We start from the raw sequence: 57,126 nt of genomic DNA on the forward strand, positions 1-57,126 counted from the left end.
CAAGGGCTGCCGGCGCGCATCGTGCGGGCCTAGAGTTGTCCGCCTGCCATCAGCAGCCGGGCCACCTCGGCGGCTGAATGCAGGCCCAGTTTTTCCATCGTGTTATGGCGGTGCACTTGCACCGTCTTGTCGCTGATGCCCAGCTCGCGGGCGATGACTTTCGAGGCCTTGCCTTCGGCCATCAGCAGCGCCACTTCGCGCTCGCGCGCGGTGAGCCGGGCCAGCGCCGTTTGCGCCGTATTCGCGCTGGCGGCGCTGCGGCTTTCCTCCACGCTGCGGGCCACGGCGCGCGTGACGGCATCGAGCAAGACCTGGTCCTTGCAGGGCTTTTCCAGGAAATCGCAGGCACCCGCCTTCATCGTCTGCACGGCCATGGCCAGGTCGCCGTGGCCGCTGAGGAAAATCACGGGTAGCGCAATCGCATGGCGCGACAGCTCCTGTTGCAATTCCAGCCCGCTCATCAGCGGCATGCGCACGTCGAGCAGCAGGCAGCCGGGCGCATGGCCCTCGTAGCGCTGCAGGAAGTCGCGCGCCGATTCGAACGTCTGCACTTGCCAGCCGGCCGAGTCGAACAGATAGGCCAGCGAGCGGCGCATGGCGGCGTCGTCGTCGACGACAAAGATGATCGCATCGCGTTCATTCATGGTGTTTCCTTCTCTGCTTCCATAGGCGTATCTTCGGGCAGGCGGAACCAGACCGTCAAGCCTGGCGCATCGGCGTTGGCGTGCGCCGACAGGCTGCCGCCGAACGATTCGATGATGCTTTTGCTGAGCGACATGCCCAGTCCCAGGCCCTCGGCCTTGGTGGTAAAAAACGGTTCGAACAGGCGCGCCATCTGCGCCGCTTCCAGGCCGCATCCCGCATCGCGCACGGCCACCGTGCAGGCGCCGTTTTCGCGGTGCAGCAGCACGCCGATGGGGTGCTGCGGATTGCCGTGCTGCGCCTGCGCGTCGAGCGCGTTTTTCAGCAGATTGAGCAGCACCTGCTGCACCTGCTGCGGGTCGGCCAGCACGCGCGGTTCCAGGCTGGCGCTATCGTGGCGCCAGCTGATATGGGCCTGCGGATGGGCCGCGCGGAACAGCGATACCGCCTGTTCCACGGCGTCGGCCAGGGCGAAGGCCGTGCTGTGCGCGGGACGTTTTTGCGCCATCGCGCGGATGTGCCGGATGATGGCGCCCGCGCGCTCGCTTTGCGTGGCGATTTCCTGGGCGCCATCGAGCAGGGGCGCCGCGTCGAGCCGGCCCGCCGCGATGCGGCGCGCCATGCCGCGCGCGAAATTGCCGATGGCCGCCAGCGGCTGGTTCAATTCGTGCGCGATGGCGCTGGCCATCTCGCCCAGGATCGCCAGGCGCGCCGTGTGGTCGAGCGTGGCCTGGCGCTGGCGCGCCTGCTCTTCCAGCGCGCGCTGCTGGTGCTGCGCCGCGCGCAGCTGCTCCGTGCGCCGGCTGACCAGGTATTCCACGCGCACCGTGTGCACGGCCCAGGCGACGAGCAGGGCCAGCACCAGCAGCATCCAGCCCCAGTAGCGGCGCAGGGCCGTCTCGAACGTCAGCTTGTTCAAATAGGCGTAGGGGCCGATGCGCAGGTCGCGGAACAGTTCATCGACGATCTGGTAATCGCTGGGCACCGTCCAGCTGTAGCCCTCGCTGGTGCGCGGCATGGCCAGCAGGGCTTGCGCCACTTTTTTGGCCAGCGCGGGCGGCGTCTGGCGCAAGGCCACGAAGGGCCAGTCCGGGTACAGGCGCGAGGAAGTCGCGCAGCGAAAACCGGGTATCGGGCGCGTGGTGATCACGCGCAGTGCATCGGCCTGGACTTCTCCCCGCGCCACCATCTGTTCCAGCAGACAGGTGCGCACGATGCCCGCATCCATGCGCCCGGCGCGCACGGCGTCGATGATCTGCTGCGAGGGAAAGCCGCTGTAGCGCAGGCTGGCGAAATCGCGGACCGGGTCGACGCCCGCTTCGCGCAGTTCGCGCGCGGCGATCTGGTAGCCGCCAAAGGCGTCGGGCGCCACGGCCATCACGTTCCTGCCCGCCAGGTCGGCCAGGTCGTGCAGGGGCGATGTGCTGCGTACGACGATGGCCGAGCCGATGGCCTGGCGCGGCGAGTCCGTCCATGGCGATTCGAGCGTGGCGATGCGGCTGGCGCCGTCGCTGTGTTCGAGCGCCACGTAATGGCCGCTGCTGGTGATGGCAAAGGCGATGGCCTGCGACTGCACGGCGCGCGTCAGGCCCGCCTGGTCGTAGTCGGCCAGTATGAAACGGATGCCGGGGATGCTGGCCTGCAGGTGGCGCGTCACATACGACCAGTCCTGCTGCACGGCGTCGCCGCCCTTGTAGGCCAGCACGCCTATTCTCACCTCTGCCACCTGCGGCGGCGCATCAGCCGCCCGCACGCCGTGCAGACACAGCGCCGTCAGCATGAACAGTAAAAAACGCCGCACTAGAACATGCTGCGCTGCGCCGAACGCGCATCGCCGAACAGGTCCAGCAGCAGCTTCTTGATCGGTGCGGGCAGCGGCGCGTCGGCGATCTTCGCGCCGTCATACCAGACGTGGGTCGCTTCCCCGGCCAGCGCCAGGCGGCGCGCCAGGGTGATGCGGCAGGGGACGATGTGCAGCTTGTAGTGGGTAAAAACGTGCACGATGGGCAGCAGGCGCTCCTGCGTTTCGATGGCGCCGAACGGCGCCACGGCGCGCGCCAGCGCCGCCTGATCGATGTCGCGCGGCGCGTCGTCATCGGCCAGCACGTGGCCGTCGAGTTCGGGTAGCGACAGCAGGCCGCCCCAGATGCCCGAGCCGGGACGCTGCTCCAGCAGCACCTGGCCGTCGTCGATGATGACGAGCATGACGGCGTGTTTTTCCGGGCTGGTTTTCTTCGGCTTGCGTACCGGCAGGTCCTTCGTGCGCCCGGTCGCGTAGGCCACGCAGCGCGGCTGCAGCGGGCAGCGTCCGCAATCGGGGCTGCTGCGCGTGCACAGGGTGGCGCCGAAGTCCATCAGGCCCTGCGTGTAGGCTTCGATACCTGTTTCAGGCAGCAGCGCCTCGGCGCGGCGCCACATGGCTTCCTCGACCCGTTTTTCACCGGGATAGGCGTCGATGCCAAACGTGCGCGCGAACACGCGCTTGACGTTGCCATCCATGATGGCCGCGCGCGTGCCGCTGGAAAACGCGGAGATGGCGGCGGCCGTCGAGCGGCCGATGCCGGGCAGGTCGGCCAGTAGCAGCGGGTCGCTGGGGAAGACGCCGTCGTATTCGGCCACCACGCGCTGCGCGCACTTGTGCAGGTTGCGCGCCCGCGTGTAGTAGCCAAGGCCGCTCCACTGCGCCATCACGTCTTCCACCGGGGCTGCCGCGAGGTCGCGCAGGGTGGGGAAGCGTTCCAGGAAGCGCGCGTAATAGCCGAGGACGGCCGTGACCTGCGTTTGCTGCAGCATGATTTCGGACAGCCAGATCAGGTAGGCGTCGCGCGTGTTTTGCCACGGCAGCGCGTGGCGGCCATGCTGCTTTTGCCAGGCGATGACGGTGGCGGAAAAAGTCGGATCGATATAGTCTTCCAGAGGTGCCGCGCCCGTGGCGGGCGAGAGCGGATGCAGCAGACGTTTCATGCAGGGGTTCCAGTGTTGTGTGATGTTGCCGATGTTGCTCAGCCAGCGCTGGCGGCGCGCAAGGCGGCCAGCAGCTGTGCCAGCTGCGCCTTGTCGCGTTCCAGCGCCGCCAGGCTGGCTTCAAAGCCGGCGATTTTCTGTTCCAGGCTGCCCGTGGCGTCGTGAATGCGCTGGATCGAGGCAAAGCGCAGTTTCAGCTGTTCCTTGTATTCGACGATCTGCGCTTCGAGCGGCGCCATGATGACTTTCAGCCAGGCGCTGGCGTCGTCGTTGGCGGCCGTGAAACTGCGGCGCACGCGCGAGGCGATGGTGTCGAAGAATTTTTCCATCAGCACGACGCGGCTGGTGGTGAGCAGGGTCGCCGTGCCGAACTGTTTATGGTAGACGGCCTCGATGTCGGCGATCTCCTGGCGGTAGCGGGCCAGCGAAAACGGCATCGGCAAGGCCAATGCGAGACCATGTTCGGTGGCGAATTTGCGGTACATCACGTTCATCATTTCCGTGATCTCGGCCGTCTTGCCTTCCGAGCGGTCCAGGTTCTGGCCGATGCGCTCGAAGTACTGGCGCACGGCTTCGCGCAGGCCCGTGAAGAAGCGGCTGCGCTGCATGGCCGCGCGCACGCCATCGATATCGTCGCGCACGATGTCCATGCCCAGGCTCGTGTACAGCTCCGTCGACAGGCGCGTAAACACGGCGCGCGTGGCCTGCAGCTTGAACAGGCTGCTGTCGAATTCCTTCTTCTCGATATCCACGCGGCGCATCATGTGCGCGATCACGCTCTGGTTCTTGCCGCGCAGGCTGTGCAGCTCGTGCAGCTGCTCGGCGATGCCGCGCGCGCGCGCCGCCGCCTGCACCTGCTGCGCCGATTGAATCGCGTCCAGGTCGAAGGCCAGCTGGTGGCGGATGATGTCCTTGCGCGCGGGGATCAGCTCCTCGAACAGGGCCGTTTCCAGCGCCTGCAGGCGGCTCTTGTCCAGCAGCGCCGCATCGTGGTTGATCTTGCCGACCAGGGCCTTTTGCGCCGAGACGGGAAACACCTGGCCGGCATCGAGCGTCAGCAGATGCGCCACGCTGGCCTGCTGGCGTTCGATCGCCTGCGCCACTTCCGCATCGCCGCGCAACTCATCCCACATGCTGTCGATCTTGTTGAGCACCACCAGGCGCCCCGCGCCGGCGCCGATGTGGTTGCGCCAGACCTCGATATCGCTGCGCGTGACGCCCGTGTCGGCCGCCAGGATGAACAGCACCGCGTGCGCGTTCGGGATCAGGTTCAAGGTCAGTTCCGGTTCCGTGCCGATGGCGTTCAAGCCCGGCGTGTCGAGGATGACCAGGCCCTGTTTCAGCAGCGGATGGGGGAAGTTGATGATGGCGTGGCGCCACATGGAGACTTCCACCAGGCCGTCGTCGTCCAGCATCGAAGGCGCATCGGCGTCCTCGGCGTCGTACAGGCCGTAGCGGGCCGCTTCTTCCTGGCTGACTTTTTTCGTCAGGCTGACCTGGCGCAGCGCTTCCTGCATGTCGCCGCCCGCGTCGATGTTCAGCGGCAGGACGGTCCAGGCGGCGGGCAGGTCGCGGTAGTCGCTGGTCGACAGATTCTGCGCGCGCGTCTCGATGGGCAGCAGGCGGATCGATGGCGGCCAGGCCGCGTCATGCAGCAGCTCGGTGGGGCACATGGTGGTGCGGCCCGCGCCCGAAGGCAGGATGCGCTGGCCATAGTCGGCAAAGAAGATGGCGTTGATCAGTTCGGATTTGCCGCGCGAAAATTCCGCCACGAAGGCGACAGACAGGCGGTCGTCGGCGAGGCGGGAGGCACAGCGCGCCAGGCGCAGCGCCGAGGCGCCATCGACCAGGCCCGCCGCGCTGGCGGCCTGCCGGTAAGCCTGCAAGGCGGCCAGGACGTCCTGGCGCCATGCGCTGTATTGTTCCAGGTCCCTGACCATCTGACTCCCTCTATGAATGTGCTGATCTTTGACAGCTATTTCTGGCAATTCACGCAGTAGAACGTGGAACGCTGTCCCTGCACGATTTGCCGGATCGGCGCGCCGCACACGCGGCACGGCTTGCCCGCGCGGTTGTACGTGTAGTACGTCTGCTGGAAGTAGCCGGACTGGCCGTTCACGCCGATGAAGTCGCGCAGGGTGCTGCCGCCCTGCACGATGGCTTCGGCCAGCACGTCGCGGATGGCCTGCGCCAGTTTCTCGTAGCGCGCCAGGCCGATGCGCCTGGCCGGCGTCTTCGGATTGATGCCGGCGCGGAACAGGCTTTCGGAACAATAGATATTGCCCACGCCGACGACGATGTCGCCCGCCATCAGCACCTGCTTGATGTTGGTGTTCTTGTTGCGCGTTTTCTCGAACAGCAGCTGGCCCGTGAAGCCGCCTTCCAGCGGTTCCGTGCCCAGGCCGCGCAGCAGCGCGTGGCTGTCCAGCGGGCCGTCGGCCTCGTCATGCCACAGCACGGCGCCGAAGCGGCGCGGGTCCGTCATGCGCAGCACCTGCTGGGCGCCATCGGCGTCGTCCACGACCAGGTCGAAATGGTCGTGCTTTTGCGCCTCCGTTCCCGGCGGCAGCACGCGCAAATGGCCCGACATGCCCAGGTGGATGATCAGGGTGCCGTGGCGGAAGTGGATCAGCAGGTATTTGCCGCGCCGTCCCGTCAAGCCTATCGTTTCGCCCGACAGCTGTTCGCCCAGGGCAGGGGGGAAGGGCCAGCGCAGGCCGTCGCGGCGCAGCACGACGGAGCGCACGGCGCGCCCTTCGAGGTGGGGCGCGACACCGCGCCGTGTGACTTCGACTTCTGGCAATTCTGGCATAGGGCTCGAACGGTTGAACAGCGGGTAAAAAACAGGCGGCTCGCCGGCGCATGGCTGGCCCGGACACGCTATGCCGCCACGACGTATATATTTCGTTACATACGTGAAGTACGCGATAGTCGCGTTGGGCGTAGAATCAAACTTTGCCGTTTAGCCAGGATCAGCCTTTGAAAAACGCTTTCGCCATTGTAACCTTGTCCGCCCTGATGGCCACGCATGCCATGGCGCAGACGCCTGTCGCCCCTGCCGATGCCGCGGCCAGCCCCTCTGCGGCCGCGCCCGCGCCGCAGGAAGAGGGCGCGGACGCCAAGGCGGAGGCCAAGGCCGACGGTTTGCCCAAGGTCGAGTTGAGCAGCGACCTGCTGTACAAGCTGACGAAGGCCGAAATGGAATTCAAGAGCGGCCAGTGGCAGGGGCCGTACGTCACCATGATGGTGGCGGCGCAGCAGACGCGCGACCCACGCCTGGCGCGCCGCGCGTCCGAAATGGCCCTGGCGGCCAAGCAGGGCGGCGAGGCGCTGGCCGCCATCCGCCTGTGGCGCGACCTGGCGCCCGAGTCCGACGAGGCGACGCAGTTTTTCCTCGGTTTCGTCGTGCTGACGGACAAGATCGAGGAAGCCGAACCGATTTTCGCCGAGCGCCTGGCCAATGCGCCGCAGGGATCGCGCGGCGTGGCCCTGTTCCAGATGCAGCAGATCCTCGCGCGCGCGAACGACAAGCTGTATGCCTACGCCATGCTCACGCGCCTGGTCGAGCCCTATCTGGACATGTTCGAAGCGCACCTGGTGCTGGCACAGGGTGCCCTGTCGCTAGGCGAGCGCGCGCGCGCCATCGGCGAGGCGAACAAGGCGCTGGCCATCAAGCCCAATTCCGAGCTGGCCGTGCTGACCCTGGCCCAGGTGACGGGCGAGGCCGAGGCGGCAGGCAAGGTGCTGGCCACTTTCCTGCAAAACAATCCCGATGCGGTCGAGGTGCGCGGCGCGTATGCGCGTTTGCTGGTCGAGCAAAAGCAGCTGGAGGCGGCGCGCGACCAGTTCCTGCTGCTGCTGAAAAGCGCGCCCGATAACGTGGGTGGCCTGTATGCGCTCGGCATCGTGGCGCTGCAGCTGGATGACGCCAAGGGCGCGGAGCAGTACTTCAAGCGTTTCCTGGCTGTGCTGGAAAAATCCCCGGGCGACACGCGTGATCCGTACAAGGCCCTGATGATCCTGTCGCAGATCGCCGAGACGCGCGGCGACATGGCCGGCGCCATCGCCTGGCTGGACAAGGTCGACAACAGCGCGTCAAGCGGCTATGTCGAGGCGCGCCTGCGCCGCGCCCAGCTGATCGCCCGTGGCGGCAATCTCGATGCGGCGCGCAAGGCGCTGACGGAAATCGAAACGGACGATCCGGCAAGCCAGGCGCAGGTGCTGCTGGTCGACGCGCAATTCCTGCGCGATGCCGGCTACCTGCAAAGCGCCTACACGGTGCTGGAAAACGCCTTGCTGCGCTTCCCCGACAACCCGGAACTGCTGTACGACTACGCGCTGCTGGCCGAGCGCCTGGACAAGCTCGACCTGATGGAAGCGAGCCTGCGCCGCGTGATGGCCCTGGCGCCCGACAACCAGCATGCGTATAACGCCCTCGGGTATTCGCTGGCCGAACGGGGCATCCGCCTGCAGGAAGCGTATGCGCTGATCGAGAAGGCGCTGCAGATGGCGCCGGGCGACCCGTTCATCATGGACAGCATGGGCTGGGTGCAGTTCCGCATGGGCAACCTGGCCGCCGCCGAAAGCGCGCTGCGCCGCGCCTACGCCGTGCGCAGCGACCCGGAAATCGCCGTCCACCTGGGTGAAGTGCTATGGCAGAAGGGCGACAAGGATGAGGCGCAAAAGCTGTGGCGCGAGGCGCAGGGCAAGGACCCGAAAAACGCGGCGCTGAAAAGCACGCTGGCGCGCCTGAATGTCAGTTTGTAGCGCAATGTTGACTAAAATCTGGGGTCAGACCCGCCGGGGGAATGCGTTCCAGTGGAACGCATTCCGATCCCGCAGGGACTGACCCCGGCTTCATGCTGCTGGTTCTTTTATTATTCCCATGCCAAAAAAACTCCTGCTCTTCCCCGTCCTTGGTCTGGTCTTGGCCCTTTCTGGCTGCTCGACCCTGACCTCCCCATTCTCGTCCGGCGCCGCGCCATCGGCCGGCACCGTCGCGCCCTACCGCGAACAGGTCGAGCTGACGGGCCGCCTGAACGTGGTGTACCAGAAGAATGACAAGCCGGAATCGGCCACCGTCAATTTCAACTGGCAGCAGACGGCGCAGCGCACGGACGTGACCCTGTATTCGCCCGTCGGCAGCACGCTGGCGACGATCGCCGTCACGCCGCACGAGGCCGTATTAACGCAAAGCGGCAAGGCGCCGCGCAGCGCGCCCGACGTCGATGCGCTGAGCGCGCAGCTGCTGGGCTGGTCCCTGCCCGTGTCGGGCTTGCGCGACTGGCTGCAAGGCTATGCGGTGGGCGCCGATGGCAAGCGTTTCGTGGCCTCGCCCGCCAATGACAGCGTCACCACCCGGGACGGCTGGCGCTTGCGCTATGTCTCGTGGCAAGATGCGTCCGAGACTAGCCCGGGCGCCTTGCCCCAACCGCGGCGCATCGATGCCGAACGCAATACCAGCGCACAGAGCGATGCCGTGTCGCTGCGCATCGTGCTCGATCCCGCCCCATCCGCACCCGTATCCGCACCATGACCCTGACGACCCTGAATAACTGCCCGGCACCGGCCAAGCTGAATCTCTTTTTGCACGTCAACGGCCGCCGTCCCGATGGCTACCATCTGCTGCAGACGGTGTTCCAGTTGCTCGACCATGGCGATACCTTGCACTTCGCGTTGCGCGACGACACGCTGATCCGCCGCGTGACGGAGCTGGCCGGCGTGCCGCAAGAGCAGGACCTGATCATCCGCGCCGCGAAGCTGCTGCAGGCGGAAGTGCTGCGCCGCACGGGCGCCTTGCCGCGCGGCGTCGATATCGCCATCGACAAGGTGCTGCCCATGGGCGGCGGCCTCGGCGGCGGCTCGTCCGACGCGGCCACGGCGCTGATGGCGCTCAATCGCCTGTGGCAGGCCGGTTTGACGCGCGAGGAATTGATGGCGCTGGGCTTGCCGCTGGGGGCCGATATCCCGTTTTTCATCTTTGGCGAAAACGCCTTTGCCGAAGGCGTGGGCGAAGCCTTGCAGCCCGTCGCCACGCCCGACTGCTGGTATGTGGTGATCGAGCCGGGCGTGCAAGTGCCCACCGCCGCAATTTTTTGCGCGGAAGGCTTGACGAGGAATACCGAACCCGTCACAATAGCGGACTTTTCCAGGTACCTCGCAGAAGGAAACGATGCGGGCGGGTTTGGAAAGAATGATTTACAGCAAGTGGCATGCAGTCTTTTCAAGCCGGTAGCAGATGCGGTAGAATGGCTGGGTGCTTACGGTGAGGCCAGGATGACTGGCTCCGGTGCTTGTGTATTCAGTGCGTTTGGCAGCAAGGAAGAAGCGGATGCGGTGCTCAGCAATGTGCCACCAGTCTGGATCGCCTGGAAGGCAAAAGCGCTGAGTCACCATCCGATGCTCACGATGTTGTGATGAAAAGTAAGCAGCAAAAAAAGATTTTGCTTAGCGTCAAATAGTCGGTATAATACTGGCCAACATGACGGCAAGCAGTCAGTAACGTAGGGGAATCGCCAAGCTGGTTAAGGCACTGGATTTTGATTCCAGCATGCGAAGGTTCGAATCCTTCTTCCCCTGCCACCATTTCACCGTAGTCTGTCGATGCGAAGTTAGCGTCCAGTACGGGAAAAAGCAGATGTGCCGCCACGCGGCATATTCTAAACAATGACTGACCGGGCCTATGCCCGGTTAGTGCTTTTCAAGACTTCTATATCACCTCTTGGGACTCCCATGGCTTACGAAAACCTGATGGTTTTTACCGGCAACGCGAATCCAGCGTTGGCAGAGGGGGTCGCAAAAAACCTCGGCATCCCTCTCGGTAAGGCAAACGTTTCGAAATTCTCCGACGGCGAAGTAATGGTCGAGATTAACGAAAACGTACGCGGCAAGGATGTTTTTGTTTTGCAATCCACCTGTGCTCCAACCAACGACAGCCTGATGGAAATCATGCTGATGGTTGATGCCTTGAAACGTGCTTCCGCTGGCCGCATCACCGCCGCGATTCCTTATTTCGGCTACGCCCGCCAAGACCGTCGTCCCCGCTCCGCGCGGGTGGCGATTTCGGCCAAGGTGGTGGCGAACATGCTGGAAGAAGCCGGTGTCGAGCGCGTCCTGATCATGGACTTGCACGCTGACCAGATTCAAGGTTTCTTCGATATTCCAGTCGACAATATCTACGCTTCGCCAATCTTGCTGGGCGACCTGCAAAAGAAAAACTACCAGGATCTGCTGGTGGTGTCGCCGGACGTCGGCGGTGTGGTACGTGCGCGCGCCCTGGCAAAACGCCTGGGCTGCGACCTGGCCATCATCGACAAGCGTCGTCCAAAAGCGAACGTGTCCGAAGTGATGAACATCATCGGTGAAGTCGAAGGCCGCAACTGCGTGATCATGGATGACATGGTCGACACGGCAGGCACCCTGACCAAGGCTGCCGAAGTGCTCAAGGAACGCGGCGCGAAAAAAGTCGTGGCGTATTGCACGCACGCGGTGCTGTCGGGCCCGGCGATCGACCGTATTTCGGCCTCGCCACTCGATGAGCTGGTCGTGACCGACACGATTCCCCTGTCCGAAGCGGCCCTGGCCTGCGGCAAGATCCGTCAACTGACGTGCGCGCCGCTGCTGGCCGAGACGTTCAAGCGCATCATCAAGGGTGATTCGGTGATCTCGCTGTTTATTGACTAAATAGCGTAGTAGTAAAAGACGTAATGCCTGCGGCGCGACCGGCTTTTTGCCTGTTGCGCCGCAGTGTTTTAATTTTCGGGGTGTTTTGCACCCCATTTTCGAGGATTCCTGGTCGCGGGAGTCCTCATAACACAAGGCGCAAGCCTTGTTCTTCTTGGAGTTTCACATGAAAGTTATCGCATTCAAACGCGAATTGCAAGGTTCCGGAGCGAGCCGCCGCCTGCGCATTTCCGGCCAAACCCCTGGTATCGTCTACGGTGGCGCTGAAGCCCCGGTGCTGATCTCGCTGGATCACAACGCCCTGTACCACGCGTTGAAAAAAGAAGTGTTCCACTCGTCGATCCTGGATCTGGAAATCGACGGCGTTTCCCAGCAAGTTCTGCTGCGCGACTTCCAAGTCCACGCATACAAACAACTGGTCCTGCACGCTGACTTCCAGCGCGTTGACGCTAAGCAAGCTATCCACGTGAAAGTGGCGCTGCACTTCGTCAACGCTGACGTTTCCCCGGCAGTCAAACTGCACGGCGCGACCATCAGCCACGTAGCCAACGAAATCGAAGTTTCGTGCCTGCCAGGCCAACTGCCAGAATTCATCAACGTTGACCTGTCGAACATCGACGTCGGTCACTCGCTGCACGTCGGCGACCTGGTCCTGCCAGCTGGCGTGACCGCTGTCACCCACGGCGCCAACCTGACCATCGCTACCGCATCGGTACCAGCTGGTCACGTTGCTGCTGAAGCCGAAGCCGCTGCTGCTGAAGCCGACAAGAAGTAATTTTGCCGCCGCAGCAATGCGGTAGTTGCAAGGAAAAACCCGCCAGGTTCGCCGCGCGGGTTTTTTTCCGCCTGTTTTCACCGATAATGCTTTCTTTTACATTGCAGACACAGCCATGCCCATACGCCTGATCGTCGGCCTCGGCAACCCGGGACCCGAATACGAACAAACCCGCCACAATGCCGGCTTCTGGCTGGTGGACAACCTCGCCAACAGCCTGCCCGGCACGCGCCTGCAGCGCGACTCGCGCTACAACGCCATGCTGGCGAAGACGTCGATCGGCGGCAAGGAAGTCTGGCTGCTCGAACCGCTGACCTTCATGAACCGCTCGGGCCAGTCCGTGGGCGCGCTGGCGCGCTTTTTCAAGATTGCCGCCGAGGAAGTGCTGGTCGTGCACGACGAGCTTGATCTGATGCCCGGCATCGCGCGCCTGAAAAAGGGCGGCTCGGCCGGTGGCCACAATGGCTTGAAAGACATCACGGCGGCGCTGGGCACGCAGGATTACTGGCGCTTGCGCCTGGGCATCGGCCACCCGCGCACCCTGAGCCTGCAGCAGCAGGTGGCCGATTTCGTGCTGCACCGCCCGCGCCGCGAAGACCAGGAGCTGATCGAGCAGGCGATCGACAAGTCCCTGCAAGTCATGCCGCTGATCGTCGAAGGCAAGTTCGAGGCGGCGACGATGAAACTGCATACCGCGTAGTTATTTCCCCGCCTTGCCGAAGCCGGCCATGATGGTTTTTGCCATCTGCTGCTGGCTGGCCTGGGCGCTGCTGCCTTCGCCCGCGTTGGCGGCAATCAGCAAGCCGTCGCCGCTGTCCGGCGCCAGCGCGATCAGCGCGTGCCAGTAGCCGTTCGAGCCCAGGTGCGTGAGCACGCGCTGCGGCGCCTGCGGCGGGAAGTGCATCACGCCCCAGCCGAGCGCCGCGTTCGTGTCACCCTGCGCCGTGTGCAGCAAGACATACGTTTCCTGCTTGAGCAGCTTGCCCTTGCCTTGCTCGCCTTGCAGTTGGTCCAGCGCAAACTTGGCCCAGTCCTGCATGGTCAGGTGGATTTCCCCATCGGGCGCCATCATCAGCGGATTGCTGGCCATCAAGCCGGCAATCGGCTTGCCCTCCTTGTGGCCCAGGTTCTGCCCGCGCACGGTGGGGCCGAAGGCGGCTCGCATGCCCAACGGGCCGAACACTTCCGCCTGCATCAGTTCCTCGTATGGTTTGCCCGTGGCCCGCTCGGCAATGGCGGCGGCGATCATGGCGCCGCTGTTCGAGTAATGCGACTCGCCGCGCGGCGCGGCCACTGGCGCGTCGGCCAGCGCGCGCTGCGCATACTCCAGGCGCAGCAGGGGCAAGGGGCGCGTATCCGTGTAGGTGGAAGTGATCCACGCCTCGTCGGGATTCGGCGGCAGGCCGGCACGGTGCGCCAGCAGATCCATCAGGTTGACGTCGCGGTAGTCGGCGCGCATGCCGGCGCTCAGCCCGGGCAGCATGGCGGACAGCGGCGCATCCCACGACAGCACGCCCCGTTCCACCAGGCGCGCGATCAGGGTCACCGTCATGGCCTTGCCGTCGGAACCGATATTCCACACATCGTCGGCGCGCACGGCTTCCCGGCCATCATTGGCGCGCACGCCCGCCTGCGCCTGCGACTCGACCTTGCCGTCACGGATGAGCAGTACGGCCATGGCCGGCACGCTCTTGTCGGCCAGCGCCTGCTGCAGCATGGCGTTCACGTCATGGGCGCTGGCCGTGCCGCCCAACAGGAAGGTGGTGCTGCAAACGAGTGTGGCAAGCAAGGTTTTCATGGTGTCTCCAGTCGATGTCGTCGTGTGAACATGCTAAAATGGTCGCAAAACATGATTTAATTATTGTTTTACGATAATTTATTCTAGCCATACTTGGTACTTTCGTCTACTTTTAAATATGAAAAAGAATCAGTCAGGACCAGCGATACTGAGCCGGCGCGTGCGCCTTGGCGTCACAAGCTTTTTCCTCTTGTACCTGCTGCTGACGGTATGGGGATGGCTGGCGCCCGCGCCGGCCGCGCACGGCACCGTCGGCGGCGCCGGCATGTATGAGCTGGTATTGCAACTGCAGGGCCAGCCATTCGCCTCGCTGGCGGCCATGCCGTGGTGGCAACGGGCGCTGGGCCTGGCGCTGGCATTGCCGGCCCTGCTGGTGCTGGGCGATGCCGTGCGCCAGCTGGCCCGCGTCCTGCGCCAGTTCGAACAAGGGGTGTACTTCACGCCCGAGGTGACAGCGTACTTTCGCCGCTTCGCCAGCGGCTTGCTGCTGGGAACGTTCTTGACCTTGCTGGAGCCGACCGTGCGCGGCATGCTGTTCGGCTTGCTGGAAGAGGGGACGAGCCAGCTGCGCCTGGTGATCGACATCACGGGTGGCGACCTGTGGACCTTGCTGCTGTGTACGGTGTTCCTGGCACTGGCGCACATCTTGCACGAAGGCCAGCGCCTGGCCGACGAGAACAGCGGGTTCATCTGATGGGCATCGTCGTGCGCCTCGACCTGGTGCTGGCCAGGAAAAAAGTCAAATCGAAGGAACTGGCCGCCTTCATCGGCATCACGGAGCAGAACCTGTCGCTGTTAAAGTCGGGCAAGGTGCGCGGCGTGCGTTTCGATACCCTGTCGAAAATTTGCGAAATGCTCGAATGCCAGCCCGGCGACATCCTGGAATTCGATGCGTCGCAGCCCGATGACGGCGATGGCGGCACTTAGCCGCGCCAGGGCGGTTTTTTTGAAGAGTCGGGTGCATAGAGGTACAATTGACCCTTACAAGCATTAATACAGCAAGATTATCCAGAAAACGCCCGCAACGGCCGTTTTGCACCAGCCGCTTGCCGGCAATATTGATTATTTAAAGGTTTTCCATGAGTCTCCAATGCGGTATCGTCGGCTTGCCGAACGTCGGCAAGTCCACCCTGTTCAATGCACTGACGAAAGCCGGCATCCCGGCTGAAAACTATCCGTTCTGCACCATCGAGCCGAACGTCGGCGTCGTCGAAGTGCCGGATCCGCGCATGGATGCGCTGGCCGCCATCGTCAAGCCGGAACGCATGGTCAACGCCATCGTGGAATTCGTCGACATCGCCGGCCTGGTGGCCGGTGCATCGAAGGGCGAGGGCCTGGGCAACCAGTTCCTGTCGCACATCCGCGAAACGGACGCCATCGTCAACGTCGTGCGCTGCTTTGAAGATGACAACGTCATCCACGTGGCCGGCAAGATCAATCCGCTCGACGATATCGAAGTCATCCAGACCGAACTGGCGCTGGCCGACATGGGCACCGTGGAAAAAGCCATCCACCGCGAAAACAAGAAAGCCCGCTCGGGCGACAAGGACGCGGCCAAGCTGCTGGCCATCATGGAACGCATGATGCCCTACCTGAACGATGCGAAACCCGTGCGCGCCATGGGCCTGGACGCCGACGAAATGGAACTGATCAAGCCTTTGTGCCTGATCACGGCCAAGCCGGCCATGTTCGTGGCCAATGTCTCGGACACGGGTTTTACGAATAACCCGCTGCTGGACCAGCTGACGGCCTACGCGCAATCGCAGAACGCCCCCATCGTCGCCATCTGCGCCGCGCTGGAAGCGGAAATCGCCGACCTGGACGACGCCGACAAGGGCGCCTTCCTGGCCGACATGGGCATGGAAGAACCGGGCCTGGACCGTCTGATCCGCGCCGGCTACAAGCTGCTGGGCCTGCAAACCTACTTCACGGCCGGCGTGAAGGAAGTGCGCGCCTGGACCATCCCTGTCGGCGCCACGGCACCGCAGGCGGCGGGCGTGATCCACACCGACTTCGAACGCGGCTTCATCCGCGCGCAAACCATCGCCTACGACGACTTCATCACCTACAAGGGCGAAGCGGGCGCCAAGGAGGCGGGCAAGATGCGCGCCGAAGGCAAGGAATACGTGGTCAAGGATGGCGATGTGCTGAACTTCCTGTTCAACGTCTAAGCGTCCGGCAGATAAAAAAAACCTCGCAGCTTGCGAGGTTTTTTTGTTTCTGGCGCGCGTGCGGCGCGTTATGGCGTTGTGGCGCCCCCGGCCGGCGCTGCCGTCATGCTGAGCGCCGTGTCGAGCGCCTCCATGAATTCGGGTACGTTGATGGGCTTGGTCAGATAGCGCAGGAAGCCGGCATCAAGGCCCTTGCGCACGTCGCGCGGCAGGGCGTTGGCCGACAGGGCGATGACGGGAATGTGCGCCGTCAGCGGATCGAGGCGCAGCAAGCCCAGCACCTCGGTGCCACTGATGCCGGGCAGGTTGATGTCCATCAGGATCAGGTCGGGCTGGTGCTGGCGCGCCAGCGCGATGCCCAGGTGCCCATCGATGGCGCTGATCATGCCCAGGTCGCTGCGGCGGGCGATCAGTTGCTCGACCAGGATCAGGTTGGCTGGATTGTCCTCCACATACAGCACCTTGCGGCGCGGCGCATCGCAGGATGCCTCGCACGATGCGCCGTGGCCCATGTCGGCCGCCTGCGCGCCGTGCAGCAGCTCGGGAGCGGATGAGGCCGCTAGTTCGATCCAGAACACGGTGCCGACCCCGACCTCGCTCTCCACCCCCAGGGTGCCGCCCATCAGTTCGACCAGTTGCTTGGTCACCACCAGGCCGATGCCGGTGCCTTCCTCGGTGCCGGCTTCCTGTCCCAGCCGGTTAAAGGGCTGAAACAATTGCGCCAGTTGCTCGCTGCGCAAGCCATTGCCCGTGTCGCGCACGCTCAGTCGCACCCGCTCGCCATGCTGTTGGCATTCCACCAGCACACTGCCGCCCGTGCGGTTGTATTTGATCGCGTTCGACAGCAGGTTGATGACCACTTGTTTGACGCGCGTCAAGTCCGCATGCACGTAGAACGGCTGGGCGAGTGTAGGGAAGGTCAGCGTGATATGACGCTTTTGCGCTTGCGGCATGATCATGGCGCGGCAGTCGCGCAAGACATCGGTCAGCGCCATCGCCTCGCGCGACATGGCGACCCGCCCTGATTCGATCATCGACAGGTCGAGAATTTCATTGATCAGGCGCAACAAATACCAGCCGCCATTGAGGATCTGGTCCAGCGAGCGTTGCTGCGAGGCGCTGGGCGGCGGCGTGTCCGACGCCATCAGCTGGGCAAAGCCCAGCACCGCGTTGAGCGGCGTGCGCAATTCATGGCTCATGCTCGACAGAAACTCCGACTTGGCGCGGTTGGCCTTGTCCGCTTGCGCGCGCGCGTTTTCCAGCTCGACGCTATTGTCGCTGAGCACGCGGTTGAGCAGCTCGCGCTCCTGTTCCGCATGCTTGCGCACGGTATTGTCGGTGCCGATCAGCAGATAGCCGATGATGGCGTCGTCCGCATCGCGCAGTGCCGTCACCGACACGATGGCCGGGAAGCGGCTGCCATCCTTGCGCACATAGGTCAGCTCGTAACTGTCTTCGATGCCGCGCGACGCCTTGTACACCAGCGCGTCGAAACCGGGGGCGATCGGGGTACCGAGTTCCAGCGAGAGGGCGGCGGCGCGGGCGATGACCTCGGCCGGATCGGAAATGCCGGCCGGCGTAATGCGGTCGATCACATCGCTTGCCTGATAGCCCAGCATGCGCTCGGCGCCGACATTGAACAGCTGGATCACGCCCTGCGCATCGGTGGCGACGCAGGAAAAATAAGGACTGCTGAAGATGGCTTCCTGCAATAGACCCGTTTTCAGGAGCGCAGGCTGGCCTGCGCGCGCGGCGTCGCCGGCACGGTAGATGTCGTTCATGCTTACTGCCCTTGGTTCGCAACGGCCGCTTCTGGTCAGATAGGCGGGCTGCACATTGTTGAGCGACAGGCGCTGTTGTCTTTGAAAGACGCTGCTGTCTGTGTTGCTAAACCACACGACAAGCGGCATTTTAGCAAATTTCCTTTTCACAATCGCGCGCACAGGGGGCGGCCAGGAACGCCAGTTGGCCCCGTGCTGTCCGGGTTTTTGGCGTGTCCGGCAAAACAAGCTATGTGCGGTACCCGGCAGAAATGGATTTTTCTAAATGGCAATATTGGACCTATGAAATTTTACAGTTCGCAAAACATTCAAATCGAGGCCAGCATGTCCACTACCAAATTCCTGCCGTTCGCCGTGTTGGCGCTCACTCAGAGCATTGCTTTCGCACAGCAGGTACCCAGCGCTGGCAGCCAGTTGCACCAGATTCCGCCAGCACCGGCATTGCAGCAAGTCCCGCCGCGCCTGCGCGTCGAGCAGGCTGCCGAGCCGGTGGCCGCTGCACCCGCATCCGGTGCCAGCATCGAGGTCAGGCGCTTGCGCGTGACGGGGGCCGCAGCCTATCCGGAAGCGGCGCTGCTGGCCCTGACCGGGTTCCAGCCCGGCAGCCAGCTGACGGTGGCCGAACTGAACGCCATGGCCTTGACGATCGAGCAAGCGTACCGCCGCAACGGTTATTTCATCGCCCAGGCTTACCTGCCCGCGCAGGATATCCAGGATGGGGTAGTCACGATCGCGGTGCTGGAAGGGCAATATGGCCAGATCGGCCTGAAGAACCAGACGAATATGTCCGACGGCAGGGTGGGGGCGCTGCTGGCTGGCATCGACAGCGGCGACACGGTGATGCGCGAGCCGCTGGAGCAGCGCCTGCTGCTGCTGTCGGACTTGCCCGGGGTGCTCGTCAAGTCGACCCTGGCGCCCGGCGCCACGCCCGGCACCTCCGACCTGCTGGTCGATGTCCAGCCCGGCCAGCGCGTGACCGGCAGCATCGATGCCGACAATGCCGGCAGCCGCTATACGGGGGCCAACCGCATCGGCGGCACGATCAACCTGAACCAGCCGTTCGGCCTGGGCGACGTGGCGACCTTGCGCGTGCTGACCTCCGGCGACGGCCTGAAATATGCGCGCGCGTCGTACCAGCTGCAGGTGGGCCGCGCCACGGTGGGGGCCGCATACAGCCGGCTCGATTACAAGCTGGGCAAGGAATTCGACAGCCTCGACGCCAAGGGCACGGCGAAAATTGCCGGCATCTACGGCAGTTATCCGCTGATCCGTTCGCGCGACAGCAATCTGTATGCGCAGCTGTCGTATGACGACAAGACCTTCCAGGACAAGGTCCAGGTGGCGGCCATCGTCAACGATAAAAAAGTGCGCGCCGCCACCATCGGCCTGTTTGGCGACCACCGCGACAATCTCGGCGGCGGCGGCATCAGCAATTACGCGCTGGCGCTGACCAGCGGCGACCTCGACATCCAGACGGCCGATGTGCGCGCGTTTGACGCCTTGACGGCGCGCAGCAACGGCGGCTACCACAAGCTGGCCTTCAGCGCGACGCGCTTGCAAAACGTCAGCGACGCGGTGTCGCTGTATGCGGCCGTGAATGGCCAGCTGGCGTCGAAAAACCTGGACGTGTCGGAACGCATGGAGCTGGGCGGCATCAGCGGCGTGCGTGCCTATCCGGAAGGCGAGGCGTATGCCGACCAGGGTTATGTGCTGAACCTGGAAGCGCGCCTGCGACTGCCGCCGCTGCCATCGAACATGCCAGGGCAGATGCAGCTGATCGGCTTTGTCGATACCGGTACCGTCTCGCTGAACAAGAACCAGTGGGCGGCCGGTGACAACAAACGCACCTTGAGCGGTGCCGGTATCGGCCTGAGCTGGGCTAACAACAGTGATTTCGTGGTGCGCACGTATTACGCGCACAAGCTGGGCGGCGCTGTGGCCACCTCGGCACCGGACAAGGGCGGACGCTTCTGGATCCAGGCGGTGAAGTATTTCTAAGCCAGCGGTCATCCACGCACAGTCCGATCCATCACGCCCAACACAGAACAGAGAGACACCATGAACCACATTTACCGCTCGATATGGAATGAAAAGACCGGCGCCTATGTCGCCGTTTCCGAAAACACCAGCAGCGCCGGCAAGGCTTCGTCGTCGGTACGCGGCAGCACCACCGCCAGCGCTGCCATGTTCGCCTTGAAGACCCTGTCGGTATCGCTGATGATGGCGCTCGGCGCCAACGTCCATGCGTTGCCGCCCGCCGGTAGCGTGACGGCCGGCGGCGCCACCATCAATAACAGCAAGCCAGGCAGCATGGTGATCAATCAATCGACGCAGAACGTGGCGATCAATTGGCAAAATTTCAGTATCGCCGCCGGCGAAAGCGTGCAGTTCGTGCAGCCGAACAGCAATGCGGTGGCGCTCAACCGCGTCACCGGCAGCGATCCGTCCAGCATCCTGGGCAACCTCAGCGCGAACGGCAAGGTGTTCCTCATTAATCCGAACGGCATTTTGTTCGGCAAGGGCGCGTCGGTCAACGTGGGCGGCCTGGTCGGCTCGACCCTGGGGCTGAGCGACAGCGATTTCATGGCCGGGCGCTACCAGTTCAGCGGCAACGCCAATGGCGCCATCGTCAACCAGGGCGCGATCAATGCGAACGGCGGCTATGTGGCGCTGGTCGGCGGCAAGGTCGATAACCAGGGCAGCATCATCGCCAACCGCGGCATGGTGGCGCTGGCCGCCGGCAGCGCCGTCACGCTCGATGTGCTGGGCGGACAGTTGCTCAACGTCACGGTCGATCGCGGCGCGCTCGGCGCGCTGGCGCAGAACGGCGGCCTGATCCAGGCCGACGGCGGCCAGGTCATGCTCAGCGCCCAAGGCGCCGGCAGCCTGCTGGGCAGCGCCGTCAACAATAGCGGCGTGATACGCGCCCGTACGCTGGAAAACCACAACGGCGTGATTCGCCTGCTTGGCGATACGGCCGGCGGCAGCGTGACGCAGGCCGGCACGCTCGATGCATCGGGCCGTGGCGCAGGGGAACGCGGCGGCCAGGTCACGGTGCTGGGCCAGCACCTTGCGCTGACCGGCACGGCGGCCATCGACGCTTCGGGCGATGCCGGCGGCGGCACGGTGCTGATCGGCGGCAATTATCAAGGCAAGGGCATGGAAGCGCACGCGACTTCCGTGGCGATCGAGCACGGCGCCGAGGTGCATGCGGACGCGGTGAGTCGTGGCGATGGCGGCCAGATTGTGGCATGGTCCGATGGCACCACCACCTTCGGCGGGACGCTGACGGCGCGCGGCGGTGCGCTGTCCGGCAACGGTGGCCTGATTGAAACCTCGGGCAAGACCGTAGTACGCATCGATGGAGCGCATGTCGACACGCTGGCGCCGCGAGGCAGGACCGGCACCTGGCTGCTCGATCCGGTCAACTATACGATTGCGCTCGCTGGTGGCGATGAAACGCCGGCCCAGGTGGCGCTCAGCCTGGCCAGCAGCAACCGCGTGATCACCGCCACGAATGACATCACGGTAGGCAGCGCGCTGACGTGGACCACGCCGCAAACGCTGGAATTGAATGCCGGTCACGACGTGCTGGTCAATGCGGCGATTACCGCCAGCACCGCCGGTTCCGGCATCAAACTGATCGCCCTCAACGATGTGGTGCTCAATGCCGCGGCCGCGATCACGGCCAGCGGCAACGGGTCGCAAGTGAGCCTCGATGCCGGGCGCAACATCGTCATCGATGGCGCAGTGACCACGGACGGCGGTGGTTCCACCGCCATGCGGGCGGCCAATAATATCGATATCAATGACGCACTCAGCGCGAACGGTGGCGGCTCCGTGAGCTTGATCGCCGACCATACCATCACGATCAACGGCGAAGTGAGCGCCGATGGCGGGCAAGTGACATTGCGTGCCGACAATGACGGCACCGGCCCTGGCGTTGCCGGCGGTACCGTGGTGTTTGCCGGCATCGGCAAGGTCAGCAGCGCCAAGACGGTGATTCTTTTCAATCCGAATGGCTATGGCAACACCGTTGCCGAGATCGCAGACTACGGCAGCAAGGTGGTCGGCGCGCTCGACGCGCGCGCCTGGGTCTTCGCCCGCGCCGAGAACAAGGTCTACGACGCCACGACTGGCGCCAGCCTGGCGCTGGTCGCCGATCCGCGTGCCGGTGGCGACATTACCCTGGTACCGGGCATCGCCACCTTCAGCGACAAGAATGCGGGCACCGGCAAGGCTGTGGCCTACAGCGGCTATGAGCTGGGCGGCGCCGACGTCACGCGTTTCGCGCTGTTCGGCAACGGCAGCGGCAGCAGCTCGGCCAACATCAGCGCGCTGGCCATCCTCGGCTCGATCGGCGCGGCCAGCAAAGTCTACGACGGCAACCAGAGCGCCGACATCACCAGCCGCAGCCTGAGCGGCGTGCTGGCGGCCGATACGGCGAGCGTCAGCTATACGGGCGGCTCGGCCACCTTTCTTGACCCGAATGTCGGCAACAACAAGGCGGTGCTGGGCACCGGCATGGGCCTGACGGGAGCGGAAGCCAGCAACTACACGGTCAACAGCAGCGCATCGACCGCCGCCAGCATCACGCCGGCCGCGCTGACGGTAACGGCGGCCAATGCCAGCAAAGTCTACGGCCAGACGCCGAGCCTGTCGGCCTTCACCTACGCCGGCACGCAAAATGGTGAAACGGTCGGCAATGTGACCGAGACCAGCGTCGGCGCCGCCGCCACCGCGCCGGTCGCCGGACCGTACGCCATCGTGCCCAGCGCGGCCGGCGGCGGCACCTTCACGCCATCGAATTACACCATCACCTATGTCAACGGCGCGCTGGCAGTAACGCCGGCGCCGTTGACGATCACGGCGATGGATGCGAGCAAGGTCTACGGCCAGACCCCGACCTTGTCCGCGTATGCCTCGACCGCGCTGCAGAATGGCGAAAGCATCGGCAGCGTGACTGAAACCAGCGCCGGCACGCTGGCCACGGCGCCGGTCGCCGGGCCGTACGCCATCATTCCCGGCGATGCATCAGGGGGCACCTTTACGCCATCGAACTATGCGATCACCTATGTCAATGGCGTGCTGGTGGTCACGCCTGCGCCATTGAGCATCACCGCCAATAATGTCACCAAGACTTACGGCGAAACGCCAGACCTGAGCGGTTTTACGTCGAGCGCGCTGCAGAACGGCGAAAGTATCGGCAGCGTCAGTGGCACCAGCCCCGGCGCCGCTGCGGATGCCGCCGCGCCCGGACCATACGCGATTACGCCCGGTAAGGCGACGGGCGGCAGCTTCACGCCGTCGAATTATGCAATTACCTACGTGAATGGTGCTCTGGTCGTGATCCCCGCGGTGACGGTGCCGCCGGTCGTCCCGCCGGTGGTGGTGGAGCCGCCGGTGCTTGTTCCTCCCGTGGTCGTCGAGCCGCCCGTGGTTGTTCCACCCGTCGTCGTCCCGCCCGTGGTCGTCCCGCCGGTCGTCGAGCCGCCCGTGGTGGTTGAGCCGCCGGTGCTTGTTCCTCCCGTGGTTGTCCCGCCCATCGTCGAGCCGCCGGTGGTTGTTCCACCCGTCGTCGTCCCGCCCGTGGTCATCGATCCGCCCGTGGTTGCCCCACCCGTGGTCGCGCCGCCGGTCATCGTCCCGCCCGTGCCCGTTCCTCCCGTGGTGCTCCCGCCGGTCGCCGTGATCCCGCCCTTGGTCGCGCCACCGGCCATCGTGCCGCCCGTCCTGGTGCCGCCCGTCCCGGAGTTGCCGCCCGTGGTCGTGCCGCCAAATAAGGTGACGCCTGCACCGCCGCCGGTGGTGACACTGGTGGTGGTGCCGCCGGCCTTGCCGCCTGATGCGACATTCACGCTGCCACCGCCAGTGCCGCCAGTGTTGCCGCCAGTACCAGTGGTGGCGCCGCCAGCGCCGCCTGTCACGCCGCTGGAAGCACCGCCACCGCCGTATGTGCCGGTGTTGCGTCCGCGCAAACAGGATCGCAACTGATGGCCGGGCGATGGGGCGGCCTTCTATGCGCCCTGAGCATCGTGCTTGCGTCGCCATGTGCGCTGGCGGCCGGGGGACGGGCCGACTTCAAACTGGAGCCGGCCTCTGCCGAAGCCAGCAGGCTGGCGGACTGGATCGTCGATTCCGGCGATAATGGCCGCCTGCCGTTCGTTATCGTTGACAAGCACGGCGCCAGGGTATTTGTCTTCAGCGCCGACGGCGGCTTGCGCGGCGCCTCGCCCGCCTTGCTGGGACAGTCGTCGGGCGACGACTCCGCACCTGGCATCGGCACGCGCAAGCTGGCCGACATCCGGCCCGAGGAGCGCACCACGCCGGCTGGCCGCTTTGTCGCGTCGCTGGGCCAGAATCTGCATGGCGGGGAAGTCTTGTGGGTCGATTACGACGCCGCCATTTCCCTGCATCCTGTCGTTACCAGCAATGCACGCGAACGCCGGCTGCAGCGCCTGGCCAGCGCCACGCCGCTTGATAATCGCATTTCTTATGGCTGCATCAACGTGCCGCCCCAGTTTTACCGGAATGTCGTCAGTCCCGCCTTCAGGCAGTCCGACGGCATTGTGTATATCCTTCCAGAAACCCGACCGGCCAGCGCCGTGTTCCCACGCTATCCGGCCCCACCCTCAGTCGACGGCCATGCGGCTGGAGCGCCGCCACGTCCATAGCAGGCCGATGCCGGCCGAGGTGCCGCTGTTCTGGCGCAGCAGGGGACTGGCGTGGTTGGCGGCGCCTGTGTAGTTGTCGTAGCGCACAAAGGCGAAGGCGCGCCAGTCGCGCTGCAGCCGGTACGAAGCACCGAGGCCCAGGCGGGTCAGCATCAGCCCGCTTTTTGCCGTGTAGGATGGGCGCTGCGCGGTGGCAAACGCGGGGGCCACGCCATAAAAATAGTCGTTGATGGCGGCATTGCCCAGCACGGCGCCCAGGCTGGCGTCGACGTGCCATGCCTGCTCCACATCCTGCAGCCGGTAGACGAGGCGCGGCTCGAAGGTGGCGCCCTGGCGGCGCAGGCCGCCGCGCGCTTCGATGACGGCGCGCAAGGGCAATTCCAGGCTCAGGCGGCCCTGCGGCGTCGGCTCGGCCAGCTTGATTGTCAGGCGCGGGCCAAATTCCACCAGGGTGCCCAGGTCCGGCATGCCGCGCCGGGCCGGCACGTCGCTGGAGCGGGCGGGCAAGGACAGGGCAAAGCCGATATCGAAGCCGAGACGGTCCGTCTCCAGCAGGCGCGCGCCCACGCCGGAGCGGTCGGCGCGCAAGACTTTGCCTCGATAAATGACAAAGGGCAGGGCCAGCGTGCGTGCCGAGTGCTCGCTGGCGCCCGGATAGGCGGGCGTGACGGCCGTGCCGCCAAAGACGCCCGCTTCCCATAAGGGTAATGCCGGCTCGGCGGCGCACGCGGACGCCATGCCGGCGCAGAGGGCGGCCAGGGCCAGCAGCGCGCGCGTGATGCTCATCGGGGGACTCCGCAAGGCTTGCCCACCGGCAGCGATTCGCGGTCGGCCAATGCGCCCGGCGCCCGCGGCTGGTGCCAGCCCGGTTCATTGCGCACCGCCAGGGCTTGCGTCGCCTTGCCCTGGCGTTCATCGTGGTCGATCAGTGCCTTGTAGCTGAGTGCGCTCGATGGTTCGCCCTTCTTTGCCAGCGCGATGGCTTGCCGAAAATGGAATTCGGCCGCGTCGTCGCGGCAGGCTGCGCTGGCGGCGCGTCCCGCCTGGTGATGCAGCCGCGCCTGCCAAGCGAAGTCGCCATGACCCAGTTCGGCATTCTCGGCCGCCGCCGCGTAGCTGCGCATGGCTTGCTCCCAGTCGCCCTGGCGGGCCGCCTCCTGCGCGAACTGTTCCTGCTGCGCCGCCGTGCGCAGTTCGATTTGCGTGGAGCAGGCGCCCAGCGCCATCAAGACAAGCGGCAGCACGAGGCAGGAGCGTAAGGGGCGCAGTGTGGACATGGCACCACTGTAGCGCAGACACGGGCGCGCACGTTTGCCCGCTACGCATGAATTGGGGATTTTCCCCGGCATGAATGACATATAATTTGCACACGACTTTGTTATCTTTGACATATCACCGAACAGGAGCACCATGTTTTCACGTCACTTCCATTCTTGTGCACAGCTGATGCTGGCCACCGTGCTGATGGGCTTTATGGCCACCGCTCCCGCGCGCGCGCAGCAGGCGGCCGTCAAATTGCCGAACGTGGTGATCCTGGCCACGGGCGGGACCATCGCCGGCAGCGGCGCCGACAGCACCACCACCGTGGGCTACACGTCGGCCACCGTGGGCGTGGACCGTTTGATCGCGGCCGTGCCGGAACTGAAAAAAGTGGCTCACGTGACGGGCGAGCAAGTGTTCCAGATCGCCAGCGAAAGCATGGGCAATACCCACTGGCTGACCCTGGCCAAGCGCATCAACGTGCTGCTGGCCTCGCCCGACGTGGATGGCGTGGTCGTCACGCACGGCACGGATACCATCGAAGAGACGGCGTATTTCCTGAACCTGACGGTGAAAAGCCACAAGCCGGTCGTGGTCGTGGGCGCCATGCGTCCGTCGACGGCCATTTCCGCCGACGGCCCCATCAACCTGTACAACGCCGTCATGCTGGCTGGCAGCAAGGAAGCCGTGGGCAAGGGCGTGCTGGTGGCCTTGAACGACCAGATCAACGCCGCGCGCGAAGTGACGAAAACGAATACCTCGACGACGGACACTTTCAAGTCGCCGGAACTGGGCATGCTGGGCTACATCCAGGGCAGCAAGGCCTTTTTCTACCGCCAGTCGACGCGCAAGCACACGCTGGAATCGGAATTTGACATCAGCAAGCTCGATGCCTTGCCGCAAGTGGACATCGTGTATGGCTATGCCAACATGAACCGCGTCGGCATGGACGCCTTCATTGCCGCCGGCGCCAAGGGCATCATCCACGCGGGCGTGGGCGATGGCAGCGTGGCCGCGCAGATGAAGCCGGCCCTCGTGGAAGCGCGCCAGAAGGGCGTGCTGATCGTGCGTTCCAGCCGCGTCGGCCAAGGCATCGTGGCGCGCAATGGCGAAGCCAATGACGATGAACTCGATAGTGTCGTCTCCGACACCCTGAACCCGCAGAAAGCCCGCATCCTGCTGATGCTGGCCTTGACCAAGACCAACAGCACGCAGGAAATCCAGCGTATTTTCTACACGTATTGATCCCTGCCGCGCCAGGCCGGCCTCATCGGCTGAGCCTGGCTGATTTACGCTTGCCCGCTTTGCTGCCATACTTCGCTTCTGATTAATTTCCTGGCAGAAGCAGCTTCACTGTTCCTCGTCCCTTGTCCATGGCTATCCTGTCCGACATCATCCTGTACCCCATCAAATCCTGCGCCGGCATCCGTTTGCAGGAAGCCGTCCTGACCTCGTCGGGCCTGATGAGCGAGCACGTGTTTGACCGCGAATGGATGGTGGTCGATGCGCAGGGCCGCTTCCTGACGCAGCGCGAACATCCGCGCATGGCGCTGATCGTGCCGCGCATCAAGGCCACGACCCTGGAACTGCGCGCCCCCGGCATGCTGCGCCTGGAAATCGAGCTGGGCTTGCCGCATCCGCAGCTGGCGCCCATGCTGGACGTGCAAGTATGGGATGACACGCTGCGCGCCTATGATTGCGACGAGGTCACGGCCACCTGGTTTTCCCAGGCTATCGGCGTGCCGTGCCGTTTGGCGCGCTTCCACCCGGACGTGGTGCGCGCCACCAGCACCACCTGGACGGACGGCGTTGCCGCCTCGACCATGTTTGCCGATGGCTATCCCGTGCTGATCGCGGGCGCCGCTTCGCTCGATGATGTGAATGACAAGCTGCGCGCCGCCGGCCGCGACCCGCTGCCGATGAACCGCTTCCGCCCCAACCTGGTCATCGGCGACATCGGCGCCTTCGAGGAGGATTACGCCGCCTTCCTGCAGTTCGGCGCCACCACCTTGAAACCCGTCAAACCGTGCTCGCGCTGCCCCATCCCCTCGGTGGACCAGGAAACGGGCGTGCCGGGGCCGGACCCGCTCGACGTCATGCATGGCTACCGCGCCAAGCCGGAGCTGGACGGCGCCATCTGCTTCGGCATGAACGCCATCGTCACGGCCGGCGGCGATGAGCGTATCGTGGTGGGGCAGGAAATCGGTTTCGAACTGGCATTTTAAGCGCGGCGCCCGCACAGAAGGGTTTAAGGTTTCTATGAATCAAGCAATATCGCCAGAGCCAGGCCAGCAGGGGCGTGACGCCGCCGCGCCGGAGCAGCGCATTGCCAGTCTCGAAGCCGAGAACCAGGCTTTGCGCGCGCGCATGGCTTTCTTGCTGGAACAGGTCGAACGCAACCACGACATCATGTGCCGCCATCAGGCGTTTGACCTGGAAATCGTCGGCGCGTCCACGTTTCCCGAGCTGATCGGCACCATCTTTCGCACCTTGCCCGTCATTTCCGATCTCGACGGCGTCACCTTGAGCCTGCTCGACGAGGACGACGATATCGTGCTGGTGATGGAAAAGCTGGGGGTTGATTTCAGCGCCTTTCCGCAATTGCTGTTCGTGCATGAAGTGGCGCAGCTGGGCTTTGCGCCGCCGCTGCCCGTGGCCGAGGGCGAGGCGGCCTTGCCGCCGCTCCCATTGCTGGGAAAGTTCGATGCGGCCGTGCATGGCCCCCGCTTTCCGCAAATCGACGCGCCCTTGCGCAGCGTGGCGCTGGTCCCCTTGCTGCGCAACAAGCGCCTGATCGGCAGCCTGAACCTGGCCAGCAGCGACGTGACGCGCTTCACGCCCGTGCTGGGCACGGATTTCATCAAGCACATGGCGTCCATCATCGCCATTTGCCTGGAAAACGTGATCAGCAATGAGATGCTGAAATACATCGGCCTCACCGATTCGCTGACGGGCGTCTACAACCGCCGCTATATCGACCGGCGCCTGCTGGAAGAGATCGCCCGCGCGCGGCGCCAGAATTATTGCATTTCATGCATGTACATCGATATCGACCATTTTAAAGCGGTCAATGACACGCATGGCCACCAGGGCGGCGATGAAGTGCTGCGCGAAGTGGCCACGCGCATCCGCAAGGAATTGCGCCGCTCCGATGCGCTGGGTCGTTTTGGCGGCGAGGAATTCGTCGTGCTGCTGATCGATGCCGACCTCGACAGCGCCACCTTCGTGGCCGAACGCATCCGCGCCAGCATCGCCGATACCATGTTCGACTTGCCCGGCAGTACGCAGACGTGGGTCAGCGTGTCGATCGGCGTGGCTAGCCTCGGGGTGGATGCGGCGCTGCTGCCCATCGAAACGGTGGCGCAGCAACTGGTGGCGCATGCCGACCAGGCCCTGTACCAGGCCAAGGCGGCGGGGCGCAACCAGGTCGTCAGCTGGCAGGCGGCAACAGAATAATTATTTCAACAGCAAGGTTTCCGCTTTTGCCACGGCATCGGCCGTGCCGCGCAGCACCACCACATCGCCGCTGGCCAGCTGGGTCTCGGGCGTGATTTCCAGGCGGCCGCGGCCACGGCGAATGGCCGTCACAGCCGCGCCGCAGCCCGCCACGTCGATCGTACTCAGCGGCAAGCCCACGCAGTGCGCATCGTCGCCCACGGTGACGGTGTGCAGGCGTTCCAGTTCCGCATCGTCGCCCGCGTCGCTGGTGCCGTGGAAATAGCCGCGCAGCGAGGCGTAGCGCTCCTCGCGCGCGGCCTGCACGCGGTGCACCACGCGGCGCAGGGGCACGCCCATCATGATCAGCGCGTGTGAAGCAAGCATCAGGCTGCCTTCCATCAATTCCGGCACCACTTCGGCCGCGCCCGCCTTCTTCAGTTGGTCGAGGTCGCTGTCGTCATGGCTGCGCACGATGACGGGTAATGTCGGCGCCATGTCATTGAGCAAATGCAATAACCGCAGCGCCGACGGCGTGTTCGCATACGTGATCACCACGGCGCTGGCCCGGTAGATGCCGGCCGCCACCAGGCTTTCGCGCCGCCCCGCGTCGCCATACGACACGTGCGCGCCGGCCAGCTGCGCTTCCTGCACCCGTTCCGGGTCCAGGTCCAGCGCATGGTATTCGATCTTTTCTTCCGTCAGCAGGGTGGCCAGGCTTTGCCCGCTGCGCCCGAAGCCGGCGATCAGCACGTGCTTTTGCGCGGCCATGGTGCGCGTGGCGATCTTCGTCAGCGCCAGCGATTGCATCATCCAGTCGTTGGCCGCCAGTTTCATGACGATGGCGTCGGACTTGGCGATGAGGAAGGGCGCCACCAGCATCGACAGCACCATCGAGGCCAGCACCACCTGCACGACGAACGGGTCCATCAGCTTGATGCCGCCGGCCAGGTTCAGCAGCACGAAGCCGAACTCGCCCGCCTGTGCCAGCGCCAGGCCCGTGCGCAAGGAAACGCCTGTCGATGAGCCGAACAGCCTGGCCAGGCCCGCGATGAGGGCGAATTTCAGCAGCACGGGGCCGCACAGCAGGAGCAGGACGAGCCACCAGTTGTCGAGCACCACGCGGATATTGAGCAGCATGCCGACGGTGATGAAGAACAGGCCCAGCAGCACGTCGCGGAACGGTTTGATATCCTCTTCCACCTGGTGCTTGAATTCCGTCTCGGAAATGAGCATGCCGGCAACAAACGCCCCCAGGGCCAGCGACAGTCCCGCCCGTTCCGTGATCCACGCGGCGCCCAGGGTGATCAGCAGCAGGTTGAGCATGAACAATTCCTGCGAGCGGCGCTTGGCGACGATGGTCAGCCAGCCCCGCACCATCTTCTGGCCGATGAACAGCAGCAAGATGAGCACGACCAGGGCCTTGCCGCCGGCCCAGGCCAGGGTTTCGGCCAGGTTGTCCGAATCGCGCGTGAGGGCGGGAATCAGGATCAGCAGGGGCACCACGGCCAGGTCCTGGAATAGCAGGATGCCGATGATCTTGCGGCCGTGTTCGCTTTCGAGTTCCAGCCGTTCCGTGAGCATTTTCGAGACGATGGCCGTCGACGACATGGCCAGCGCGCCGCCCAGGGCAAACGCCGCCTGCCAGCTCAGGTGGATGTAGGCGGACAGGTAGCGCCCGACGAACCAGCCAAAGACGACGGTGGCGACGATGGTGGTAACCACCTGCGCCATGCCCAGGCCGAAGACGATGCGCCGCATGGCGAGAAACTTGGGGAGAGAGAATTCCAGACCGATGGAAAACATCAGGAAGACGACGCCGAATTCGGCCAGGGTGTGGCTCGCCTCGTTTTCCGCCGCCAGGCCCAGCGCATGGGGGCCGATGACGATGCCGACGGCCAGGTAGCCCAGCATGGGCGGCAAATGCAACATCCTGAAAGCGACCACGCCCAGCACGGCGCTGCCAAGTAACATCAGGGTCAGTTCAAGCGAGGAAAACATGGGTTGCCCGGGGAGCTCAGGTGAAATCGTTGTTTGTTGTGACTGGCAAGTTTTTTGCTTTCCTAATTCGTTTATACTTTGGGCATGAGTGTAACCCATGAAAAAACAATGCTGAAAGCTTTTGATCGAATTGACATGCAAGCCACGGCCGAGCGCGCTGTCGCGCTGGCCCGCACCACCTTGCAGATCGAGTCCGACGCCATCGTTGCGCTGCACGCGCGCCTGGCCACGGACGACAGCGTCGGCCGCGCCGTGGCCCTGTTGCTGCAATGCAAAGGACGAGTCGTCGTCTCCGGCATCGGCAAGTCCGGCCACATCGCGCGCAAGATTGCCGCCACCCTCGCGTCCACCGGCACGCCGGCCCTGTTCGTGCATCCGGCCGAAGCGGCCCATGGCGACCTGGGCATGGTGACGTCGGACGATGCCTTTATTGCCATCTCTTACTCGGGCGAATCGTCGGAACTGATGGCCATCATGCCTGTCGTCAAGCGCATGGGCGGCGTGCTCATTTCCATGACGGGCAAGCCGAACTCGAGCCTGGCCCAGCTGGCCGATGTGCACCTGGATATTTCTGTTGAAAAAGAAGCCTGCCCGCTGAACCTGGCGCCGACGGCCAGCACCACCGTCACCCTGGCCCTGGGCGACGCGATCGCCGTGGCCTTGCTGGACTTGCGCGGTTTCAAGGAAGAAGATTTTGCCCGTTCGCATCCGGGCGGCGCCCTGGGCCGCCGCCTGCTGACGCACGTGCACGATGTCATGCGCAGCGGCGAGCAGGTGCCGAAAGTGCCGGTCGACGCGTCGCTGCTGCAGGCGCTGGAAGAAATGACCAGGAAGGGCATGGGCATGACGGCCGTCGTCGACGCGGACAACCGTCCCGTGGGCGTGTTTACGGATGGCGACCTGCGCCGCATGTTCGAGCGCGTGCAGGATTTCACGCAAGTGGCGATCCGCGACGTCATGCATGCGCAGCCGCGCAGCATCGCCCCCGAGCGCCTGGCCGTCGATGCCGTGGCCGTGATGGAGCAGTACCGCATCAACCAGATGCTGGTGGTCGATGCCGACGGCAAGCTGGTCGGCGCCCTGCATATCCATGACCTGACGCAAGCGAAGGTGATCTGATGGACAGCGTGGCGGACAACCTGGCGCGCGCGGCCAAGGTCAAACTGATGATCTTTGACGTCGATGGCGTGCTCACCGACGGCAGCCTGCATTTCGGCCCGGACGGCGAGATGATGAAAACGTTTAATGTGTATGATGGCCTGGGCATCAAGCTGCTGCAGGAGTCGGGCGTGCAGACGGCCATCATCAGCGCGCGCCGCTCGCCCATCACGGCACGCCGCGCGCAGGACCTGGGCTTTACCCATGTGCACCAGGGCGGCCACGACAAGCTGACGCCGTTCCGCGAACTGCTGGCGCTGACGGGTTTGACGGAAGAGCAATGCGGCTATATCGGCGACGATGTCATCGATGCGCCCATCCTGCGCCGCGTCGGCTTTGCCGTCAGCGTGCCGGGCGGCCGTCCGGAAGTGCAGGCCATGGCGCATTACGTGACGCAGGCGGGCGGCGGCCGCGGCGCGGCACGCGAGATCTGCGAATTCCTGCTGCGCGCCCAGGACAACTATGCGCGCGTCATGGCGCCGTTCCTGGAGTGAGGCGCGCGCCTTGCCGCCAGTGTCATTGGAGAGAGTGAAGCACTATGCAAAAGCCAGGAGGCGCCCATCGCTGGCGCATCATCTTTACCGTGCTGGGCGCGGTGGTCGTCGCGCTGGGCAGCTTTTGGCTGCTCGAGGTGATGAACAAGAATGCCCAGGATATCAATGCCAGCAAGAATGTGAATGAGCCCGACTATTTCATCACCAATTTCAGCCTGGTGCGCATGGACTTGACGGGCAAGCCCAGCTATATCGTGTCGGGTACCAAGCTCACGCATTATCCGGCCGACGATTCATCCGATATCGACCAGCCGTTCGTGCGCAAGTTGACGCCCGACATGCCGCCGATGAACATGAACGCGGAACTGGCGCATATCGACCAGAACAATACCCGGCTGCAACTGCACCGCAAGGTCGTGGTCGACCGCGTGGCCAGTCCGAAGGCGCAGAACCTGACCCTGAAGACGGAAGCGCTGACGGTGTACCCGGACGAGGAACGGATGGAAACGGATGTGCCTGTCGATATCCTGACGGGCGCCTCGCGCATCCATGGCGTGGGCATGAAGGCGAACAACGCCACGGGCATGGTGGAAGTGCAGAATGCCTTGCGCATCGTGCTGCCGCCGAAACCACGGCCGGGTGCCGCGGCAAAATGACAGAATGAAACAAGGAAACCATACTATGAAGAACATCGTGCTGTTGACCCTCTTTTCGCTGGCCGTGATGGGCACGGCGCATGCCGAAAAGGCCGATTCCGAGAAGGAAGCCGTCATCACGGCCCAGCGCGGCCAGGTCGATGACGTCAAGCAGACGCGCACCCTGACGGGCGACGTGGTGCTGGTGAAAGGCACGCTGACCATGAAGGCGGGCCGGGCCCTGATCACGGAAGATCCGCAGGGCTATCAGTTCATCACTTTCTGGGCCGATCCGGGCAAGCTGGCCACCTTCCGCCAGAAGCGCGATGGCGCGGGCGACTTGTGGGTGGAAGGCGAGGCGGAGCGTGTGGAATACGACAACAAGACGGAAGTGGTGAAACTGTTTTCCAAGGCCAAGCTGACGCGCCTGGAAGGCACCAAGCCGACCGACGTGGCCAACGGCGCCTTCATCTCGTATGACAGCCGCAAGGAAGTGTTTACGATGGAAAACTCCGATAGCGGCACCAGCACCCCGGGCGGCGGCAGCGTGCGCATGGTGATCCAGCCGAAGACCAAGGCCCCAGCGGCGGAGAAGGCGCCAGCGACGCCTGCGCCAGGAAAGAAATAATGGAAAATACACGTTGCGGCAGCACCCTGATCGTTCGCGGGCTGCAGAAAACCTATGGCAAGCGGCAAGTCGTGCATGATGTGTCGCTGCAAGTCGAATGCGGCGAAGTGGTGGGCCTGCTGGGCCCGAACGGCGCCGGCAAGACCACCTCGTTCTACATGATCGTCGGCCTGGTGCCTTCCGACGGCGGCACCATCGATATCAGCGGCGTGGACATTTCCAGCCTGCCGATCCACCGCCGCGCGCAGATGGGCCTGTCCTACCTGCCGCAGGAAGCGTCCGTCTTCCGCAAGCTGACGGTGGAAGACAATATCCGCGCCGTGCTGGAAATCCAGACCATCGAAGGGCGCCCCCTGAAGAAGGCGGAGATCGAGGAGCGCCTGGATAAACTGCTGGCCGACCTGCAGATTGAAAAGCTGCGCGAAAACCAGGCGCTGTCGCTGTCCGGTGGCGAACGCCGCCGCGTGGAAATCGCCCGCGCGCTGGCCACCGACCCGCGCTTCGTGCTGCTCGACGAACCGTTCGCCGGCGTCGATCCGATCGCCGTGATCGAGATCCAGCGCATCGTGCGCTTCTTGAAGGAGCGCAATATCGGCGTGCTGATCACCGACCATAATGTGCGCGAGACGCTGGGTATTTGCGACCGTGCCTACATCATCAACCAGGGCTCGGTGCTGGCGTCGGGACGCCCCGACGACATCATCGCCAACGAGTCGGTACGCCGGGTCTATCTGGGCGAACACTTCCGTATGTGAGCCAATGAAACAATCATTGCAGCTGCGCACCTCGCAGCACCTGGCACTGACGCCTCAGTTGCAGCAATCGATACGCCTGTTGCAATTGTCTACCCTGGAATTGCACCAGGAACTCGAGCAACTGTTGACGGACAATCCCCTGCTCGAACGGCTCGACGATCCGCTCGACCGTTCGCTGCGCCTGCTGTCCGACGGGGCGCTCAGTTCCACCGCGGCGCCGGCCGAGGCGCCGCCCCAGCCGCCCGGCCAGGACGCGCCGGCGGCGCCTGCCGAAGCGGAGACGTTTGACGGCGACGGCGGCGATGCCCCGGCCGCCATGGACGGCGCCGACAGTGACTGGAGCGAAGCGAGCCGCGGCAAGGCGCCCGACGACGAGGATTCGCGTCCGCAACTCGAGGCCCATCACTGCACCCTGCGCGAGCACTTGATGGAGCAGATGCGCGTGACGGTGCTGGAATTGCGCGACCGCGCGCTCGTCGAGCTGATCATCGATGCGCTCGACGACAATGGCTATCTGGAAGAGCCGCTCGACGACATCCTGGCACGCCTGCCCGAGGAGCTGGAGATCGACGCCGACGAGCTGCGCACGGCCTTGTCCCTGCTGCAAAGCTTCGATCCGCCCGGCGTGGGCGCGCGCAACGCGGCCGAATGCCTGGCGCTGCAAATCCGCCGCCTGCCGCATATCGCCATGGTGACGCGCCGCATGGCCCTCGTGATCGTGGAAAAGCACCTGGCCTGGTTTGCCCAGCGCGATTTCAACAAGCTGAAAAAAGCCCTCGATTGCGACGATGAAGACCTGCGCGAGGCGCAGACGGTGATCCGCCTGTGCAACCCGCATCCGGGCGCCGTCTTCGCTTCCGATGTGTCCGATTACGTGGTGCCCGACGTCGTCGTCAAGCGCGCACGCAATGGCTGGCAAGTGACCCTGAACAACGACGTCATGCCGCGCCTGCGCGTCAACGCCATGTATGCCAACTTGTTGAAGCAGGGCAAGGGTGAAGGCGCCATGGGCGCCCAGTTGCAGGAGGCTAAGTGGCTGATCAAAAACATGCGCCAGCGCTTCGACACCATCCTGCGCGTGGCGCAGGCGATAGTAGAACGACAAAAGAATTTTTTCTCGCATGGGGCCGTTGCCATGCGTCCCCTTGTGCTCCGTGAAATAGCTGATACACTGGGATTACACGAGAGTACTATCTCGCGGGTAACAACTCAAAAGTACATGCTGACCCCGCACGGCATGTTCGAGTTGAAATATTTCTTTGGTAGCCACGTCGCCACCGAAGCGGGGGGCGAAGCGTCATCGACGGCGATACGGGCATTGATCGTGCAACTGACAGGAGCAGAAGACCCTAAAAATCCTTTATCCGACAGTAAGATTGCGGACATGCTGGGGGAACAAGGCATGGTGATTGCGCGACGTACTGTTGCCAAATACCGGGAAGCATTAAAAATTCCGCCAGTGAGCCTGCGTAAGTGTTTGTAAGTTTTTTTCGGTTCCTCTGCGGGCCGGATACGATGGACCGCACGAACCCGAATCATCTTTAGGAGTGTGTATGAATCTCACCATCAGCGGACATCATCTCGAAGTGACACCAGCCATCCGTGAATACGTACAAGCGAAACTGGAGCGTGTGAAACGTCATTTCGATCAAGTCATCGATATTGCCGTGATTCTGACCGTCGACAACCTCAAAGAGAAAGAAAAACGTCAAAAGGCTGAAGTCAACCTGCGTCTGAGCGGCAAGACCGTCTACGTGGAAAGCCTGGCGCAAGACCTGTATGCCGCGATCGATACCCTGATCGACAAGCTGGACCGGCAAGTAATGAAATACAAAACCAAAGTGCAAGGGCACGGTAAAGAGGCGATCAAGCATCTGCCAGACAACTCGGATGAAGAATTAGCCGCCGTCTGAACGGCCTGCCATTCTGAACCGGTTGTGATCAACTAAGGGCGCGCCTACCGCGCCCTTTTTTGCGCCCGTGCTCGCCGCCGGGCAGCGTCACGGGAACGCGGCGTCCCGCTCGAAGGCGCTAAAATGTTGCCATACCCACTTCTTTCCATCCTGCCATGAGCGACTTCGTCCAGACTTCCATCCGCAACCGCACGGGCCACATTGTGCTCGACCGTCCGAAAGCCTTGAATTCCCTGTCGCTGGCGATGGTGCGGGCCCTGAGCGCCACATTGCTGGCCTGGCGCGACGATCCGCAGGTGGACGCCGTGGTGATCCGTTCCAGCAGTGACAAAGCCCTGTGCGCCGGCGGCGATATCCGTTTCTTTTATGATGCGGGCCTGGCCACGCCGCAGGGCGGCAGCGCCTTGCTGGAAGACTTCTTTACGGAAGAATATGCGCTCAACCATCTGATTCATTTCTATTCAAAACCGTATATTGCCGTGATGGATGGCGTGGTGATGGGCGGCGGCATGGGCGTGGCGCAAGCCGGTCCCGGCAACCAGCTGCGCATCGTCACGGGCCGCACGCGCATGGCCATGCCGGAAGTCAATATCGGCCTGTTCCCCGACGTGGGCGGCAGTTATTTCCTGTCGCGCCTGGCGGGCCAGCTGGGCCTGTACCTGGGTTTGACGGGGTTGACCATCGGCGCGGCCGATGCCTTGTACACGGGCCTGGCCGACGTGTATCTGCCTGAGGCGCACATGCCTGCGCTGCTGGACCTGTTCGAAACGACGCAGGGCGAAGCCTTGCCGGTTGCCATCAAGGCGCTGGCGGCGCCGTTCCAGGCGCAGGTGGGGCCAGCCGCCCTGGCGACGGCGCGCACGGCGCTGGACCGCCACTTCGGCGCCGGTTCCGTGGCCGCCATCATGGCCTCGCTGGCGCAGGACGACAGCGCGTTCGCCGGCAAGGCGCTGGCGGCCATGCGCTTGCGCTCGCCGCTGATGATGTCGGTCACGCTGGAACTGCTGCGGCGCGGCGCGCACCTGGGCGTGGCCGATTGCCTGCGCATGGAACGCACGCTGGTGCGCCACAATTTCGAACATGGCGAGGTGCTCGAGGGCGTGCGCGCGCTGGTGGTCGACAAGGACAATGCGCCGCGCTGGAACCCCGCCAGCCTGGACGAGGTCGATGCCAGCATGGTGGCGCGTTTCTTTGCCCCCGTCTGGCCGGCGCAAGCGCACCCGCTGCGCTACCTCGACTGATTAAGAACGCTCGCGGTGGCGCAGCACCACGCGCTCGTTGGCGCTGAAATACTGCGTCAGCCGTTCCGCCATGTACACGGAGCGGTGCTGGCCGCCCGTGCAGCCCAGGGCCACCGTCAGGTAGCTGCGGTTGTCGGACTTGAACGATGGCAGCCATTTCTCGATGAAGGCGCGGATGTCGGCCAGCATTTCCAGCGCGCTGGGCTGCGCGTCGAGGAAGGCGATCACGGGCGCATCGCGGCCGTCGAGCGGGCGCAGGGCCAGGTCGTAATAGGGATTGGGCAAGGCCCGCACATCGAAGACGAAATCGGCGTCGAGCGGCACGCCCAGCTTGAAGGCGAACGATTCGAAGAACAGGGTCAGCGGGGCGCGCTCGGAGGCGACGATATCCTTGATCCAGCTGCGCAGCTTGTTGGCGCTCAGCTCCGACGTGTCGATCACATGGCCCAGCTGTTCGATGGCCGACAGGCGTTCGCGCTCTTCCGAAATGCATTCGATCAGGGTGCGGCGGCTGGCCGGATTCTGGTTGGGGCGCAATTCATGCGACAGTGGATGGCTGCGCCGCGTTTCCGAAAAGCGCGCCACCAGCGCATGCGTGGTGGCCGTCAGGAACATGACTTTCACGTCGTGCCCCTGGTCGCGCAGCAGCGCCACATTGTGCGGCAGGTTGGCCAGCGATTCGGCGCTGCGCGCATCGACGGCGACGGCCAGCTGCGGCGCGCCTTCGTCGAGCAGGGTCTGCACCAGGCTGGGTAGCAGGGCGGGCGGCAGGTTGTCGACACAGTAGTAGCCGGTGTCTTCCAGCACATTGAGCGCGACGGATTTGCCGGAGCCGGATATTCCGGTAATAAGGACGATATGCATACGCCGATCATACAATAAAGAATGGCATTGCGCTCCCAGGGCAATGACCTTTACAAATTATTGCAATTATTGTTAGGGCATTGCCTGTATTTAATGGTTGCCATTGGCGTGGGGTCAGACCCGTCGGGTCGGACCCCGGTAAGTAGTCACCACTCATTGCCAACCGCTGGTGTAGCAGGGGTTGCGGAGAGCATTGCTCTCCGCCTGCGCAACGGTTCGCCCACGCATGGGCGAACTCCACTGCAGACTAGTCACCACTCATTGCCAATCTCTGCCGTTCCATAAATTCCTGCAAGGTATCGATGCCGCGCAGCTGCAAAATCGTATTGCGCACGGCCGCTTCCAGCAGCACGGCGATGTTGCGGCCGGCGGCGACGGGGATGACGACCTTGCGCACGGGCAAGCCCAGTACGTCTTCCGTGGGGAACAGGAAGGGCAGGCGCTCGACTTCCTCTTCCAGGGCATTGCGGCGCACCAGGTGGACGATCAGCTTCAAGCGCATCTTGCGGCGCACGGCCGTTTCGCCAAAGATGGCCTTGATGTCGAGCAAGCCCAGGCCCCGCACTTCCAGCAGGTTTTGCAGCAGGGGCGGGCAGCGGCCTTCGATCATGTTCGGCGCGATGCGCGAGAATTCGACGGCGTCGTCGGCCACCAGGCCGTGGCTGCGCGAGATCAGCTCCAGCCCCAGCTCGCTCTTGCCCAGGCCCGAATCGCCCGTGATCAGCACGCCCACGCCCAGCACGTCCATGAAGACGCCATGCATGATGATGCGCTGTGCCAATTTCTTCGACAGGTAGACGCGCAGGAAGTCGATCACTTGCGCGGCCGGCAGCGGCGTGGAGAACAGGGGAATGTTTTGTTCGTCGCAGATGGCGAGGATGTCGGGCGGCGTTTCCAGGCCTTGCGCGATGATCAGCGCGGGCGGACCGCCAGCGATCAGCTCGCCAATCACGTGGGTGCGCGTATTGACCTTCAGGCGCTGGTAGTAATTGATTTCCTGGTGGCCAAAGACCTGGATGCGGCCCGGGTGGATCAGGTTCAAGTGACCCACCTGGTCGGCGGCCGACGAGACATCGCCGGAGATCAGGCGTTCGCCGCCCGGGAAGCCGGCGAACCAGCCCAGTTGCAGACTTTCACGATTATCGTCGTACAGGCGTTGGATCGTCAGCGGCGTTTGCAACATGGCAGTCTTCTTCAGGAGTGGAGGAATACCTGAAGTTTAACCCGCCGCTTGAAGACTAGGTTGCCAATTGACGATGCGCGAATGCACGGATTTCGGTTCCGGATCCGTGGCCAGGGCCGTGCGGAAGGCGTCGTCGGAAAACATTTCGGCGATCTCCGAGAGGATTTCCAGATGTTGCTGGGTGACATGATCCGGAATCAGCAGGAAAAACAGCAGATTGACGGGCTTGCCATCGGGCGACTCGAATGGAATCGGCTCGGCCAGGCGCACGAAGGCGCCCAGCGGGGCTTTCAGCGTCTTGCTGCCCTTGACCCTGCCATGCGGCACGGCCACGCCATGGCCCAGACCCGTCGAGCCCAGGCGTTCACGGGCAAACAGATTGTCCGACACGGTGGAGCGGGCGATGCCGTAGTTGTTTTCGAAGATCAGGCCGGCTTGCTCGAAAGCGCGCTTCTTGCTGGAGACTTCCAGGTCCAGGAGGACGTTTTCGAGGGATAATATTTTGCTAAGATTAGTCATGACACTCAATGAAATGGTGCAATGCGCAGAGGGCTTGCGAGCCGAATTATAGGCCTGTTTCAGCGGCCTGTAACGCCAATTCTCAACAGTATACGCCCGCTCCGGGCGCAGTGGGCGCTACGGCCCTTGCTGCCTTCATTTTAACAAAAAAATAACATCAGGTCATATTGGCTATTTCTTGATTAAAAACGCCAGACATTCCGCTTTTTCCGTCGCCGAACGCCGATTTTCCGACTTTTCCGTGTTTTTCTGATGCCGCACAGCAGGCCGGCAACGTTGTTTTAAAACACAGCCAACATTCCTGCTGGCATCGTCTCGGTGCACCGCCCGCCGTTGCTGTTGCGCCTACTGGCGCGCGTTGCGCAGATTGCCGGGCATCGCGCCCGTGCTGTAATTGCTGCGCCACGGATTGATGTCGAGGCCGCCGCGGCGCGTATAGCGCGCATACACGGACAGCTTTTGCGGTTTGCACTGGCGCAAGATATCGACAAAGATGCGCTCGACGCACTGCTCGTGGAATTCATTGTGCTCGCGGAAACCGATCAGGTAGCGCAGCAAGCTTTCCTGGTCGATCTGCGGTCCCGCATACGCGATCTGCACGCTGCCCCAGTCCGGCTGTCCCGTCACCAGGCAATTCGATTTGAGCAAATGCGAGATGAGTGTTTCTTCCACCGGCGCTTCGTCCAATGCCGCTTTCAACAGCAGCGGCGAGGGCGTGTATTGCGTGATTTCCAGGTCCAGGCGATCGAGCAGCACGCCGTCGAATTCGCCCATTTTCAGCTTGCCGAAATCTTCCTGCAAGGTCAGTTCCACTTGCACGGGGGCGCCAAAACCGTTCGACAAATCCTGCTTGAGCAAGGTCAACAGCGCTTCCGGGCTGTCCAGTTTGGTCTGGTTGAACGAGTTCAGGTACAGCTTGAACGATTTCGATTCGATGATGTTGGGCGAGTCGGCCGGGGCGCTGACCTTGGCGATGGCCACCTGCGGCTTGCCGCGCTGGTTCAGCCACGACAGTTCATAGGCATTCCAGATATCGAGGCCAAAGAAGGGCAGCGTGCCGTGCAATGCCAGCTCGTCGCGCTTGCCCTGGCGCGGAATGGGAAACAGCAATTCCGGCGCGTAATCGGTACGGTAGGCGGAGCTTTTGCCCAGCGGGGATTGTTCGGCGAGGTCGTTGGTGGTGGTCATGGTGGCGTGGCTACAAATTCTGTGAAGGGTGAATGGTAGCTTATTTCAACCCAAGGGCAAGGACCGGGGTCAGACCCGACGGATCTGCCCCCAGCATTGCAGTAGGGTTACTTGCCAATTTAACCCAAGAACAGCTTGTACACGGGATTGCTGCTCTCATCCCAGTAACGGTAGCCGAGGGTATCGAGGAAGCGGGCGAATTCGCCCATTTCATCGGGCGGCACTTGCAGGCCGATCAGGATGCGGCCCACGTCGCCGCCCTGGCTGCGGTAATGGCACAGGGAAATATTCCAGTTCGGCGCCATGCTGTCGAGAAAGCGCATCAGGGCACCGGGGCGTTCGGGGAATTCGAAGCGGTACAGCAGCTCGTCCTGCGCCAGCCGGCTCTTGCCGCCCACCAGGTGGCGGATGTGCGACTTGGCCAGTTCGTCATGCGTCAGGTCCAGCGTCCTGAACTCGTGTTCCTCGAAGGTCTTCGCCAGGACGCTCGATTCATGCCGGTCAGCGATCTGGATGCCGACAAACACGTGCGCCTCCTTCTCGTCGCTGATGCGGTAATTAAATTCCGTCACGTTGCGCGCGCCGATGAGCGAGCAGAAGCGTTTAAAACTGCCCCGTTGTTCGCGCATGGTGACGGCGAACACGGCTTCGCGGAATTCGCCCAGTTCGGCCCGTTCCGCCACAAAACGCAGGCGGTCGAAATTCATGTTCGCGCCGCTGGCGATGGTGATCAGGGTTTCATGGTTGACGGGGTGCTTCGACAGGCTGGCCCGCTCCACGTAGGCCTTGGCGCCGGCCACGGCCAGCGCGCCGGACGGTTCCAGAATGGAGCGCGTATCCGTAAATACATCCTTGATGGCGGCGCAGATGGCGTCCGTGTCGACGGTGATGATTTCATCGACATACGCCTGCACCAGGCGGAAGGTTTCCTCGCCGGCCAGGCGCACGGCCGTGCCGTCGGCGAACAGGCCCACGTCGTTCAGGGTGACGCGCTCGCCCGCCTTCAGCGAGCGGGCCATGGCGTTCGAGTCGACGCTTTGCACGCCGATGATCTTGATGTCGGGGCGAATCTGTTTCACATACGCGGCAATGCCGGCGATCAAGCCGCCGCCGCCGATGGGGGCGAAGATGGCGTGGATGGGGCCGGCATGCTGGCGCAGGATTTCCATGCCGATCGTGCCCTGGCCGGCGATCACGTCGGGATCGTCGAACGGGTGCACGAAGGTCAGCTTCTGTTCCTTTTCCAGGGTCAGCGCGTGGTTGTAGGCATCCGTGTACGACTCGCCGTGCAGCACCACTTCCACGTTCACGCCGCCGCGTCCCTTGACCGCCTCGACCTTCACCAGCGGCGTGGTGGTGGGCATGACGATGACGGCGCGGCAACCCATGCGGGCGGCCGACAGGGCCACGCCCTGGGCATGGTTGCCGGCCGAGGCGCAAATCACGCCGCGCTTGCGTTCCGCTTCGCTGAGCTTGGACATCTTGTTGTAGGCGCCACGAATCTTGAAGCTGAACACGCTTTGCATGTCTTCGCGCTTGAAGTAAATCTGGTTGTTCAGGCGCTGCGACAGGGCAGGGGCCAGTTCCAGCGGCGTTTCGGAGGCAACGTCATAGACGCGGGCGGTCAGGATTTTCTTGAGGTAGTCGATGTTCATAGTCTGCAAGCAAGTGATTCTGGGCCAGAAAGGCTCTGGAGCGTGTCGGTCGATATCGGCTGCGCCGCGGCGGATAGCCAGGCGACAATAATGCTCTATGGAACTGCGGGTTGGTGTGCCCTTGCCGGCAGGCGCGGTTTGTGCGGCGCCCAGTCTGCTCTTCATTATAATGGAGAGCCTTACCGCATCGCGAAGTGTTCAATGATCGAATCCGCAATCGCCTGGTTGCTGCAATTGATTGCAGCACCGGAAGTCGGGCTGACCTCGGTCTTTCTGATCAGCTTTATTTCCGCCACCTTGTTGCCGCTGGGCTCGGAGCCGGCCGTCTTTGCCGTCATCAAGGCCAATCCCGCGCTGTTCTGGTCCGTCATCGCTGTCGCCACCCTGGGCAATACCCTGGGCGGCGTGGTCGACTACTGGCTTGGCTACCGCGCCAAGCAGGCGTTCGCCAAGGAGCGCGACACGCGCTGGTTCCGCTGGCTGGCCCGCTATGGCGCCAAGACCATGCTGCTGGCCTGGCTGCCTGTCGTCGGCGATCCCCTGTGCACCCTGGCCGGCTGGCTCAAGCTGCCGTTCTGGCCCAGCGTGGCCTACATGGCCGTGGGCAAGTGCGCGCGCTATCTCACCATGACGGCCCTGCTGCTATACGTGCCCGATGGTTTCTGGCACTGGGTCGGCCAGCTGCTGGCCTGAATGGGGCCGTCTGCAACGCCCATTTGCCCCCTTTTGGGGCAGGCTGATAGTTTGTGGCTGAGTCCGATTCTTGGCATTTTTGCGCGAAAAAAACGGGCGGGCTGATTTTTTATTCATGGAAAATGTGGCTTGACCATATTTGCTATGGTGGCGTCGAGCCCGCTTAAACCTTGGGCCGCATAAGGCTGTTCCCGCATGGTGCGGCGCAATAAGATAAAATGGGTCTTTAGGGTCCAGTCCACATCGTCACCACACTCCATGAACGCTCCCGCACATATCCAAGCTTTACTGGCAGAAACGCCGAATGGTCCCGCAGCAAGCCGCCTGCGCGAAATCCCGTATAACTACACGTCGTTTTCCGATCGCGAGATCGTCATACGCCTGTTGGGAGAGGACTCCTGGCGCCTGCTCGACGAGCTGCGCGGCGCCCGCCAGACGGGCCGTTCTGCCCGCATGCTGTACGAGGTGCTGGGCGACATCTGGGTCGTGCGCCGCAACCCGTATCTGCAGGATGACTTGCTCGACAATCCGAAGCGCCGCCAGGGCTTGATCGATGCCTTGCATCACCGCCTGGCCGAAGTCGACAAGCGCCGCCTGACCATCGATGCGGCCGGCGGCGACGCGCTGGCTGCCGGCGAAACGCCGGAGGTGGCGCAGGCGCGCAGCCATAACGTGGAACTGCTGTTGAAGGCCGCCAGCAAGGCCGTGGCCGACTTTGGCGACGAATTCCGCAAGACCTATGATTTGCGCAAGCGCACGGTCAAGGTGCTGGGCCGCTACACGGAAAAGCACAATGTGCGCTTCGATGGCATGACGCGCGTCTCGCACGTGACGGACGCCACCGACTGGCGCGTGGAATACCCGTTCGTCGTGCTCACGCCCGACACGGAAGAGGAAATGGCCGGCCTGGTGAAAGGCTGCATCGAGCTGGGACTGACCATCATCCCGCGCGGCGGCGGCACCGGCTACACGGGCGGCGCGATTCCTTTGACGCCGATGTCGGCCGTCATCAACACGGAAAAACTCATCACCCTGGGCGCCGTGGAAATGCAGGTCTTGCCGGGCCTCACGCACGAGTACGCGACCATCCATTCGGGCGCCGGCGTGATCACGAACAAGGTCTCGGAAGCGGCGGAAAAAGCCGGTTTCGTCTTCGCCGTCGACCCGACGTCGGCGCACGCCTCTTGCATCGGCGGCAACGTCGCCATGAATGCGGGCGGCAAGAAAGCCGTGCTGTGGGGCACGGCGCTGGATAATCTGGCGTCGTGGCGCATGGTCGATCCGAACGGCGACTGGCTCGACGTCACGCGCCTCGACCATAACCTGGGCAAGATCCACGATATCGCGCTGGCACGTTTCCAGCTGGAATGGCGCCACCCGAGCACGCGCGACGCGACAAAACCGAACGCGCCGTTCAAGACGGAAATCCTGGAAATTCCTGGCCGCAAGTTCCGCAAGGAAGGCCTGGGCAAGGACGTGACGGACAAATTCCTCGCCGGCTTGCCGGGCATTCAGAAAGAAGGCTGCGACGGCCTGATCACGTCGGCGCGCTGGATCCTGCACAAGATGCCGAAGTTCGCCCGCACCGTCTGCCTGGAATTCTTTGGCCAGGCGCGCGACGCGATTCCGTCGATCGTGGAAATCAAGGATTACCTCGACGGCTTGCCGGCGAAAGGCGAGCAATACACGACCCTGCGCCTGGCGGGCCTGGAGCATCTGGACGAGCGCTACCTGCGCGCCGTCGGCTACGCCACCAAGTCGAAACGGGGCGTGCTGCCGAAGATGGCCCTGTTTGGCGACATCGTCGGCGACGATGAAAATGCCGTCGCGCAAGCGGCGTCCGAGGTCGTGCGCATCGCCAACACCCGCGTGGGCGAAGGCTTTGTCGCCGTCAGCCCGGAAGCGCGCAAGAAATTCTGGCTCGACCGTGCCCGCACGGCGGCCATCGCCAAGCACACGAATGCCTTCAAGATCAATGAAGACGTCGTCATTCCCCTGGACCGCATGGGCGAATACACGGATGGCATCGAGCGCATCAATATCGAGCTGTCGATCAAGAATAAACTGCAGCTGGCCGAGGCCTTGAGCGAGTTCTTCGGCAAGGGTAATTTGCCGATCGGCAAGAGCGACGACGCGTCGGACGACCGGGTCGACGACGCTGAAATGCTGGGCGACCGCGCTGAGCAGGCGCAGCAGTTGCTGGCGCAAGTGACGGCACGCTGGACCTATCTGCTGGCCCAGCTGGACCGTCCGCTGGCGGACGCCAAGCAGGAGCTGGCGGAACTGGGCATGGAACGCTTGCTGCCCGTGTTCGATGCGCGCCTGGAAACGCAGCCGAACGCCACCCTGTTCGACGTGGTGCAGGACCGCACCGTGCGCATCACGTGGAAGCAGGAAATCCGCGCCCAGCTGCGCCAGATCTTCAATGGCGCCGCCTTCAAACTGATCCTCAACGAGGCCACGGCCATTCACGCGCGCATTTTGCGTAGCCGCGTGTTTGTCGCGCTGCACATGCATGCGGGCGATGGCAACGTGCACACCAACTTGCCCGTCAACTCGGACAATTACGAAATGCTGCAGGACGCCCACGAAGCCGTGGGCCGCATCATGATCCTGGCCCGCTCGCTGAATGGCGTCATTTCCGGCGAGCACGGTATCGGCATCACCAAGCTGGAATTTTTGACGGAAGAAGAGATCGGCGACTTCCGCAGCTACAAGCAGCGCATCGATCCGGAAGGCCGTTTCAATAAGGGAAAACTGCTGAACCTGCCGGGCATGGGCGCCGACTTGCGCAATGCCTACACGCCATCGTTCGGCCTGATGGGGCACGAGTCCCTGATCATGCAGCAAAGCGATATCGGCGCCATCGCCGACAGCGTCAAGGATTGCTTGCGTTGCGGCAAATGCAAACCCGTGTGCTCGACCCACGTGCCGCGCGCCAACCTGCTGTATTCGCCACGCGACAAGATCTTGGCGACCTCGTCGCTGATCGAAGCGTTCCTGTACGAGGAACAGACGCGCCGCGGTATTTCCATCAAGCATTGGGAAGAGTTCGAGGACGTGGCCGACCACTGTACCGTCTGCCATAAATGCGTCACGCCTTGCCCCGTGAATATCGACTTCGGCGATGTGTCGATGAACATGCGCAACCTGCTGCGCAAGATGGACAAGAAGAGCTTTAATCCGGGCACCAAGGCGACGATGATGTTCCTCAACGCCACCGATCCCGTGACCATCAACGCCACGCGCCAGGTCATGATCGGCTGGGGTTACAAGGCGCAGCGCCTGGGTCACGACTTGCTGAAGAAATTTGCCAAGAAGCAGACCAAGGCGCCACCGCCATCGACGGGCAAGCCGCCCGTCAAGGCGCAGGTGATCCATTTTATTAACAAGAAGATGCCGGGCAACCTGCCGAAGAAATCCGCGCGCGCGCTGCTCGACATCGAAGACGATAAAGTCATTCCGATCATCCGCAATCCGAAGACGACGACGGCCGATACGGAAGCCGTGTTCTACTTCCCCGGCTGCGGTTCGGAACGGCTGTTCTCGCAAGTGGGCCTGGCGACGCAGGCGATGCTGTGGGAAGTGGGCGTGCAGACGGTCTTGCCACCGGGCTACCTGTGCTGCGGTTATCCGCAGCGGGGCGCGGGCGAGTTCGACAAGGCCGAGAAGATGATGACGGATAACCGCGTCCTGTTCCACCGCATGGCCAACACGCTCAATTACCTGGACATCAAGACGGTGCTGGTCTCGTGCGGCACCTGCTACGACCAGCTGGCCACCTACCAGTTCGAGAAGATTTTCCCCGGCTGCCGCATCATGGATATCCACGAGTATTTGCTGGAGAAAAACGTCAAGCTGGAAGGCGTCAACGGCACGCGCTATATGTACCACGAGCCATGCCACAATCCGATGAAGCTGCAGGAATCGGGCAAGACCATCAATTCCCTGATCAGCACGGTGGATAACGTGAAGATCGAGAAGAATGACCGTTGCTGCGGCGAATCGGGTTCCCTGGCCGTCACGCGTCCCGACATTTCCACGCAGGTGCGTTTCCGCAAGGAAGAAGAGATGGTCAAGGGCGCCGACAAGCTGCGCGGCGACGGTTTTACCGGCGACGTCAAAATCCTCACCAGCTGCCCATCGTGCCTGCAGGGCCTCTCGCGCTACAATGATGATTCGGGCACGACGGCCGATTACATCGTCGTCGAGATCGCCAAACACTTGCTGGGAGAAAACTGGATGCCGGATTACGTGAAACGCGCCAATGACGGCGGCATCGAGCGGGTGCTCGTGTAATGTCCACGTCTTGCGATCTGTGCAACTTGCTGGACGGCTACGCCCACAAGCAGGGTCTGGAGACCTTGCTGTGGCGCAGCGACCGGCTGTCCGTGGTGGCCGTCGATGATGCCGCCTATCCCGGCTTTTGCCGCGTGATCTGGAACAAGCACGTCAAGGAAATGACGGATTTGACGCCAGGCGAGCGCAACTATGTCATGGAAGTGGTGTGGCAAGTCGAACTGGCCGTGCGCGAAGTGATGGCGCCGGAAAAGGTCAATGTGGCCAGTTTCGGCAACATGACGCCGCACGTGCACTGGCACGTGATTCCCCGCTACCGCGACGACGCGCATTTTCCCAACCCGAGCTGGGCCGTGGTGCAGCGCGAGACGGCGCCCGAGGTGCTGGCCGCGCGCCGCGCCCTGTTGCCGGCCTTGCGCGCCGCCATCATTCAACGTTTATCCGCATAAAGTATTGTCATGACCGAAAAAGCAGCAACACCCCAACCCACCGGCTTGACCGTGCACAACCAGTCGCGCGTGCTCGACGTGGCCTTCGACGATGGCAGCACATTTGCGCTGCCGTTCGAATACCTGCGCGTGTATTCGCCTTCGGCCGAAGTGCAGGGCCATGGCAAGGGCCAGGAAACCTTGCAGTTAGGCAAGCGCCTGGTCGGCATCACGGGCATCGAACCCGTCGGCAACTACGCCGTGCAGCCCACCTTCAGCGACGGCCACAACTCCGGCCTGTACACCTGGGCTTATCTGTACAAGCTGGGCGCGGAGCAAGCGACCCTGTGGCAGGATTACCTGGACCGCCTGGCGGCGGCCGGCTACCCCGGCGACAGCGGCCGCGACGCGAAGGCCGACATGACGGTCAAGCAGTCTTCCGGTGGCCACGTCCACGGACCCAGCTGCGGCCATCAGCATTAATTAAAAATAATGCGGTAATCTTGTCGGATTGCCGCATATCCATTCGTCGTATGAATGCCCGCGCTTGCGGGCATTTTTCTTTTGGAGAAGAGACCATGGAATACCTGATCCTGATCTACGCCGACGAGGCGCGCTACGAAGCCATGGAAGAGGGGCAGCTGGCCAGCCTGATGGCCGACTTCGCCAGCTACACGCAGGCGCTGGAAGCGGCCGGCGTCCTGCGCGGCGGGGCCGAGCTGGCGCCCGTGCGCAGCGCCACCTGCGTGCGCGTGCATAACGGCAAGCCCGTCATCACGGATGGGCCGTTCGCGGAAACCAAGGAGCAGCTGGGCGGCTATTATCTGCTGGACTGCGCCAACCTGGACGAGGCGCTGGCCTGGGCCGGGCGCTGTCCGGCGGCCTCCCTGGGCACCATCGAAGTGCGGCCCGTGACGGCGTGAGCATGGACGGCGACGCCATCGCGGCCGTCGAACATGTCTTTCGCCAGGAAAAGGGCAGGGTGCTGGCCGGCCTGATGCGGCGTTTCGGCGACCTGGGCCTGGCGGAAGACGTGCTGCAGGAAGCGTGCCGCAAGGCGCTGGAATGGTGGCCGCGCACGGGCATCCCCGATCATCCCGCCGCCTGGCTCAGTGCCGTGGCGCGCAACGCGGGCCTCGATCACGTGCGCCGGGCGGGCAGGAGCGTCAGCGATGCCGAGGCCGCGCTGTCGGGCCTGCCGGCTGCCGTGATGGAAGAAACGCAGCCCATCGAAGACGACCGTTTGCGCCTGCTGTTCATCTGTTGCCATCCCGCGCTGGCGCCCGAGGCGCAGGTGGCGCTGGCCTTGCGCACCCTGTGCGGCTTGTCCACGGTCGAGATCGCGTGCGCCTTTGGCGTGGCGGAAGCGGCCCTGTCGCAGCGCGTGCTGCGTGCCAAGCGCAAGATTGCGGAAGCCGGCATCCGCTTCGAGTTGCCCGCCAGGCAAGATTGGCCACAGCGCCTGGCGCAAGTGCAGCATGTCATCTATCTGGTGTTCAGCGAAGGCTATTGCGCCAGCGGCGGCGACAGCCTGCTGCGCGCCGACCTGTGCGCGGAGGCCTTGCGCCTGGCGCGGCTGCTCGACGGCTTGCTGCCGGACCAGCCGGAAGTGCAGGGGCTGCTCGCCCTGCTGCTGCTGCAGGCGTCGCGCGGCCCGGCCCGCTTGTCGCCCGAAGGCCAGTTGCTGACCCTGGAAGAGCAGGACCGCCGCCTGTGGCACGGCGAGCTGATCGCGGAAGGCCTGGGCGTGCTGCAGCAAGCCTTGGCTGCGCGGGCGCCGGGGCCATACCAGTTGCAAGCCGCCATTGCCGCTTTGCATGCCAAGGCGCCCACGGCCTGCCGGACGGACTGGCGCCAGGTTCACCTGCTGTATGGCGTTTTGCTGCGGCACAAGCCGGAACCGCTGGTCTTGCTCAATGCCGTGATCGCCTGCGCCATGGCGTTCGGCACCGAACACGGGCTGGCGTGGCTGGCGCGCCTGGAAGCGTTGCCCGGCCTGGCCAATTCGCATTATCTGCATGCGGCCCGGGCCGACTTGCTGCGCCGCCAGGGCGACCGGGCGGGGGCGCTGGCGGCGTATGCGCAAGCCGCGTCATTGGCGGCGAATGCGGTGGAACGGCAATACCTTCTCCGGCGTCACGGGGAAATGCGCCTGCCGCTTGTATAATGCATGCAAGTTCAAACAGACTGCCTACCATGACCAATACGACCCATTTCGGATACAAAACAGTTGCAGAAGACGACAAAGTGCGCGAAGTCGCCAAGGTGTTCCATTCCGTCGCTGCCAAATACGACGTGATGAACGACTTGATGTCGGGCGGGCTGCACCGTCTGTGGAAGACGTTTACGATTGCCAACGCGGGCGTGCGTCCCGGCTTCAAGGTGCTCGACATCGCCGGCGGCACGGGCGACCTGTCGAAGGCCTTTGCCAAGCAGGCGGGGCCGACGGGCGAAGTGTGGCTGACCGATATCAACGAGTCGATGCTGCGCGTGGGCCGCGACCGCCTCTTGAATCGCGGCCTGCTCACCCCCACCTTGTTGTGTGATGCGGAGAAACTGCCATTCCCCGATAACTATTTTGACCGTGTCAGCGTGGCCTTTGGCCTGCGCAACATGACGCACAAGGACGTGGCGCTGGCGGAAATGCGCCGCGTGCTGAAACCGGGCGGCAAGCTGCTGGTGCTGGAGTTTTCCAAGGTCGCCGCGCCGCTGCAAAAGCCGTACGACCTGTATTCGTTCTCGGTCTTGCCGTGGTTCGGCCAGAAAATCGCCGGCGATGCGGAAAGCTATCGTTATTTGGCAGAATCGATCCGCATGCACCCGGACCAGGAAACCTTGAAGACCATGATGGAAACGGCGGGCCTGGAGCGCGTGCAGTACTACAATTTGACGGCAGGCATTGCCGCTTTGCATACCGGCATCAAGATGTAACTCATTCACCACGCCGGTGATTTTAGGAGATGGAATGAAATTGAAAAAATTTATGGTTGGCATGATGCTGGCCGCGACCACGGTATCCATGCTGGGTGAGGCCTTGGCCCGTCCCATGGGCGGTGGCCGCTCGTTTGGCCGCCAGTCGCAAAACGTGGGTCGCCAGGCGCCAGCGCCGGCCCCCGCGCCAGCACCGGCTGCCACGCCACGCCAGGCACAACCTGCGCCGGCTCCCGCGCCAGCGCCCGCCGCCAAGGCACCGAGCCGCTGGAAGGGCTTGCTGGGCGGCGCACTGCTGGGCCTGGGCCTGGGCGCCTTGCTGTCGCATTTCGGCCTGGGCGGCGCCCTGGCTAGCATGATCAGCACCCTGCTGATGGTGGCCTTGCTGGCGGGTGTGGCCTTCTTCATCTACCGCATGGTGCGCGGCAAGCGCGCTGGCGATAACAGCGCCGGCAACGCGCCGTTCGCCGGTTTTGGCGGCAACCAGCCTGCGCCGGCCGGCAACGTGCCCGACATCGGCTCGCGCATCCCGCCGCTGCCGCCGCTGCAGCCCGTCTCGTCCGGCGTCGGCCTGGACAAGCCGGTCCCGGTCCCGGTACCGGCTGCCGCGCCATGGGGCGTGCCAGGCGATTTCGACAAGGAAGCCTTCCTGCGCCATGCAAAAAGCAACTTCATTCGCCTGCAAGCGGCCTGGGACAAGGCGGACGTCAACGACATCCGCGAATTCACCTCGCCGGAAGTGTATGCGGAACTGCGCATGCAGATCCAGGAGCGGGGCGCGCAGCCGGACTTTACGGACGTCGTCAGCATCGATGCCGAACTGCTCGGTATCGAAACGAACGTCAACGATTACCTGGCCAGCGTCAAGTTTACGGGCCTGATCCGTTCGGCGCCCGGTGCCGCGGCCGAGCCGTTCGCCGAAGTGTGGAATATGTCGAAACCCGTCAGCGGCAACAGCGGCTGGGTATTGGCAGGCATTCAACAGTTGGGTTAATGATAATTACTTCCTGAATGGCAGCTTAAGCCCACGGTCAATTCGTGGTGCATGAGGGAGTTTTCCTGCTGAACTGGTAAGATCGAAACCGCCCACGTTGTTTTACGGGCGGTTTTTTCTTTTTAGGGGCGCGCGCGACGCGCGGTATATAAATGGCACCACTTTCCGATCTCACCTTGATGACGCCCGTCATTGCGACCATCAATCACCTGCTGGCGCAGGAGCCGTGGGCGCGCCAGCAGTTGGCGTTGCACGCAGGTAAGCTGGCCTGTATCGACACGGGCGCCGTGGCCCTGCGCCTGCGCGTCGACAGCGCCGGCATGCTGGAAACGGCGCCGGCGGACATGCCGGCCAACGTGACCATCCGCGTCAAATTGTCCGATGTGCCGCTGATCCTGCAAAACCGCGAACGGGCGTTTTCCTACGTCAAGATCGAAGGCGATGCGGAGTTTGCCAATGCCATTTCGCAATTGAGCAAGGGCTTGCGCTGGGACGCGGAACACGACCTGGAAAAGGTATTGGGCCCCATCCTCGCCACGCGCCTGGCCGCGGGCGCCAGGGACGCGGCCGCCTTCGTGCGCACGGGCCAGCAAAAGCTGGCGGAAAACGTGGCCGAATATTTTCTCGACGAACAGCCCATGCTGATCCGTCCTTCCACCCTGCAAGAGTATTCCGCTGGCGTGACGCGCGTGCGCGATGACGTCGAACGCCTGGCCAAGCGCCTCGCCAGACTGGAAAAGGCGGCCGCCGCCCTCCAGCCGCTGCCCTCCTCACCGGATTTGTCTACATGATATTGAAATTCCTGCGCCTGTTTAAAATCATCCGTGTTTCCATCAAGTACGGTCTGGATGAGATAGCGATTTCTGGTCTGCAAGTTCCCCGCACCGCCAAGCTGATCGACACCCTGATTTTCTGGCGCGACCTGTCGTCGCCACGGGGCCTGCGCCTGCGCCTGGCGCTGGAAGAGCTGGGGCCGATCTTCGTCAAGTTCGGCCAGGTGCTGTCGACGCGCCGCGACCTGATGCCGCCCGATATCGCCGAAGAACTGGCGCGCCTGCAAGACAGGGTGCCGCCCTTCGATTCCGACCTGGCCATCGCGCAGATCACCAAATCGCTGGGGGCGCACCCGGACCAGCTGTTCGCCCGCTTCGAGCGCGAACCGGTGGCGTCCGCCTCGATTGCCCAGGTGCATTTTGCGACCTTGAAAGATGGCAAGGAAGTGGCCGTGAAGGTATTGCGTCCTGGCATGAAAAAGCTGATCGACGAAGACGTGGCGCTGATGCATATCGCCGCCGGCTGGATCAGCCGCCTGTGGGCCGACAGCAAGCGCCTCAAGCCGCGCGAAGTCGTGGGCGAGTTCGACAAATACCTGCACGACGAGCTGGACCTGATGCGCGAGGCGGCCAACGCGAGCCAGCTGCGCCGCAATTTCGCCAATTCGGATCTGCTGCTGGTGCCGGAAATGTACTGGGACTACTGTTCCAGCAGCGTCATCGTGATGGAGCGCATGGTCGGCATTCCCGTGTCGCAGATCGACCGCCTGGTGGCCGCTGGCGTGGACTTGCGCAAGCTGTCCAGCGATGGCGTGGAGATTTTCTTCACGCAAGTGTTCCGCGATGGCTTTTTCCATGCCGACATGCATCCGGGGAATATTCTCGTCTCCATCGCACCCGAATCGTTCGGCCGCTACATCGCGCTGGACTTCGGCATCGTCGGCACCCTGAACGACTACGACAAGGATTATCTGTCGCAAAACTTCCTCGCCTTCTTCCGCCGCGACTACAAGCGCGTGGCCGAGGCGCACATTGAATCGGGCTGGGCGCCGAAGGACACGCGCGTCGATGAGCTGGAAGCGGCCGTGCGCGCCTGCTGCGAGCCAATCTTCGACCGCCCGTTGAAGGATATTTCCTTTGGCCAAGTATTACTGCGCCTGTTCCAGACTTCGCGCCGCTTCAACGTGGAAGTGCAGCCGCAATTGGTGCTGCTGCAAAAGACCCTGCTCAATATCGAGGGCCTGGGGCGCCAGCTGGACCCGGAACTGGACTTGTGGCTGACGGCCAAGCCCTACCTGGAAAAATGGATGAGCAACCAGGTGGGGCCGCAAGGCTTCATGGAGCGCCTGCGCGCCGAGGCGCCCCGCTATGCGCACATCTTCCCGCAATTGCCGCGCTTGCTGCACCAGGCCTTGACGGTGCAGGGCGAGCCGCGCGACAACGATGTGGAACTGCTGAAAGTATTGCTGGCCGAGCAACGCCAGACGAATCGCCTGCTGAGCTTTATCGTGTATTTCGTGGGCGCCTTCGCGCTGGGCGCGCTGGGCTTGCAAGTATTCATGCGCTGGCATCAATTGCCGCTATAACTGCAACAGGACGTAAGTGATGGCTGACTTCCATACCCGCGATCCACGCTCGCCCGCCTTCTGGGATGAGCGTTTCGAGAAACAATTCACGCCCTGGGACCAGGGCGGCGTGCCGTCGCGCCTGCGCAGTTTTGTTGCCGGCAGCCCCGCGCCCTTGCGCTGCCTGATTCCCGGCTGTGGCTCCGCCCATGAACTGGTCTTCATGCTCGATCACGGTTGGGATGCCACGGCCATCGACTTTTCATCGGCTGCCGTGGCCGCGGCGCGGGCCCAGCTGGGTGAACGGGCAGGGCGCGTGGAAGAGGCAGATTTCTTTGCCTGGCAGCCCGCTGCGCCCCTGGACCTGATCTATGAACGGGCCTTTCTGTGCGCCATGCCGCGCGCCATGTGGCCGCAAGTGGCGGCCCGCTGGGCCCAGCTGCTGGCGCCGGGCGCCATGCTGGCCGGTTATTTTTTCTTTGACGACAACGCCAAGGGACCGCCGTTCGGCATTTCGCGTGAGCAATTGCTGGAATTGCTGGCGCCGCATTTCGACTGCCTGGCCGACGAGGCCGTCGACGATTCCATCGCCGTCTTCGCCGGCAGGGAGCGCTGGATGAGCTGGCGCCGCCGGGCGGACTGAGCCTGGAAGGGCGGCGGCCGGGCGATTTCTGCTGGGAACAAAGGAAAAGCTTTATAATTCAGGGTTTTTGATGATTTTCTCGGAGTAGAGATGCCGATTTACGCTTACCGTTGTGACGAGTGTGGTTTTGCCAAGGATGTCTTGCAAAAGATCTCCGATCCAGTACTGACGGTGTGCCTGTCGTGCGGCAAGCCCAGTTTCAAGAAGCAATTGACGGCCGCCGGTTTCCAATTGAAGGGCACCGGCTGGTACGCGACCGATTTCCGCGGCGGCACGGCGCCCACCACGGCCATTCCGACGGGGCCGGCCGATAACGCCAAGCCAGCTGTCGCTGCCGAGAGCGCACCTGCCGCACCTGCCGCGGCTGCTACGCCCGCGCCTGCCGCCGCTGCGCCGAAAGCGGACTGACACGCGCGCCGCGCCGATCCACTCCCACCGAGAAACTGATGCGTAAATACTTTATAACCGGATTGCTGATTCTAGTCCCGCTGGCCATCACCGTCTGGGTACTGAATCTGGTGATCGGCACCTTGGACCAGTCGCTGCTGCTGGTGCCGGAACGTTTCCGCCCGAACTCGCTGTTCGGCTTTGACATTCCCGGCCTGGGCACGATACTGACGATACTCATCGTCTTCCTGACGGGATTGTTGACGAATAACCTGGTCGGCAATTACGTGGTGAAACTGTGGGAAAAGTTGCTGCATCGCATACCCATCGTCAATTCCCTGTATTCGAGCGTCAAGCAAGTGTCGGATACCTTGTTTTCCTCGTCGGGCAATGCTTTCCGCAAGGCCGTGCTGGTGCCGTATCCGCACCAGAACTCCTGGACCATCGCTTTCCTGACCGGCGTGCCGGGCGGCGATGCGGCGAACCACCTGGTGGGCGATTACGTCAGCGTGTACGTGCCGACGACGCCGAATCCGACATCGGGCTTCTTCCTGATGATGAAGCGCAGCGATGTGGTCGAGCTGGACATGAGCGTCGATGCGGCGCTCAAGTACATCGTCTCGATGGGCGTGGTGGCGCCTGCGGAAGTTGTCGCTGTACCAGCCCCGGTCCCGGTACCGGCAGCCAAAGAATAAAGGCAGGCGTCCCGCGGGGACGCGGCCGGATTGAACACTCACTAACCTGAACTGAGAATTTTATGTCTATGCGTACTGAATATTGCGGCCTCGTCACCGAAGCCATGCTGGGACAAACCGTCAGCCTGTGCGGCTGGGTACACCGCCGCCGCGACCACGGCAGCCTGATTTTCATCGACTTGCGCGACCGTGAAGGCCTCGTGCAAATCGTCTGCAACCCGGAACAGGCGGAGATGTTCAAGGTCGCCGAAGCCGTGCGCAACGAATTCTGCCTGCGCGTGACGGGCGTCGTGACCAGCCG

At 63.4% G+C, this 57,126-nt stretch carries 53 protein-coding genes and 1 tRNA gene (2 of these 54 only partly in view); 39 read left to right on the plus strand and 15 right to left on the minus strand.

Annotation, left to right across the window (positions count from 1 at the left end; genetic code table 11):
• Positions 1-33, plus strand: the 3' end of a protein-coding gene (locus tag BM193_RS24100) for a molybdopterin dinucleotide binding domain-containing protein (protein WP_092802010.1). It extends 3,189 nt beyond the left edge of the window; only the last 33 of its 3,222 coding nucleotides appear in the window; its start codon lies off the left edge, out of view; its stop codon occupies positions 31-33.
• Here the strand turns inward: BM193_RS24100 and BM193_RS24105 are convergent.
• From BM193_RS24105 to mutM, 5 genes are read right to left on the minus strand one after another with little or no spacing between them, the layout of a single operon-like run.
• A complete protein-coding gene (locus BM193_RS24105; RefSeq protein WP_092802007.1) occupies positions 30-644 on the minus strand; it encodes a response regulator transcription factor in 615 nt (204 codons plus the stop codon). The genes BM193_RS24100 and BM193_RS24105 overlap by 4 nt on opposite strands.
• Positions 641-2,443: a sensor histidine kinase gene (locus BM193_RS24110; protein ID WP_092802004.1), complete on the minus strand. Its 1,803-nt coding sequence runs from the start codon at positions 2,441-2,443 to the stop codon at positions 641-643. The genes BM193_RS24105 and BM193_RS24110 overlap by 4 nt, the downstream gene beginning before the upstream one ends.
• The gene (mutY, locus tag BM193_RS24115; RefSeq protein ID WP_092802001.1) at positions 2,443-3,606 is read right to left on the minus strand and encodes an A/G-specific adenine glycosylase; all 1,164 of its coding nucleotides are present in this window, start codon (positions 3,604-3,606) and stop codon (positions 2,443-2,445) included. The genes BM193_RS24110 and mutY overlap by 1 nt, the downstream gene beginning before the upstream one ends.
• A gap of 38 nt (positions 3,607-3,644) precedes the next feature.
• Positions 3,645-5,546, minus strand: a complete 1,902-nt coding sequence (locus BM193_RS24120; protein ID WP_092801998.1) for a dynamin family protein — start codon at positions 5,544-5,546, stop codon at positions 3,645-3,647.
• A gap of 35 nt (positions 5,547-5,581) precedes the next feature.
• A complete protein-coding gene (gene mutM / locus BM193_RS24125; protein WP_092801995.1) occupies positions 5,582-6,418 on the minus strand; it encodes a bifunctional DNA-formamidopyrimidine glycosylase/DNA-(apurinic or apyrimidinic site) lyase in 837 nt (278 codons plus the stop codon).
• Positions 6,419-6,585: 167 nt separating this feature from the next.
• On the opposite strand from mutM, the gene BM193_RS24130 reads away from it, so the two are divergent.
• The 7 genes from BM193_RS24130 to pth all read left to right on the plus strand — a co-directional run bounded on the left by BM193_RS24130 (position 6,586) and on the right by pth (position 12,764).
• Positions 6,586-8,373: a tetratricopeptide repeat protein gene (locus BM193_RS24130; protein ID WP_092801992.1), complete on the plus strand. Its 1,788-nt coding sequence runs from the start codon at positions 6,586-6,588 to the stop codon at positions 8,371-8,373.
• A gap of 118 nt (positions 8,374-8,491) precedes the next feature.
• Positions 8,492-9,142 (plus strand): outer membrane lipoprotein LolB, encoded by a 651-nt coding sequence (locus BM193_RS24135; protein WP_092801989.1) that lies wholly within the window; start codon positions 8,492-8,494, stop codon positions 9,140-9,142.
• Positions 9,139-10,023 (plus strand): 4-(cytidine 5'-diphospho)-2-C-methyl-D-erythritol kinase, encoded by an 885-nt coding sequence (gene ispE / locus BM193_RS24140; protein WP_092801986.1) that lies wholly within the window; start codon positions 9,139-9,141, stop codon positions 10,021-10,023. The genes BM193_RS24135 and ispE overlap by 4 nt, the downstream gene beginning before the upstream one ends.
• Before the next feature lie 88 nt (positions 10,024-10,111).
• Positions 10,112-10,188: transfer RNA gene (locus BM193_RS24145), tRNA-Gln, on the plus strand.
• Between the two features lie 150 nt (positions 10,189-10,338).
• Positions 10,339-11,289 carry a ribose-phosphate pyrophosphokinase gene (locus BM193_RS24150; RefSeq protein ID WP_034753270.1) on the plus strand — a complete coding sequence of 317 codons (951 nt, stop codon included), beginning with the start codon at positions 10,339-10,341 and terminating at the stop codon, positions 11,287-11,289.
• Positions 11,290-11,455: 166 nt separating this feature from the next.
• Positions 11,456-12,064 carry a 50S ribosomal protein L25/general stress protein Ctc gene (locus BM193_RS24155; RefSeq protein ID WP_070221672.1) on the plus strand — a complete coding sequence of 203 codons (609 nt, stop codon included), beginning with the start codon at positions 11,456-11,458 and terminating at the stop codon, positions 12,062-12,064.
• Positions 12,065-12,179: 115 nt separating this feature from the next.
• On the plus strand, positions 12,180-12,764 hold the full coding sequence (gene pth, locus BM193_RS24160; protein ID WP_092801983.1) for an aminoacyl-tRNA hydrolase: 585 nt from the start codon (positions 12,180-12,182) through the stop codon (positions 12,762-12,764).
• Here pth and BM193_RS24165 read toward each other — a convergent pair whose 3' ends face one another.
• Positions 12,765-13,862 carry a serine hydrolase domain-containing protein gene (locus tag BM193_RS24165; protein ID WP_092801980.1) on the minus strand — a complete coding sequence of 366 codons (1,098 nt, stop codon included), beginning with the start codon at positions 13,860-13,862 and terminating at the stop codon, positions 12,765-12,767.
• A 160-nt stretch (positions 13,863-14,022) separates the two neighbouring features.
• Between BM193_RS24165 and BM193_RS24170 the strand changes: the two genes are divergently transcribed.
• The 3 genes from BM193_RS24170 (at position 14,023) to ychF (ending at position 16,033) form a co-directional block, all read left to right on the plus strand.
• Positions 14,023-14,556, plus strand: coding sequence for a DUF2975 domain-containing protein (locus tag BM193_RS24170; protein ID WP_217638520.1), 534 nt, complete (start codon positions 14,023-14,025; stop codon positions 14,554-14,556).
• The gene (locus tag BM193_RS24175; RefSeq protein WP_092801975.1) at positions 14,556-14,789 is read left to right on the plus strand and encodes a helix-turn-helix domain-containing protein; all 234 of its coding nucleotides are present in this window, start codon (positions 14,556-14,558) and stop codon (positions 14,787-14,789) included. Before BM193_RS24170 ends, BM193_RS24175 begins: the two co-directional genes overlap by 1 nt.
• Positions 14,790-14,941: 152 nt before the next feature.
• On the plus strand, positions 14,942-16,033 hold the full coding sequence (gene ychF / locus BM193_RS24180) for a redox-regulated ATPase YchF (protein WP_092801972.1): 1,092 nt from the start codon (positions 14,942-14,944) through the stop codon (positions 16,031-16,033).
• Between the two features lie 68 nt (positions 16,034-16,101).
• Here ychF and BM193_RS24185 read toward each other — a convergent pair whose 3' ends face one another.
• Positions 16,102-17,814, minus strand: a complete 1,713-nt coding sequence (locus BM193_RS24185) for a PAS domain-containing hybrid sensor histidine kinase/response regulator (RefSeq protein ID WP_092801969.1) — start codon at positions 17,812-17,814, stop codon at positions 16,102-16,104.
• Positions 17,815-18,138: 324 nt separating this feature from the next.
• On the opposite strand from BM193_RS24185, the gene BM193_RS24190 reads away from it, so the two are divergent.
• The 3 genes from BM193_RS24190 to BM193_RS24200 are packed head-to-tail and all read left to right on the plus strand — an operon-like array spanning position 18,139 to position 24,488.
• Positions 18,139-19,812, plus strand: a complete 1,674-nt coding sequence (locus BM193_RS24190; protein ID WP_092802193.1) for a ShlB/FhaC/HecB family hemolysin secretion/activation protein — start codon at positions 18,139-18,141, stop codon at positions 19,810-19,812.
• A 60-nt stretch (positions 19,813-19,872) separates the two neighbouring features.
• The gene (locus tag BM193_RS24195; RefSeq protein WP_092801967.1) at positions 19,873-23,808 is read left to right on the plus strand and encodes a two-partner secretion domain-containing protein; all 3,936 of its coding nucleotides are present in this window, start codon (positions 19,873-19,875) and stop codon (positions 23,806-23,808) included.
• A complete protein-coding gene (locus tag BM193_RS24200; RefSeq protein ID WP_092801964.1) occupies positions 23,808-24,488 on the plus strand; it encodes a hypothetical protein in 681 nt (226 codons plus the stop codon). Before BM193_RS24195 ends, BM193_RS24200 begins: the two co-directional genes overlap by 1 nt.
• Here the strand turns inward: BM193_RS24200 and BM193_RS24205 are convergent.
• Positions 24,447-25,274, minus strand: coding sequence for a MipA/OmpV family protein (locus tag BM193_RS24205; RefSeq protein ID WP_092801961.1), 828 nt, complete (start codon positions 25,272-25,274; stop codon positions 24,447-24,449). The genes BM193_RS24200 and BM193_RS24205 overlap by 42 nt on opposite strands.
• Complete coding sequence (locus BM193_RS24210) at positions 25,271-25,765, minus strand: tetratricopeptide repeat protein (RefSeq protein ID WP_139176314.1); 495 nt, start codon at positions 25,763-25,765, stop codon at positions 25,271-25,273. The genes BM193_RS24205 and BM193_RS24210 overlap by 4 nt, the downstream gene beginning before the upstream one ends.
• A 187-nt stretch (positions 25,766-25,952) precedes the next feature.
• Between BM193_RS24210 and BM193_RS24215 the strand changes: the two genes are divergently transcribed.
• The 3 genes from BM193_RS24215 to BM193_RS24225 all read left to right on the plus strand — a co-directional run bounded on the left by BM193_RS24215 (position 25,953) and on the right by BM193_RS24225 (position 29,204).
• Positions 25,953-26,993 (plus strand): type II asparaginase, encoded by a 1,041-nt coding sequence (locus BM193_RS24215; protein WP_254786405.1) that lies wholly within the window; start codon positions 25,953-25,955, stop codon positions 26,991-26,993.
• A gap of 128 nt (positions 26,994-27,121) precedes the next feature.
• A complete protein-coding gene (locus tag BM193_RS24220) occupies positions 27,122-27,973 on the plus strand; it encodes an MOSC domain-containing protein (RefSeq protein ID WP_092801953.1) in 852 nt (283 codons plus the stop codon).
• A 142-nt stretch (positions 27,974-28,115) separates the two neighbouring features.
• Complete coding sequence (locus BM193_RS24225; RefSeq protein ID WP_254786406.1) at positions 28,116-29,204, plus strand: GGDEF domain-containing protein; 1,089 nt, start codon at positions 28,116-28,118, stop codon at positions 29,202-29,204.
• Here BM193_RS24225 and BM193_RS24230 read toward each other — a convergent pair whose 3' ends face one another.
• Positions 29,205-31,184, minus strand: a complete 1,980-nt coding sequence (locus tag BM193_RS24230; RefSeq protein ID WP_092801947.1) for a monovalent cation:proton antiporter family protein — start codon at positions 31,182-31,184, stop codon at positions 29,205-29,207.
• A 108-nt stretch (positions 31,185-31,292) separates the two neighbouring features.
• Between BM193_RS24230 and BM193_RS24235 the strand changes: the two genes are divergently transcribed.
• From BM193_RS24235 to BM193_RS24270, 8 genes are all read left to right on the plus strand, one after another.
• Positions 31,293-32,303, plus strand: coding sequence for a KpsF/GutQ family sugar-phosphate isomerase (locus BM193_RS24235; protein ID WP_092801944.1), 1,011 nt, complete (start codon positions 31,293-31,295; stop codon positions 32,301-32,303).
• Positions 32,303-32,836 (plus strand): KdsC family phosphatase, encoded by a 534-nt coding sequence (locus BM193_RS24240; RefSeq protein WP_092801940.1) that lies wholly within the window; start codon positions 32,303-32,305, stop codon positions 32,834-32,836. The genes BM193_RS24235 and BM193_RS24240 overlap by 1 nt, the downstream gene beginning before the upstream one ends.
• Before the next feature lie 44 nt (positions 32,837-32,880).
• The gene (gene lptC, locus BM193_RS24245) at positions 32,881-33,492 is read left to right on the plus strand and encodes an LPS export ABC transporter periplasmic protein LptC (RefSeq protein WP_254786398.1); all 612 of its coding nucleotides are present in this window, start codon (positions 32,881-32,883) and stop codon (positions 33,490-33,492) included.
• A gap of 25 nt (positions 33,493-33,517) precedes the next feature.
• Positions 33,518-34,099: a lipopolysaccharide transport periplasmic protein LptA gene (gene lptA, locus BM193_RS24250; protein WP_092801937.1), complete on the plus strand. Its 582-nt coding sequence runs from the start codon at positions 33,518-33,520 to the stop codon at positions 34,097-34,099.
• Positions 34,099-34,854 (plus strand): LPS export ABC transporter ATP-binding protein, encoded by a 756-nt coding sequence (lptB, locus tag BM193_RS24255; protein ID WP_092801934.1) that lies wholly within the window; start codon positions 34,099-34,101, stop codon positions 34,852-34,854. The genes lptA and lptB overlap by 1 nt, the downstream gene beginning before the upstream one ends.
• A gap of 4 nt (positions 34,855-34,858) precedes the next feature.
• Positions 34,859-36,337 carry an RNA polymerase factor sigma-54 gene (locus tag BM193_RS24260; protein WP_092801932.1) on the plus strand — a complete coding sequence of 493 codons (1,479 nt, stop codon included), beginning with the start codon at positions 34,859-34,861 and terminating at the stop codon, positions 36,335-36,337.
• Between the two features lie 70 nt (positions 36,338-36,407).
• Positions 36,408-36,767 carry a ribosome hibernation-promoting factor, HPF/YfiA family gene (gene raiA / locus BM193_RS24265; RefSeq protein WP_092801929.1) on the plus strand — a complete coding sequence of 120 codons (360 nt, stop codon included), beginning with the start codon at positions 36,408-36,410 and terminating at the stop codon, positions 36,765-36,767.
• Positions 36,768-36,922: 155 nt separating this feature from the next.
• Positions 36,923-38,008 (plus strand): enoyl-CoA hydratase/isomerase family protein, encoded by a 1,086-nt coding sequence (locus BM193_RS24270; RefSeq protein WP_092801926.1) that lies wholly within the window; start codon positions 36,923-36,925, stop codon positions 38,006-38,008.
• Here BM193_RS24270 and rapZ read toward each other — a convergent pair whose 3' ends face one another.
• The 5 genes from rapZ to ilvA all read right to left on the minus strand — a co-directional run bounded on the left by rapZ (position 38,009) and on the right by ilvA (position 43,417).
• Positions 38,009-38,872, minus strand: a complete 864-nt coding sequence (rapZ, locus tag BM193_RS24275) for an RNase adapter RapZ (RefSeq protein WP_092801924.1) — start codon at positions 38,870-38,872, stop codon at positions 38,009-38,011.
• Positions 38,873-39,119: 247 nt separating this feature from the next.
• Positions 39,120-40,055 (minus strand): HPr(Ser) kinase/phosphatase, encoded by a 936-nt coding sequence (gene hprK, locus BM193_RS24280; protein WP_034753337.1) that lies wholly within the window; start codon positions 40,053-40,055, stop codon positions 39,120-39,122.
• Between the two features lie 36 nt (positions 40,056-40,091).
• On the minus strand, positions 40,092-40,574 hold the full coding sequence (locus BM193_RS24285) for a PTS sugar transporter subunit IIA (protein ID WP_071079718.1): 483 nt from the start codon (positions 40,572-40,574) through the stop codon (positions 40,092-40,094).
• 345 nt (positions 40,575-40,919) lie between these two features.
• Positions 40,920-41,762 carry an NADPH-dependent 7-cyano-7-deazaguanine reductase QueF gene (gene queF, locus BM193_RS24290; protein ID WP_092801921.1) on the minus strand — a complete coding sequence of 281 codons (843 nt, stop codon included), beginning with the start codon at positions 41,760-41,762 and terminating at the stop codon, positions 40,920-40,922.
• 119 nt (positions 41,763-41,881) lie between these two features.
• Entirely contained in the window at positions 41,882-43,417 is a 1,536-nt protein-coding gene (gene ilvA, locus BM193_RS24295) for a threonine ammonia-lyase, biosynthetic (protein ID WP_092801917.1), read from the minus strand.
• A gap of 201 nt (positions 43,418-43,618) precedes the next feature.
• On the opposite strand from ilvA, the gene BM193_RS24300 reads away from it, so the two are divergent.
• The 14 genes from BM193_RS24300 to aspS form a co-directional block, all read left to right on the plus strand.
• A complete protein-coding gene (locus BM193_RS24300) occupies positions 43,619-44,110 on the plus strand; it encodes a YqaA family protein (RefSeq protein ID WP_092801914.1) in 492 nt (163 codons plus the stop codon).
• Positions 44,111-44,368: 258 nt separating this feature from the next.
• Positions 44,369-48,409, plus strand: coding sequence for a DUF3683 domain-containing protein (locus BM193_RS24305; RefSeq protein WP_092801911.1), 4,041 nt, complete (start codon positions 44,369-44,371; stop codon positions 48,407-48,409).
• Positions 48,409-48,858: an HIT family protein gene (locus tag BM193_RS24310; protein ID WP_092801908.1), complete on the plus strand. Its 450-nt coding sequence runs from the start codon at positions 48,409-48,411 to the stop codon at positions 48,856-48,858. Before BM193_RS24305 ends, BM193_RS24310 begins: the two co-directional genes overlap by 1 nt.
• 9 nt (positions 48,859-48,867) lie before the next feature.
• Positions 48,868-49,320, plus strand: coding sequence for a gamma-butyrobetaine hydroxylase family protein (locus BM193_RS24315; RefSeq protein WP_092801905.1), 453 nt, complete (start codon positions 48,868-48,870; stop codon positions 49,318-49,320).
• Between the two features lie 95 nt (positions 49,321-49,415).
• Positions 49,416-49,760, plus strand: coding sequence for a YciI family protein (locus BM193_RS24320; RefSeq protein ID WP_092801900.1), 345 nt, complete (start codon positions 49,416-49,418; stop codon positions 49,758-49,760).
• Between the two features lie 2 nt (positions 49,761-49,762).
• Complete coding sequence (locus BM193_RS24325; RefSeq protein ID WP_092801897.1) at positions 49,763-51,004, plus strand: RNA polymerase sigma factor; 1,242 nt, start codon at positions 49,763-49,765, stop codon at positions 51,002-51,004.
• A gap of 29 nt (positions 51,005-51,033) precedes the next feature.
• Complete coding sequence (ubiE, locus tag BM193_RS24330; RefSeq protein ID WP_034753359.1) at positions 51,034-51,768, plus strand: bifunctional demethylmenaquinone methyltransferase/2-methoxy-6-polyprenyl-1,4-benzoquinol methylase UbiE; 735 nt, start codon at positions 51,034-51,036, stop codon at positions 51,766-51,768.
• Between the two features lie 34 nt (positions 51,769-51,802).
• On the plus strand, positions 51,803-52,762 hold the full coding sequence (locus BM193_RS24335) for a Tim44 domain-containing protein (RefSeq protein ID WP_092801894.1): 960 nt from the start codon (positions 51,803-51,805) through the stop codon (positions 52,760-52,762).
• A 152-nt stretch (positions 52,763-52,914) separates the two neighbouring features.
• Positions 52,915-53,553 (plus strand): ubiquinone biosynthesis accessory factor UbiJ, encoded by a 639-nt coding sequence (locus tag BM193_RS24340; protein WP_254786399.1) that lies wholly within the window; start codon positions 52,915-52,917, stop codon positions 53,551-53,553.
• Positions 53,550-55,121, plus strand: coding sequence for a ubiquinone biosynthesis regulatory protein kinase UbiB (ubiB, locus tag BM193_RS24345; protein WP_092801887.1), 1,572 nt, complete (start codon positions 53,550-53,552; stop codon positions 55,119-55,121). Before BM193_RS24340 ends, ubiB begins: the two co-directional genes overlap by 4 nt.
• Before the next feature lie 19 nt (positions 55,122-55,140).
• Positions 55,141-55,743: a methyltransferase gene (locus BM193_RS24350; RefSeq protein ID WP_092801884.1), complete on the plus strand. Its 603-nt coding sequence runs from the start codon at positions 55,141-55,143 to the stop codon at positions 55,741-55,743.
• 90 nt (positions 55,744-55,833) lie between these two features.
• The gene (locus BM193_RS24355) at positions 55,834-56,151 is read left to right on the plus strand and encodes an FmdB family zinc ribbon protein (protein WP_092801881.1); all 318 of its coding nucleotides are present in this window, start codon (positions 55,834-55,836) and stop codon (positions 56,149-56,151) included.
• 38 nt (positions 56,152-56,189) lie between these two features.
• On the plus strand, positions 56,190-56,825 hold the full coding sequence (locus tag BM193_RS24360) for a DUF502 domain-containing protein (protein WP_092801878.1): 636 nt from the start codon (positions 56,190-56,192) through the stop codon (positions 56,823-56,825).
• 68 nt (positions 56,826-56,893) lie between these two features.
• Positions 56,894-57,126, plus strand: the beginning of a protein-coding gene (aspS, locus tag BM193_RS24365; RefSeq protein WP_092801875.1) for an aspartate--tRNA ligase. 1,564 nt of this gene lie beyond the right edge of the window; the window shows 233 of its 1,797 coding nt (coding positions 1-233); its start codon is at positions 56,894-56,896; its stop codon lies off the right edge, out of view.

Origin of the sequence: Janthinobacterium sp. 344, from assembly GCF_900112025.1 — a bacterium.
In the GTDB taxonomy this organism is placed as follows: Bacteria; Pseudomonadota; Gammaproteobacteria; order Burkholderiales; family Burkholderiaceae_D; genus Janthinobacterium.

Coding starts and splice junctions, on each gene's coding strand:
- BM193_RS24240 (WP_092801940.1), top strand. CDS start 32,303: ATGGACAGCGTGGCGGACAACCTGGCGCGCGCGGCCAAGGTCAAACTG.
- ychF (WP_092801972.1), top strand. CDS start 14,942: ATGAGTCTCCAATGCGGTATCGTCGGCTTGCCGAACGTCGGCAAGTCC.
- BM193_RS24205 (WP_092801961.1), bottom strand. CDS start 25,274: ATGAGCATCACGCGCGCGCTGCTGGCCCTGGCCGCCCTCTGCGCCGGC.
- BM193_RS24225 (WP_254786406.1), top strand. CDS start 28,116: ATGGCTTTCTTGCTGGAACAGGTCGAACGCAACCACGACATCATGTGC.
- BM193_RS24155 (WP_070221672.1), top strand. CDS start 11,456: ATGAAAGTTATCGCATTCAAACGCGAATTGCAAGGTTCCGGAGCGAGC.
- BM193_RS24320 (WP_092801900.1), top strand. CDS start 49,416: ATGGAATACCTGATCCTGATCTACGCCGACGAGGCGCGCTACGAAGCC.
- rapZ (WP_092801924.1), bottom strand. CDS start 38,872: ATGCATATCGTCCTTATTACCGGAATATCCGGCTCCGGCAAATCCGTC.
- BM193_RS24305 (WP_092801911.1), top strand. CDS start 44,369: ATGAACGCTCCCGCACATATCCAAGCTTTACTGGCAGAAACGCCGAAT.
- mutM (WP_092801995.1), bottom strand. CDS start 6,418: ATGCCAGAATTGCCAGAAGTCGAAGTCACACGGCGCGGTGTCGCGCCC.
- hprK (WP_034753337.1), bottom strand. CDS start 40,055: ATGTTGCAAACGCCGCTGACGATCCAACGCCTGTACGACGATAATCGT.
- BM193_RS24175 (WP_092801975.1), top strand. CDS start 14,556: ATGGGCATCGTCGTGCGCCTCGACCTGGTGCTGGCCAGGAAAAAAGTC.
- lptA (WP_092801937.1), top strand. CDS start 33,518: ATGAAGAACATCGTGCTGTTGACCCTCTTTTCGCTGGCCGTGATGGGC.
- BM193_RS24260 (WP_092801932.1), top strand. CDS start 34,859: ATGAAACAATCATTGCAGCTGCGCACCTCGCAGCACCTGGCACTGACG.
- BM193_RS24340 (WP_254786399.1), top strand. CDS start 52,915: ATGGCACCACTTTCCGATCTCACCTTGATGACGCCCGTCATTGCGACC.
- BM193_RS24235 (WP_092801944.1), top strand. CDS start 31,293: ATGCTGAAAGCTTTTGATCGAATTGACATGCAAGCCACGGCCGAGCGC.
- BM193_RS24285 (WP_071079718.1), bottom strand. CDS start 40,574: ATGACTAATCTTAGCAAAATATTATCCCTCGAAAACGTCCTCCTGGAC.
- BM193_RS24185 (WP_092801969.1), bottom strand. CDS start 17,814: ATGAACGACATCTACCGTGCCGGCGACGCCGCGCGCGCAGGCCAGCCT.
- BM193_RS24335 (WP_092801894.1), top strand. CDS start 51,803: ATGAAATTGAAAAAATTTATGGTTGGCATGATGCTGGCCGCGACCACG.
- BM193_RS24360 (WP_092801878.1), top strand. CDS start 56,190: ATGCGTAAATACTTTATAACCGGATTGCTGATTCTAGTCCCGCTGGCC.
- lptC (WP_254786398.1), top strand. CDS start 32,881: ATGCAAAAGCCAGGAGGCGCCCATCGCTGGCGCATCATCTTTACCGTG.
- BM193_RS24215 (WP_254786405.1), top strand. CDS start 25,953: ATGGGCTTTATGGCCACCGCTCCCGCGCGCGCGCAGCAGGCGGCCGTC.
- BM193_RS24210 (WP_139176314.1), bottom strand. CDS start 25,765: ATGTCCACACTGCGCCCCTTACGCTCCTGCCTCGTGCTGCCGCTTGTC.
- ispE (WP_092801986.1), top strand. CDS start 9,139: ATGACCCTGACGACCCTGAATAACTGCCCGGCACCGGCCAAGCTGAAT.
- BM193_RS24195 (WP_092801967.1), top strand. CDS start 19,873: ATGAACCACATTTACCGCTCGATATGGAATGAAAAGACCGGCGCCTAT.
- pth (WP_092801983.1), top strand. CDS start 12,180: ATGCCCATACGCCTGATCGTCGGCCTCGGCAACCCGGGACCCGAATAC.
- BM193_RS24230 (WP_092801947.1), bottom strand. CDS start 31,184: ATGTTTTCCTCGCTTGAACTGACCCTGATGTTACTTGGCAGCGCCGTG.
- BM193_RS24325 (WP_092801897.1), top strand. CDS start 49,763: ATGGACGGCGACGCCATCGCGGCCGTCGAACATGTCTTTCGCCAGGAA.
- ubiB (WP_092801887.1), top strand. CDS start 53,550: ATGATATTGAAATTCCTGCGCCTGTTTAAAATCATCCGTGTTTCCATC.
- BM193_RS24310 (WP_092801908.1), top strand. CDS start 48,409: ATGTCCACGTCTTGCGATCTGTGCAACTTGCTGGACGGCTACGCCCAC.
- queF (WP_092801921.1), bottom strand. CDS start 41,762: ATGACCACCACCAACGACCTCGCCGAACAATCCCCGCTGGGCAAAAGC.
- ubiE (WP_034753359.1), top strand. CDS start 51,034: ATGACCAATACGACCCATTTCGGATACAAAACAGTTGCAGAAGACGAC.
- BM193_RS24135 (WP_092801989.1), top strand. CDS start 8,492: ATGCCAAAAAAACTCCTGCTCTTCCCCGTCCTTGGTCTGGTCTTGGCC.
- raiA (WP_092801929.1), top strand. CDS start 36,408: ATGAATCTCACCATCAGCGGACATCATCTCGAAGTGACACCAGCCATC.
- BM193_RS24200 (WP_092801964.1), top strand. CDS start 23,808: ATGGCCGGGCGATGGGGCGGCCTTCTATGCGCCCTGAGCATCGTGCTT.
- BM193_RS24270 (WP_092801926.1), top strand. CDS start 36,923: ATGAGCGACTTCGTCCAGACTTCCATCCGCAACCGCACGGGCCACATT.
- BM193_RS24315 (WP_092801905.1), top strand. CDS start 48,868: ATGACCGAAAAAGCAGCAACACCCCAACCCACCGGCTTGACCGTGCAC.
- BM193_RS24165 (WP_092801980.1), bottom strand. CDS start 13,862: ATGAAAACCTTGCTTGCCACACTCGTTTGCAGCACCACCTTCCTGTTG.
- BM193_RS24120 (WP_092801998.1), bottom strand. CDS start 5,546: ATGGTCAGGGACCTGGAACAATACAGCGCATGGCGCCAGGACGTCCTG.
- BM193_RS24105 (WP_092802007.1), bottom strand. CDS start 644: ATGAATGAACGCGATGCGATCATCTTTGTCGTCGACGACGACGCCGCC.
- lptB (WP_092801934.1), top strand. CDS start 34,099: ATGGAAAATACACGTTGCGGCAGCACCCTGATCGTTCGCGGGCTGCAG.
- BM193_RS24355 (WP_092801881.1), top strand. CDS start 55,834: ATGCCGATTTACGCTTACCGTTGTGACGAGTGTGGTTTTGCCAAGGAT.
- mutY (WP_092802001.1), bottom strand. CDS start 3,606: ATGAAACGTCTGCTGCATCCGCTCTCGCCCGCCACGGGCGCGGCACCT.
- BM193_RS24300 (WP_092801914.1), top strand. CDS start 43,619: ATGATCGAATCCGCAATCGCCTGGTTGCTGCAATTGATTGCAGCACCG.
- BM193_RS24220 (WP_092801953.1), top strand. CDS start 27,122: ATGGCTATCCTGTCCGACATCATCCTGTACCCCATCAAATCCTGCGCC.
- BM193_RS24190 (WP_092802193.1), top strand. CDS start 18,139: ATGTCCACTACCAAATTCCTGCCGTTCGCCGTGTTGGCGCTCACTCAG.
- ilvA (WP_092801917.1), bottom strand. CDS start 43,417: ATGAACATCGACTACCTCAAGAAAATCCTGACCGCCCGCGTCTATGAC.
- BM193_RS24350 (WP_092801884.1), top strand. CDS start 55,141: ATGGCTGACTTCCATACCCGCGATCCACGCTCGCCCGCCTTCTGGGAT.
- BM193_RS24150 (WP_034753270.1), top strand. CDS start 10,339: ATGGCTTACGAAAACCTGATGGTTTTTACCGGCAACGCGAATCCAGCG.